Origin of the sequence: Cedecea neteri NBRC 105707 = ATCC 33855 (genome assembly GCF_001571265.1) — a bacterium.
GTDB lineage: Bacteria > Pseudomonadota > Gammaproteobacteria > Enterobacterales > Enterobacteriaceae > Cedecea > Cedecea neteri.
In genome coordinates this window covers 1-57,671 of sequence record NZ_BCTL01000033.1, presented here as the reverse complement: position 1 = coordinate 57,671, position 57,671 = coordinate 1, and the positions used below count along the sequence as shown (strand labels likewise).

Annotated in this window: 38 protein-coding genes, 3 tRNA genes and 10 pseudogenes (1 of these 51 running past the window's edge); 22 read left to right on the top strand and 29 right to left on the bottom strand. The window is 46.0% G+C overall.

Features of this window, described 5'->3' with window-relative positions:
• Positions 1–59, top strand: partial view of a HigA family addiction module antitoxin gene (locus CNE01S_RS14615; RefSeq protein ID WP_061277068.1) — the 3' end only. 250 nt of this gene lie to the left of the window's left edge; the window shows 59 of its 309 coding nt (coding positions 251–309); its start codon lies off the left edge, out of view; it ends in the stop codon at positions 57–59.
• An 81-nt stretch (positions 60–140) separates the two neighbouring features.
• Here CNE01S_RS14615 and CNE01S_RS14610 read toward each other — a convergent pair whose 3' ends face one another.
• The 3 genes and pseudogenes from CNE01S_RS14610 to CNE01S_RS25300 all read right to left on the bottom strand — a co-directional run.
• A complete protein-coding gene (locus CNE01S_RS14610) occupies positions 141–725 on the bottom strand; it encodes a hypothetical protein (protein ID WP_245874546.1) in 585 nt (194 codons plus the stop codon).
• Between the two features lie 205 nt (positions 726–930).
• Positions 931–2,796, bottom strand: a complete 1,866-nt coding sequence (gene kup / locus CNE01S_RS14605; protein ID WP_061277050.1) for a low affinity potassium transporter Kup — start codon at positions 2,794–2,796, stop codon at positions 931–933.
• A gap of 879 nt (positions 2,797–3,675) precedes the next feature.
• Positions 3,676–3,813, bottom strand: a pseudogene (locus CNE01S_RS25300) (IS110 family transposase); the annotation flags it as partial.
• Here CNE01S_RS25300 and CNE01S_RS24505 point away from each other — a divergent pair.
• Positions 3,809–3,925 (top strand): annotated as a pseudogene (locus CNE01S_RS24505) (transposase domain-containing protein); the annotation flags it as partial. The pseudogenes CNE01S_RS25300 and CNE01S_RS24505 overlap by 5 nt on opposite strands.
• 50 nt (positions 3,926–3,975) lie before the next feature.
• Positions 3,976–4,098 (top strand): hypothetical protein, encoded by a 123-nt coding sequence (locus tag CNE01S_RS25790; RefSeq protein WP_255212421.1) that lies wholly within the window; start codon positions 3,976–3,978, stop codon positions 4,096–4,098.
• 481 nt (positions 4,099–4,579) lie between these two features.
• Here the strand turns inward: CNE01S_RS25790 and CNE01S_RS14595 are convergent, their stop codons facing one another.
• Complete coding sequence (locus CNE01S_RS14595; protein WP_169799413.1) at positions 4,580–6,085, bottom strand: phospholipase effector Tle1 domain-containing protein; 1,506 nt, start codon at positions 6,083–6,085, stop codon at positions 4,580–4,582.
• A gap of 801 nt (positions 6,086–6,886) precedes the next feature.
• On the opposite strand from CNE01S_RS14595, the gene CNE01S_RS14590 reads away from it, so the two are divergent.
• Together CNE01S_RS14590 and CNE01S_RS14585 are read left to right on the top strand one after the other, a co-directional pair.
• Positions 6,887–7,252: a putative holin gene (locus tag CNE01S_RS14590; protein WP_061277045.1), complete on the top strand. Its 366-nt coding sequence runs from the start codon at positions 6,887–6,889 to the stop codon at positions 7,250–7,252.
• Between the two features lie 623 nt (positions 7,253–7,875).
• A complete protein-coding gene (locus CNE01S_RS14585) occupies positions 7,876–8,169 on the top strand; it encodes a DUF1883 domain-containing protein (protein WP_061277043.1) in 294 nt (97 codons plus the stop codon).
• A gap of 2,281 nt (positions 8,170–10,450) precedes the next feature.
• Here CNE01S_RS14585 and CNE01S_RS25785 read toward each other — a convergent pair.
• A complete protein-coding gene (locus CNE01S_RS25785; RefSeq protein ID WP_255212420.1) occupies positions 10,451–10,579 on the bottom strand; it encodes a hypothetical protein in 129 nt (42 codons plus the stop codon).
• Between the two features lie 565 nt (positions 10,580–11,144).
• Positions 11,145–11,221: transfer RNA gene (locus CNE01S_RS14575), tRNA-Ile, on the bottom strand.
• Positions 11,222–12,325: 1,104 nt separating this feature from the next.
• Between CNE01S_RS14575 and CNE01S_RS14570 the strand changes: the two genes are divergently transcribed.
• Complete coding sequence (locus CNE01S_RS14570; RefSeq protein ID WP_061277038.1) at positions 12,326–12,634, top strand: RcnB family protein; 309 nt, start codon at positions 12,326–12,328, stop codon at positions 12,632–12,634.
• A 770-nt stretch (positions 12,635–13,404) separates the two neighbouring features.
• Here CNE01S_RS14570 and rcsA read toward each other — a convergent pair.
• A complete protein-coding gene (gene rcsA / locus CNE01S_RS14565) occupies positions 13,405–14,076 on the bottom strand; it encodes a transcriptional regulator RcsA (RefSeq protein ID WP_061277036.1) in 672 nt (223 codons plus the stop codon).
• A gap of 309 nt (positions 14,077–14,385) precedes the next feature.
• Between rcsA and CNE01S_RS14560 the strand changes: the two genes are divergently transcribed.
• Positions 14,386–14,838 (top strand): helix-turn-helix domain-containing protein, encoded by a 453-nt coding sequence (locus CNE01S_RS14560; RefSeq protein ID WP_061277034.1) that lies wholly within the window; start codon positions 14,386–14,388, stop codon positions 14,836–14,838.
• Between the two features lie 363 nt (positions 14,839–15,201).
• Here the strand turns inward: CNE01S_RS14560 and CNE01S_RS14555 are convergent, their stop codons facing one another.
• The 3 genes and pseudogenes from CNE01S_RS14555 to CNE01S_RS14545 form a co-directional block, all read right to left on the bottom strand.
• Positions 15,202–16,236: a C2 family cysteine protease gene (locus tag CNE01S_RS14555; protein ID WP_061277032.1), complete on the bottom strand. Its 1,035-nt coding sequence runs from the start codon at positions 16,234–16,236 to the stop codon at positions 15,202–15,204.
• A 604-nt stretch (positions 16,237–16,840) separates the two neighbouring features.
• Positions 16,841–17,077, bottom strand: coding sequence for a hypothetical protein (locus CNE01S_RS14550; protein ID WP_169799412.1), 237 nt, complete (start codon positions 17,075–17,077; stop codon positions 16,841–16,843).
• A 19-nt stretch (positions 17,078–17,096) separates the two neighbouring features.
• Positions 17,097–17,414, bottom strand: a pseudogene (locus CNE01S_RS14545) (Rpn family recombination-promoting nuclease/putative transposase); the annotation flags it as partial.
• Positions 17,415–17,750: 336 nt separating this feature from the next.
• Between CNE01S_RS14545 and CNE01S_RS14540 the strand changes: the two are divergent.
• Entirely contained in the window at positions 17,751–19,106 is a 1,356-nt protein-coding gene (locus tag CNE01S_RS14540) for a carbohydrate-binding protein (protein ID WP_061277026.1), read from the top strand.
• Between the two features lie 326 nt (positions 19,107–19,432).
• Complete coding sequence (locus tag CNE01S_RS14535; RefSeq protein ID WP_061277024.1) at positions 19,433–19,978, top strand: hypothetical protein; 546 nt, start codon at positions 19,433–19,435, stop codon at positions 19,976–19,978.
• On the opposite strand, the pseudogene CNE01S_RS26070 reads toward CNE01S_RS14535, so the two are convergent.
• The 3 pseudogenes from CNE01S_RS26070 to CNE01S_RS24495 all read right to left on the bottom strand — a co-directional run.
• A pseudogene (locus CNE01S_RS26070) lies at positions 19,965–20,198 on the bottom strand (IS91 family transposase); the annotation flags it as partial. The gene CNE01S_RS14535 and the pseudogene CNE01S_RS26070 overlap by 14 nt on opposite strands.
• A 1,083-nt stretch (positions 20,199–21,281) precedes the next feature.
• Positions 21,282–21,746, bottom strand: a pseudogene (locus tag CNE01S_RS25780) (Tn3 family transposase); the annotation flags it as partial.
• A 26-nt stretch (positions 21,747–21,772) separates the two neighbouring features.
• Positions 21,773–22,089 (bottom strand): annotated as a pseudogene (locus CNE01S_RS24495) (IS6 family transposase); the annotation flags it as partial.
• A 527-nt stretch (positions 22,090–22,616) separates the two neighbouring features.
• On the opposite strand from CNE01S_RS24495, the gene CNE01S_RS14520 reads away from it, so the two are divergent.
• Positions 22,617–23,501, top strand: a complete 885-nt coding sequence (locus CNE01S_RS14520; protein ID WP_061277021.1) for a LysR family transcriptional regulator — start codon at positions 22,617–22,619, stop codon at positions 23,499–23,501.
• 463 nt (positions 23,502–23,964) lie between these two features.
• Here the strand turns inward: CNE01S_RS14520 and CNE01S_RS24490 are convergent, their stop codons facing one another.
• Both CNE01S_RS24490 and CNE01S_RS14515 read right to left on the bottom strand, forming a co-directional pair.
• Positions 23,965–24,213 (bottom strand): ANR family transcriptional regulator, encoded by a 249-nt coding sequence (locus CNE01S_RS24490; protein WP_342747929.1) that lies wholly within the window; start codon positions 24,211–24,213, stop codon positions 23,965–23,967.
• A gap of 529 nt (positions 24,214–24,742) precedes the next feature.
• Positions 24,743–25,261: a hypothetical protein gene (locus CNE01S_RS14515; RefSeq protein WP_061277019.1), complete on the bottom strand. Its 519-nt coding sequence runs from the start codon at positions 25,259–25,261 to the stop codon at positions 24,743–24,745.
• A gap of 701 nt (positions 25,262–25,962) precedes the next feature.
• Between CNE01S_RS14515 and CNE01S_RS14510 the strand changes: the two genes are divergently transcribed.
• From CNE01S_RS14510 to CNE01S_RS14505, 3 genes and pseudogenes are all read left to right on the top strand, one after another.
• Positions 25,963–26,286, top strand: a complete 324-nt coding sequence (locus tag CNE01S_RS14510) for a hypothetical protein (protein ID WP_138089308.1) — start codon at positions 25,963–25,965, stop codon at positions 26,284–26,286.
• 587 nt (positions 26,287–26,873) lie between these two features.
• Positions 26,874–27,228: pseudogene (locus CNE01S_RS25025) on the top strand (IS3 family transposase); the annotation flags it as partial.
• A 179-nt stretch (positions 27,229–27,407) separates the two neighbouring features.
• On the top strand, positions 27,408–27,641 hold the full coding sequence (locus CNE01S_RS14505; protein ID WP_245874545.1) for an ANR family transcriptional regulator: 234 nt from the start codon (positions 27,408–27,410) through the stop codon (positions 27,639–27,641).
• A gap of 1,937 nt (positions 27,642–29,578) precedes the next feature.
• Here CNE01S_RS14505 and CNE01S_RS14500 read toward each other — a convergent pair.
• The 6 genes from CNE01S_RS14500 to CNE01S_RS14475 form a co-directional block, all read right to left on the bottom strand.
• Positions 29,579–30,109, bottom strand: coding sequence for a C1 domain-containing protein (locus CNE01S_RS14500; protein WP_061277014.1), 531 nt, complete (start codon positions 30,107–30,109; stop codon positions 29,579–29,581).
• A gap of 833 nt (positions 30,110–30,942) precedes the next feature.
• Entirely contained in the window at positions 30,943–31,467 is a 525-nt protein-coding gene (locus CNE01S_RS14495; protein ID WP_138089307.1) for a hypothetical protein, read from the bottom strand.
• 469 nt (positions 31,468–31,936) lie between these two features.
• Positions 31,937–32,011: transfer RNA gene (locus tag CNE01S_RS14490), tRNA-Gly, on the bottom strand.
• Between the two features lie 4 nt (positions 32,012–32,015).
• A tRNA-Thr gene (locus CNE01S_RS14485) sits at positions 32,016–32,091 on the bottom strand.
• 414 nt (positions 32,092–32,505) lie between these two features.
• Positions 32,506–34,044: an EAL domain-containing protein gene (locus tag CNE01S_RS14480; protein ID WP_096754232.1), complete on the bottom strand. Its 1,539-nt coding sequence runs from the start codon at positions 34,042–34,044 to the stop codon at positions 32,506–32,508.
• 268 nt (positions 34,045–34,312) lie between these two features.
• The gene (locus tag CNE01S_RS14475) at positions 34,313–34,528 is read right to left on the bottom strand and encodes a hypothetical protein (RefSeq protein ID WP_138089328.1); all 216 of its coding nucleotides are present in this window, start codon (positions 34,526–34,528) and stop codon (positions 34,313–34,315) included.
• 196 nt (positions 34,529–34,724) lie between these two features.
• Between CNE01S_RS14475 and CNE01S_RS25775 the strand changes: the two are divergent.
• Positions 34,725–35,045, top strand: a pseudogene (locus CNE01S_RS25775) (tyrosine-type recombinase/integrase); the annotation flags it as partial.
• Positions 35,046–35,876: 831 nt separating this feature from the next.
• Here the strand turns inward: CNE01S_RS25775 and phaC are convergent.
• The 5 genes from phaC to CNE01S_RS25295 all read right to left on the bottom strand — a co-directional run bounded on the left by phaC (position 35,877) and on the right by CNE01S_RS25295 (position 41,220).
• Complete coding sequence (gene phaC / locus CNE01S_RS14455) at positions 35,877–37,610, bottom strand: class I poly(R)-hydroxyalkanoic acid synthase (protein WP_061277002.1); 1,734 nt, start codon at positions 37,608–37,610, stop codon at positions 35,877–35,879.
• A gap of 60 nt (positions 37,611–37,670) precedes the next feature.
• Positions 37,671–38,018, bottom strand: a complete 348-nt coding sequence (locus CNE01S_RS14450) for a phasin family protein (RefSeq protein ID WP_061277001.1) — start codon at positions 38,016–38,018, stop codon at positions 37,671–37,673.
• A gap of 67 nt (positions 38,019–38,085) precedes the next feature.
• Positions 38,086–39,288 (bottom strand): acetyl-CoA C-acetyltransferase, encoded by a 1,203-nt coding sequence (locus CNE01S_RS14445; protein WP_061277000.1) that lies wholly within the window; start codon positions 39,286–39,288, stop codon positions 38,086–38,088.
• Between the two features lie 26 nt (positions 39,289–39,314).
• Positions 39,315–40,061, bottom strand: coding sequence for an SDR family oxidoreductase (locus tag CNE01S_RS14440; RefSeq protein WP_061276999.1), 747 nt, complete (start codon positions 40,059–40,061; stop codon positions 39,315–39,317).
• Positions 40,062–41,025: 964 nt separating this feature from the next.
• Positions 41,026–41,220: a hypothetical protein gene (locus CNE01S_RS25295; RefSeq protein ID WP_138089327.1), complete on the bottom strand. Its 195-nt coding sequence runs from the start codon at positions 41,218–41,220 to the stop codon at positions 41,026–41,028.
• A 1,303-nt stretch (positions 41,221–42,523) separates the two neighbouring features.
• Between CNE01S_RS25295 and CNE01S_RS14430 the strand changes: the two genes are divergently transcribed.
• The 4 genes from CNE01S_RS14430 to CNE01S_RS14420 all read left to right on the top strand — a co-directional run bounded on the left by CNE01S_RS14430 (position 42,524) and on the right by CNE01S_RS14420 (position 44,903).
• A complete protein-coding gene (locus CNE01S_RS14430; RefSeq protein WP_138089326.1) occupies positions 42,524–42,802 on the top strand; it encodes a hypothetical protein in 279 nt (92 codons plus the stop codon).
• Positions 42,783–43,325 (top strand): hypothetical protein, encoded by a 543-nt coding sequence (locus tag CNE01S_RS14425; protein ID WP_061276996.1) that lies wholly within the window; start codon positions 42,783–42,785, stop codon positions 43,323–43,325. The genes CNE01S_RS14430 and CNE01S_RS14425 overlap by 20 nt, the downstream gene beginning before the upstream one ends.
• Before the next feature lie 769 nt (positions 43,326–44,094).
• Positions 44,095–44,211: a regulatory protein GemA gene (locus tag CNE01S_RS25290; RefSeq protein ID WP_245874543.1), complete on the top strand. Its 117-nt coding sequence runs from the start codon at positions 44,095–44,097 to the stop codon at positions 44,209–44,211.
• A gap of 245 nt (positions 44,212–44,456) precedes the next feature.
• On the top strand, positions 44,457–44,903 hold the full coding sequence (locus CNE01S_RS14420; RefSeq protein ID WP_061276995.1) for a phage baseplate assembly protein domain-containing protein: 447 nt from the start codon (positions 44,457–44,459) through the stop codon (positions 44,901–44,903).
• Positions 44,904–46,966: 2,063 nt separating this feature from the next.
• Here the strand turns inward: CNE01S_RS14420 and CNE01S_RS25770 are convergent.
• A pseudogene (locus tag CNE01S_RS25770) lies at positions 46,967–47,349 on the bottom strand (IS3 family transposase); the annotation flags it as partial.
• A 1,206-nt stretch (positions 47,350–48,555) separates the two neighbouring features.
• Between CNE01S_RS25770 and CNE01S_RS14415 the strand changes: the two are divergent.
• A complete protein-coding gene (locus tag CNE01S_RS14415) occupies positions 48,556–49,251 on the top strand; it encodes an FCD domain-containing protein (protein WP_061276994.1) in 696 nt (231 codons plus the stop codon).
• Between the two features lie 1,512 nt (positions 49,252–50,763).
• On the opposite strand, the gene CNE01S_RS14410 is transcribed toward CNE01S_RS14415, so the two are convergent.
• Complete coding sequence (locus CNE01S_RS14410) at positions 50,764–51,246, bottom strand: hypothetical protein (protein WP_061276993.1); 483 nt, start codon at positions 51,244–51,246, stop codon at positions 50,764–50,766.
• The gene (locus CNE01S_RS14405; protein WP_082763225.1) at positions 51,243–51,989 is read right to left on the bottom strand and encodes a winged helix-turn-helix domain-containing protein; all 747 of its coding nucleotides are present in this window, start codon (positions 51,987–51,989) and stop codon (positions 51,243–51,245) included. The genes CNE01S_RS14410 and CNE01S_RS14405 overlap by 4 nt, the downstream gene beginning before the upstream one ends.
• Before the next feature lie 1,567 nt (positions 51,990–53,556).
• On the opposite strand from CNE01S_RS14405, the gene CNE01S_RS25985 reads away from it, so the two are divergent.
• From CNE01S_RS25985 to CNE01S_RS14395, 3 genes and pseudogenes are all read left to right on the top strand, one after another.
• Entirely contained in the window at positions 53,557–53,772 is a 216-nt protein-coding gene (locus CNE01S_RS25985) for a lipoprotein (RefSeq protein WP_156479830.1), read from the top strand.
• A 936-nt stretch (positions 53,773–54,708) separates the two neighbouring features.
• Positions 54,709–54,822: pseudogene (locus CNE01S_RS25765) on the top strand (IS6 family transposase); the annotation flags it as partial.
• Between the two features lie 817 nt (positions 54,823–55,639).
• A complete protein-coding gene (locus CNE01S_RS14395; RefSeq protein WP_061276990.1) occupies positions 55,640–55,849 on the top strand; it encodes a hypothetical protein in 210 nt (69 codons plus the stop codon).
• The last annotated feature ends 1,822 nt before the right edge of the window (positions 55,850–57,671 follow it).

Here is a 57,671-nt window from a genome sequence, read left to right as displayed (position 1 = left end):
ATATCATTGCGACTCATCATTTTAAGCCTATTCAGGCTTTGTTGGGTGCAGCTGGTTAATCGACTGGACATCGCAATAGGTAAGCCTGTTCAAAAAAGGCTTACCGTACAAAATTCTCTATATCCAAACTGACCCCAAAATTAAACCGCACCATTGTTTTTCGCCTCAGCCATAAACGTCTCGTAGTGACTTTCAGGGACTACAACCGGGATTGTTCTGCGGTTGTACAGCTGCATGAGCAACAACGTGCGATGGCGGCCGTCCGATACGCCAGAGTGCATGACTGATACCTGCGGGTATTCAACAGTGCCTTTCGCAATGTAGGTTTTGATCCTGTGCCACCGGCGCGGATCGATGCAAAATGCACCATCACCAAGAACGCTGAGAAAGGCCAGTCCGTCGACCTCAACAATCTTCACTGGCTGATGACGAAGCAGTTGTGGCAAATAAAACTGCAAATCCTCAAAGGCCGGAAACGTCAGTCCCGACTCGTCCCGTGGGATCGCTTCAAAGGACGTAAAGGGATACTTCGTCATATAGGTCTGCATAAAGGTGTCCAGGTCAGTCTCAATTCTGGAGAACCATTCTGTTTTCGGTAAAAACTCTTTATCTCGCTCCCGCATCTCTCTAATGCTGTCGCCGAATATGTCTTCAAGACTGAGCATCATGTTCCGCCCCTCTTCGTCGCACTCCGGGCAGTTTTTCTGGTCATCTTCTTTAGTCATTTTTTATCTCCCTTAACTGGTTCTGTTTTTCCGGCCAGCAACGCAGCCAACTGTTCATTATGCGATTTCAGCGCCTTTAGTTCACCAGTCATGACGGGTGATGAGTCCTCTGGCATGAAAATCTCCACCCAAGTTGCGGAAGACCCACTTTCATTCTGACACACAGCTGCCACTTAATTGGGGGCGTCCATTCCATTCACGCCCATCAGAACCGAACCTGGGAACCCAACTCAATCACTCGATTAGCGGGGATCTGGAAGAGTTCAGGTGCACGTAGAGCATTGCGTTGCAGGATCTGGAACATCCACCCTCGCCATTTCAAATACCAAGGTCGGTCGCCCAGCAATAGCGTATCTCTGGATAGGAAGAACGAGGCTTCTTCCATCGTGACACGAAGTCCCTCCATGCCACAACGATAGAGAATATCCGTCACATTTGGCGTTTCTCGCCAGCCGTAGCATGCCGCCACACGCCAGAAGGTAGGTGACAATTGCGTGATGGTTACACGTTGCACATTGTGCCAGTAAGGCACATCGGCCGTGGTCACATTAAGCAGGATCACCCGCTCATGCAGCACCTTGTTATGTTTAAGATTATGTATCAATGCAAGCGGCAGAGCTGTCTGTGATCGCTCCATATAGACCGCGGTCCCCCTGACGCGCAGGGACTCTGACTGTTCGAGGGAGCCAATCATGGCCTGCAGGGCTTCGGGATTATCGCGCAGACGCCCAAGCAAGCGCTGGCGTTCTGTATTCCACGTAAGCATGATAAGGAGTATCGCCAGGCCGAGCACCACAGGTAACCAGCCCCCACTGAACAACTTGGAAAGGTTCGCAGCAAACAGTGGCAGATCAACCACCAACATGGCAACGAGCATCATCCCCCCCCAGCGACGCTTCCAGCCCCAGTTTTTCACCAGCACAATGCTGAGTAGAACTGCTGTCAGCACCATCGTACCGGTAACCACGATGCCGTATGCGGAGGCCAGACTGCTTGAGCTTTTAAAGCTGACGATGACGATCACCACAGCCACATAGAGCAACCAGTTTACCAGCGGCACATAAATCTGTCCGGATTCTACATCCGAGGTATAAATGATACGCATAGGAGGCAGATACCCCTGACGAACGGCCTGCCGGGTGAGAGAGAAAACACCGGAGATAACTGCCTGTGAAGCAATGACGGTCGCCAGTGTGGCAACCAGGAGCAGCGGGATCATTGCCCAGTCCGGCGCCAGAAGAAAGAACGGGTTTTTAATCACCTCAGGCTGGCTGAGTAACAGTGCCCCCTGGCCAAAATAGTTGAGGACCAGCGCGGGTGCAACCAGCATTCCCCAGGCAATCCGAATTGGTTTTTTTCCGAAATGCCCCATATCTGCATATAACGCTTCAGCCCCAGTGACGGATAACACCACCATTCCCAAGGCAACAAACGACGCACTGCGGTACTGCTGGAAAAACTGTATGGCCCACCACGGGTTCAGCGCCTGTACTATCCCGGGATGACGCATAATCCCGCTAATGCCGAGCACGGCAAGCATAACAAACCAGAGACACATAACCGGGGCGAAAAGCTTACCGACCTTGCCGGTACCGTATTTCTGGATAGCAAACAGTATAGTCAACACAACGAGGGCCAGCGGCACAATGAAATCAGCCAGCGAGGGAGCAATAAGCTCCAGCCCTTCGATGGCTGAAAGCACGGAAATAGCAGGGGTGATGACGCCGTCACCGTAAAAGAAACTGGCGCCGACCAGACCGGCCAGGATCACCATCCCTGCCCGGCGAGAATTAATATTGCGGATGGCCAGAGACATCAGCGTCAGTATCCCCCCCTCTCCGTCATTGTCTGCCTTCATCACAAAGCAGACATATTTCAGGGATACAATCAGCATCAAGAGCCAGAAGATCAGCGACAGGAAACCAAATATCGATGTCTGCGTCATGGATATTCCCTCAACCCCGGTAAGACATTCACGCAGGGTATAAAGAGGACTGGTGCCAATATCCCCGTACACGACACCAATTGCTGCCAGCGTAACCGCTGGCAGCGGAGTTTTATTTTTTTGCATAGAGAGGATGTAGCCCAAACAGCTAAAGGATAATTGCCGTAACTATAGTTATCTTATTGCGGTTTGTGTGGCTTTCCCCCCACCTGACTGTGAGTATTTATGACAAGGTGCAGACAGGTCTCTGTGGAACAATATCCAGATCTCACACCGTAAAAAGAGTGGAAATGGACTGGACGGTCAATAATATGTAAAAAAATCATGAATCTGCTGTGGTATTTGCATTATTTTGACGCTATTTACGCCGTGTTACTCACGGTTTAGACCTTAATCGTCTTTGACTTCAGGGCAAACATCAGGGTTATGGCGGATAAACGTAACCCGCCCTACACGTATTTCATGTTTTGTAATATTTCATCAGCTAACCACTTAAGACAAATCAAATCTCATGCCCTGTTTTACAAAACCTCTCCCGCGTTCAGAGCACCTTATGACCGGGACCTGCCAGAAAAACCGTGCCATAAAGTCATCGTCACTCACTACCAGGCACGCTCCCTGCCCCGCCCTGTGGCTCCCGGTAGCGCAGGATGATTTCATCCTGCCCGGCATAGTGCTCCAGAGGACTTATGGAGACTGGCGACTTTTCAGGTAGGGCTGCCTTTGGGAAACGAAACAAATTGTTCCATAAGGACTTCCCCGGCATGTCAACGCCGGTGTTTACGGTTTCTGTCTGCACTACAGAAAAAATAAAGGGGAGAGACTACGATCCCAGGAAACGATCATGATGAATCGCCATCGATTCGGACCCTGATGAAAGGCGCGCCTGAGGCTCTGGTTCGTTAGCCAGGTACACTCGCCCTGTACAATAATCAGATATTCCTCACGTTATCAAACCTTTATCATCAAAGATTTGTAAGTCATATGGTCATACAGTTTTGTACTTCAGTTGGCTGAGTACAGCCTGAAATCATCACCGCAATGCAATAATGTCCAGCACAGTCTTGCATTTTTGGCGACAATGGCCACAACAGTGCTCCAGTATCCTCCGCGTTCGACCGGTGAGCAGACCCAATGGCTGAATGGCATCGATCCGGAAGCTTACCTTCGCCATATCCTGAGCGTACTGCCAGAGTGGCCGTCCAATAAAGTGGCAGAACTTCTGCCATGGTCCGTAGACCTCATCAATAAATAGTCGTCAATATGGTGCTCACTTAACGCTTACCCATCTGCCTGGGTCTGGAAATGGGTAAAGCACTCAGCGATATCGTGGAAATGCCTGCTTTGCTGACGCTGAGTGCTTTCGTAGCAGGAATCGCCGCGATCGAAGTGGGCGCAAAAATCTTTGCAGAGGCGACAGGTTGTTAACGAATGCACTTGAGCCAGGCCAAGGTCCTGTTGGTTGGACTGCCGCGGCATCCCAGATCGGATTTAGGGATAATCAGCAATCAGAAAGGCACCAATAATCGGCCTTTTCAGGAGGCAAAGACTGACGGGGAAAACACATCTTTTACACCGAATAATGGATGCTACCTCGTAAGGGTTCCCGGTAACATGAGAGTATTGACTGATAGTGAAACGCTTTCAGGCAGGCCAGTATTAGATGGGTATAGCGTAATGATGGACGTTCAGGTTATTAACTGTTTTCCACTGGCGATAAAAATAGCCTGCATCATCAGTTGCTGCTTGTTGCCCGGGGCTATTCCCGTTCTCCTGTCATCAGGCAGGTCTTTGTGGCTTGCCTTTGATGGCAAATAATTATCTTCCATGCTGCTGACAGGGATATTGGCACTGATACCACAGGCTTATGCCCAGTTCTCCGGGAAACAGACAGGAAAAATAGCCGGATTTATCTCCTCCGGGCATCCATATGATAAACGGTACGCCGCCATTGCTCGTCGGGGCGGCTGATAAAACCAATGAGTTCGGAGGGAAATGCCCCCCCAAGGATCCGTCCGTCAGCGTCAGTATCAATGGCATTCCAGTGAGCCGAACAATGAATATATTTTGTGGCGAGCATATCCATTTCTTGCAAAGAAAACGCTTGCGATGACTGGCCCTGGCGAACAGCTTTGCCCATAACAACAGCCTTAGCACTCAGAGACACCAACTCATCAGGCAACGCCGTCTCCGGCAGCGTCGGATCGATTGCATTAAACCTTACCCCGGCCTCCAGAGCAGCATCCCGCATCACCCTCAAGGCTACCGTCGACCAACGATTTTTGACTACCCTGTTTCGAAGTGTCAGTGCAGCGAAACACCTTTTCTGCATTTGTCCATAACGATCAAGTGGCATTCTGCCGTCATACCAGGTTTCAGCTGAAATGTTGTTGACGCGAGCCAGCGCAGCCATCGCCGGGGAGGCTGTCAGGATGGATAGCTGGGCAAAAGCCTTCTGGTATACCCGCGTTTGCACATCAGGCCTGTCGAAGGGCACAGTTTCGGTCTCCGGACGTGACAGAAACACATTTTCTGTAACTACCGGCAAATACCCCCCGCCGATATCAGAATGTGCGCCTGGCAGTAGCAGCTCCGGCCAATCCGGACCAACGCTGTTGAGGGCAAAATTAAAGCGACACTCATGCGCCGCCGCGATTTGAAAAACGCGCTCAGCTACTCGAGTGGCCAGCGAAAGGTTTACATCACCGGTGTCTGTAACATGTCGGTTTAAGTGATGGGTGGGGATCCCCACAGCGGCGACCGTATCAAACAGACCTATAAAACGATTTTTAACAACTGGCGTGCCCACACATGCCGAATGCGCCATGCCCTGGTTGATAGCCTTGATGATCTCGGAGTCCCTGGCATGTACACGATTCGCAAAATGCCGTGCCGCAGCTCCCCCACGGCTGAAACCGAAAAGATCAAATCTGACAGTTGTGACAACAAATACACAATCTTGTTGTTGGTTTTGAAAAACGCGCAGCATGTCCTGAACATGTCGCGCTATTTTAGAGACTGCCTTATCTGTCTTGGCAATTATCCCTGTTTCTGCAAGACCCAGTCCCAGACCCACCAGGTTATCAGGCTGATCAATTTCAGTTCCGATACCTTCAATATAGACAACACTCTGGGCTTCATCAGCCTCAGTGGTCAACCCCTGCTGGTAAAGCCTGCTCAGCCAGTAGATATTGGTAAAATAGGTGTTATAACTTACTGCCTCCGCCCCAGAAAAGCCAAAGTGATCACGAACGCATTTAGCCAGCATGCTCTCTGCGCCCGAAAAATTTAGATCATGATAGCCTGCACCACAGCTACGGAGGGCTCTTTCCGTGTTGGGTGCATTATTACCCGTGCCATCAAAAAAAATGCCGATGGTCAGCGTAATTTCACGCTTCGCCTTAGATTTGTTCACAGCCCGGCCTGAGATAGCGCAATTTTGGGGCAGCATAATGCTGCATGTATTGAGACATCATTATTTACCTGATCGTTCTCTGTCTTTTATTCTGGCGTGCAATGTCACCACAAAGTGGCTCCCGCTGTTATCACCTGGCGCAGAGAATCCCACCTCCGGAGTGACATTGCAGCCCCAGTTGATACACACCTTCTTTGTTAACCTCACCCACACAGGAAAACATCATTCAGTGAATACGTCGACTTACGCTACGATTTTGCATGCATAGCATCGGTTTCATGCCGATAACGGTTTTTTCGATGCCCTGGGATAAACAAAACAGAAGAATACATGGTGCTTTTCAGAGATACTGAAAAAAAAATTCACAATAATGTCAGGCGATGTACCGTGAGCATACATTCCAGGCAATGCGATGGTTTATGCCATGCCTTATGAACGTTCCCGTTCATAAGGCATGGACATTATGATGTTCTTGCGTCAGCCATTTGTTATTACAATATTACGTACTTATGTATTAGTTACTACAATTCAATAAATTTATAGCAATATCAGATGTACGCCACACGCTTTAGATTCACGATAATATAAAAAATATTCTCTCTGCTTATGTTTATGCATCGTTTATATTTTACGTATCCCCTGTATGCCATGGTCGCCATATATTTCGGCAATACCATCCCGTGCAGTCAGGTCAATTTTATCCGCCAGGATTTTGTGCCACGGCATGCGCCAGCAGGTTCAAACAGTGGGATGAAAAGAACCGATATCCGGAGATATATATCTTGCTTGAGGAGAACAACCATGATTATACAAAGCGTCACCGACGTCAGTCGACTGGCACAGACTGAAATTGCAACATTCACACACAGCGTACACAGCCCAGGCGTCCTTGTTGGCGCATTAGTCGGGGCGGCTATTTTTGCACTGTATTTATCGGATGTTCCATTAATAAAGTCAGTCATATTATTTGCAATATCGATGCTGGCTGGCGTGGTGGCAGCCCCCTTTGCCGCACAGGTAGTCTCCAGTATCACGCCGGAGAGTGTCACTGCACGAGAGCCCGTTGGGGCGCTGGTGTCCTCGGCAGTGGTAGTTAAATTGCTGACTACAGTGAGTAATAATGTCGGAACCATCTTCCGGCATAATAAAGGGGAGACAACAAAATAGCAGGACGAATTTTATCCCCGGATATGCAAATTTGGTCTTCCCTTCAGGAGGCAGACTCTCTCCTGAAGGGAAGACCAGCTCCCATTCCTCGCCATCTGATATCCAGTGCCGGTATTCTCCATTTCAGTCCTGAACGGCCGTGCTGGCCACAGCTCCGCTGGTGCAGCATGAAGCGTCACAGCACATGATACATGAGGGGATGTTGGTGAAAGATCGCCATTACCGCGATGTCCCTCTGCCGCCACACGGGTAACGTGGCAATTAGGATACTGATGAAGATTTTAAGTGACAGCGTCACTTATTATAAATTAATCTTTGTTGCCATGTGATAAAACTCAACACATTTTCCCGGCAAAAAATGTATGTGTGGGTGCCATACCTTAAGACAGATATCAAAATTAAATAACATATTTTCACTCGCTCGTGATGAATTAAAAATATAATATAAAAAATATTACCCATAATATATAATTAAAACATTACACCTTTCTATATCAACAGTTCCACATCGCTAATAAAAAAGAATTAAAAGTAATTATTTATGATTTAAATCAATTAATATTATTTCATTATGAATACTTTAGAATACATGTGAGAATTATTAATAGATGAAGGTAGAAGTAATGACATACAAGCGCCTATACGCTAAAGCAGGTAATTACATTATAGTTAATAGCAATATGCCGTTGATCATTATGATCAGAGATGACCACAACCATGAGATCTATCTCAAAGAGGGAGGTGCAAATTTCTACGGTGGTTTTTTTAATCACTTTCCTGCACTCATCCAAATTTCCGCAACGGGCTACTGGAATATAACCGTCAAACGGTGGGGATTTTTACCAGACAATATCGAATATTCCGTGGAGCTTTTCCAGGAATCAGTCAGGGACGAATGCAAACTGCCCGTTCAGTGAATGTGCCAGACCGGAAGCCGGAGAATATCATCCACGCACATTGTTTAATGTGTAGCCCGGTGGATACTGTTTGCTTGTGATTTTTATAACCAATTGACAGATAATGATTTATTACGCATCAAATCCCTGGGCCGCCCTGACAAGTCCAGGCTTCATTGAGCAGCCTAAGAGTATCTCTTGCAGTATGCACATGCCCGATCGCTAAAATATTACACGCACCTCTCACTATTGGCGCCCACGGCATATCCCGGCACAGACCTTCGGACTGATTTATGACCGTACTGTTTTTGTAAACTGCTCTTCTGAACTGCCTGGTGAAATATATGCACCCGATAAATGTCTCAATAGTTTTTCACGAAACTTAATCGATCTCAAACAGTAGAACACCCTATAAATCAGAATATTTACAGCTAAAAAGATTATAGTCATTACCTTTTTCTTATGTATCCTACTTTACCACAAACGACCCTGCCCTGTTGTGTCTTGTTATCAGAAGATTCAATGCCTTATTTTCCGGAAGAAATCGTGATACTGAATTTCAACAGAGCGGTTCTCAAGTGGCTTTAAGAAATAATTAATGATTGGCCAACAGTAATTATACTGGGTGTTAATGCAGGTGTATGGCTCTGAGACCCGGCAAAGCCGGCTACTGGTTTGAGAGATTCCACTAACCCTTAGTCCGGAAGAATCAAAACAACTGAAAGCAAAACAGAAAGTTGTCTATGCTATCGCGGTGGGCCTGGCAAGGGTTTGCTGCAGTCGGGGTGTCGCTGCGTTATGCGGGCGTCAGAAGCCCTTACAGGCATGTACATTAGCTTTAACCGTATTTTTCTTTAACAAGGTTCCGCTAAGACAAAGCGTTTTTCAGAGCGTGTTGTACGATGAAATTAAAGACAACATGCCTTCTGGATCGGTGTTACCCCGATACTCCAGTGGTTGCTGATAACGGGACCCACTGCTGGTGGCGTGGGTGTATATAAAATAAAAAAGCCCTGCCAGAGCAGGGCTGAATAACTGCAACACAATTGCAAAATACAAACTCTACAGACGGACAGGATTGTTTACGGGAACTGAGTGTAACTGATATGACTGGTTTCTATGAGAGCTTACAATAAAAACCAGGATTTTTCTCTCCTTAAACAAGAAGTTTGATGTTCAGTCGTGCGCAAACTCACGTCAGCCGTTACCTGCTCCATCAATAAGCAGGTGGAACATTTTAAAATCATTTCCAGGATAAAGCGCATTGACCTGGCTCCGACGTGCATTCCCCCCTAAAATAATGCTTCATCCAACAGGTAGTGTGAGAAGAAATCCATTTGGGGTGACCCCCAGCAGACGTGGATGTTGAAATTCCGGCATGAACTCAGGGAGCTGAGCGACGAGTCCCGGAACCGTTAAGAGAGGCCACAGCACCCAAGCCGGCCACCATGCCAACCAGCTTCCAGTTAACCCGCGGCCCGTCATTGGCCTCTGCCGGGAGTTCTGCGCCCACCCGACAGCGGCATCGCCAGCCACTGCGGCTATCAACGCCAGCGGTACGGTCGTCCCCTCCATCCCCACCACAAAACAAAGCCCAGAGCCATGTTAGTATCCTGCCTGGGCCGAAATGCCCGAACGGGTCTTCGGCACAGTAGAGATAAAGATTAATCCATCCTGAGCCATAAAGCGCCCAGGAGCAGGCTGTAGCTCCGGTAGTCGTTATCCAAATGATAATACCCGTTGATCGGGGCAGGACGCTGTCCGTTAAAATCTGCGAGGCGGTATGCCATGCTTGTCACCCTTGTTGTCCTATAGCAGATAAAACTCACACAGTGGGTGACCTGAAAGGAGTGAAAATTATTCACAGTGCCCATAAGGTGACAGATGCCGCTTTGAGGTATGGGAGTGCCAGTAGTCGCTGAAAATATCACTACAGGTGGTCCAACCGCAGAGGTGGCAGCACTTAATAACATGAGAAAAGTGAGATCTGATCATGAAAATACTGGGATATCCGTCATCATGGAGAACTCAGTCAATGTACGATGCTCGCTGGATAGATGTGGGGACACTGATCTGTTGGAAGCCGGATGCTGTATTTCCGCAGGTCCGGTTCTGAGGAAGGGTCCGTTTAGATAACCGGCGGATCAACTCACCCACACAGCATTACTGAGCGTGGAGTGTGATGGAAACCAACCCTGCACCAGCAACAGCCCCGGACGGTCAGCGCCGATGACGCTTGCATCACAAACTCCCCTGCCTGCTTCAGTAGCTTCAACGCCCGTAGTGTACGTCACCACCGTACTCACCGCAGCGCAATGTCGTCCGCCAGCGTCAGGAACATCACTCCTACTGCCCCATCTCTCACCGGGTGCGCATAACGGTCTTCTACCTGCGCCGTCAGCGTCACCACACTGTCCACCGCTGACATCATGTGCCCATAGCAATAAATTGTCTGATTGAGTAGCAGTCACTGCCCATGTTTCAGGATTAGTTTTCAACAGTGCGTTAAGTTCTTTCCTTGTAATCAGTCAGTCAAACAAGTTGATGAGGATCATTGTTGCTTAATATCTCTAACCGAATCCCCACAATCCCGTTATCAGCCGCATCGATGACACGTACAGTAAATTAAAAGGCTTCCACAAAAGTCGCTGTTTGCTGGATATAGTGAAAAGAATACTTTCAGCGCCGCTACGCTGATCGACTCCGCACTGCAGGTAAGTGGCTGCATCGTTGAAAGAACTCGTAATGTCATCGGTCATTGCTGTATAGCTCAACGAGCCGAACCTGTGGCAGACAGCAACAAACTGCTACAGTCAGTGAGCTCTGATACAACAGGATGAGATAACTAAAACCCTACAAGCCACATCATTGACATTGCAATGGTATCTGCATTACTGAGAAAGCGTGCCCTCTCTCACATCGTGGTTTAGTGTAATTGACTGTATTTTTTGAATCTTTATTTGTACCTGGCTAACGCAAAGCAGTGGTATCTTATTTGGTCCGCCACCGGGGATTCAAACCCCGTACCCTCAGCGTATAAGGCTGATGCTCTGTCCTGTTGAGCTAGTGGCGGTATGTGACAATACCAAAAAAATGGAGCCCTCTTGTATATTGTCGAATGCTGTATGATGAGATCTACCGGGGATGGCAGATGCCTGTAAGCGAGGCCAGGCTCAGTTAATCTTTCAGTATCATGCCGGTAGCCTCAGATGTTATGACTTTGTTTTTCGAGTTTATGCCGCCCTTTCTGAAGTAACTATTTCCGTAGCGAATCTTTTCCGCATCTGTCTGATTTCGAGGGGCTTCAATCTGCAATTACAGCACCAGCTTTCTCGACATTCCCGCCAGCACGGGAACCACATCAGCCTCAACAGAAGATCGTACCACGTCGCTTCTGGCACAGAGACTTTCACCTCCATCAGCCTCAATCAGCATGGCCATAGCCGACAGTAATAAAGAGGATACTGACGGTGAATTTCATTCTGGTCCCCCTGATAAAACAGTAAAACAATTCAAGCGCCGCCCTTCTCACTCGAGGGCCATCAGAGCCCCATTACTCTGGAAAAACATCTATGACATCCGATGATCAAACAGGTTTTCTTGCGCGCTAAGATCCGGATAACACGACGCAGTGCTTTCAGGGAAAATACTGTGTGCAGGGAAAATAGTACGCAGGGTGCGGGTGCGAGTGCGCTTTTCCGTCACTCCGGGCTATCCCTTCTTCGCAGATGAAAAAGCGCACACGGCATTTGTCCTGCTCATTGCGCCGCAAGGTGTTGCACAATCAACGGACCAAATGCTACGTGCACAACCGTACGGTGTAAACCAGGTACCTCTGGGATAATTTTCAAGATAAATATAAAAAACTGATCCTGATTAACTGGGCACCGCTGTTAACCCGCGCGGCCTGGAGCACCGGACAGCAACACAATCTCCCTCCGTGGGAAAAATAAGGTTGTCTCTTTTAGTTTTTTTTACGAAATCCGCAGCCAGACAAGAATACTCTTAATTAACAACCAAAAAAATAAAGTTATGAAATCAAAATCATAGCACTAAATCTGTTCTTTTTATTGCCCGCATTTTATCTAAAATCTTAAAACACCAGGACTTCCCTTCATTTTTTTCTCTTAATCTGCTCGAATAACCACGGAGTCAATACTGTTTCATGAGAAATACAATGAAGAAATTAACTGCTTTACTATTCCTTTTAATGAGTGCGGTAAGTTACGCCAAAAGTTCCACACTTTACGATGTCGATCATTTCCGCGCAAATTATCACGAATACAGGATTGGTGATAAAGCACCCGACCTGTTATTCAGCGCAGGTTATAATATCACTGCATGGAAGATCAGACATCTTCCCGCTCCGTCGAAAAATACTTTCTGGAGCTATATGGAGGGTACATATGTGTTAGTCGATAAACATGACCATAAAATTTCCCGCGCCATATCGTCTGATATTTTCTATGTAAAAATGCTGGATTAGCAGCATTTTTACACAAAAAAACACATATAAACTTTGAAGAGCATAACCTTATAAAAATATCAAGATTATCAATGCTTGGTGGTGTGTGCCTCAGGCATTAGAGGGTCATTCAGACTCATAATAACGATTAAGTGCGTTGTAAGTACAAAAACAAAAGATGGCTTATTCGCTAAGGAGATGAAAAAAAATACTCTTTTGTTTTGCCCGTCAGAGCATAGGCCATGCCAGAAATTATCTTCATGTCAACGCTGCCATTCAGGTTGCTACCGGTGCAAAAGATCTGTCGGATTATGTTTCTTCGTCACAGCTACCTGCGTGTCTGCCGATGGTACACAGGATGACTCAGGATCCTGCACGCCTCTTCACATTCAGTATACCTCCTAGTATTCATCACGTTAACATGAAAATCAGTCAGAAAAGGTCATCGGCGTTACTGTCACACTGCCGCAGACTTCGCGCCAAATATGCCCTCTGAGTCAACTGATGTCCCTGCCCGGCCGGCTTCGATTTCGTGAGACATACCATCCAGACACCCTATGTACAGAGAAAAATGGCCACGGTGCTCCCTGCATTGAGCGCATCCGGCACATTAAGGCAGGCTTGCATCGGGACATCTCCCGGAGCGATCCTCTTAACCGCCAGGCACACATCATTCAGCCTGATATTCCGTATTCCTGCGATAGAGAGAGGTTTCCTCCAGGGTAGCAACACAGCCGCCACGGCCACTACATCGGAAGAAACAGGGCGCGGTGCAAAGCCTCAGTGATGTCTTATTTCGATTCCTCCAGGGAACGGCGCGGGTGAAAAGACGAAAGCGCCGGGCATCCTTTCACCGATACACCACTGGTAATGCTATTGATAATACGGATAATATGAAACATAGTATGTTTATTGGTCGCTTTGATTTTTATGTTTATGTTTGATTTATGAGAGAAAACCGTTTTTATTTTAATATTCATCATCCGGGATATTTGCTCCGTGCTGCAACCCGCGGCCCACATCTGCAAAACGCAACATTCGGAACAGCTCAAGGAAAAAACCGGAAACTTTAGTTCATCAGAATAAGGTGAATTATAATCTCTGTAGTCTGCCAGTAAACGATTCAGTCCTTCAAGAGGCAGTGCTTTTGATGTTATCAGGACATTATTTCTCACCCATAACCAGTGCCCCATAAAAGAAAGATCAACAGACATAAAAATAATAAAAAGCGTATTTTTATATTTGTTTATCATTTTTTTAACCTCAAAACAACACTCTTCATTATGAATGAATGTTTCTTCATTTAAAAATACAACCTGAGGTTTTTTTTCAATAAAAACAGAAGAAAGGCAGGTCATATCATCAATATTACACACCTTAGTTCCTGTCTTTTTTTTGCCGTTGAAATAATATTCAATACCAGCTTTAGTATAATTACACGGATCCATTACGATTACCGACATCGCATACTCTCATCATATTATGCCCGATATGATAATTATATATCATGTATCGTACATTTTAATTTAATAGTAACCATTTGATTTTTATTGATACAGCTTTTCACAATGAAACAGAATAAATCATTAAACGATTACAATGATACACTCTCCTTTCTTCATACCTTATTAATTCCGAGCAACAGGAAACAAGATAATCCCTGGTAATATTAATAACACTATTACTATGACAATCATTCTGAACATGAATTAAATCCCTCCTTCAAATATTGTTATCGTTAGGAAAGGGAATGAACAACAGGAGAGAAATGAATGAAAGAAGATATATCATGCACTATTGATACTTCATCATCTGACATGTTTAGTGAAGATCAGGCATATTTAATTAAAAACACTCTGCATCTGACAGAAAAGGAATTTCAGTTATTCTCACTTTTGCTACAAAGAAAAGGTCAAGTGGTCAGTCATACCGACATAATTAGTTTCGTTTGGCCTGAAAGAAGTGCCGCAATCTCTAAAAACAATATCCTGCAGCTGATATTCAGATTAAGAAAAAAATTGACTAAAAAGGTTAATTCAGCCTTAATAAGAAACATCTCCGGACAAGGCTATATGCTCGAAACACCTTCAAAAAGAAACAATGATTCACCAAATACGAAAAGAGAGGATATATTAAAAAAATACAAATCTTGTCGGCTGACACCCCTCATAATATTGTTAGCACTACTCATTTTGGGAGTATTTTTTATGTTATTTAAGTCATGATCTCATCATATACACGTTTACTTCACTAAAATAAATGAGGATGTAATAAAAATCATCTATTTTATTTTAACCTGATTGTTATGCTGCCCGGTTCAATGTCTTATAAAAACACTTCCCAGGCTGAGCGATATTGTAGCCGGGCTCGTCATAACTATGTAACTGCCTCCGATGAACTCTCCTTATAATGACGAACAACGGCTGGCCCCCAAAGGACACCTTCTGTAGCAGCTGATTTCGCTCAGGAAATAGTTTTTGTTTTTAGAGAAGGAGATCAACCTGCTATTGCAGAAATGACTACGGAACCCCTGAAGATTTAATCTTAAGGGGTCCCCCGGCGAAGCCGGGGGATGATTTAGTAAACATTCATTTTTGGATTGAGTTAGAGTGCGCAATAGATTTTAAAACAGCAGGAAGTTTGGCACTCAAAAATAGCTCGCTTATTTTAGGAATATCGTGACGATAGTAGTCGTAGGGCATCCAGAAAGTTTTTGGTACTTCTTTGCTACCAGACAAGCTCCGGAATCGGTCTCTCTGGAAAGTTGCTTTTTGCACAGCATCCGGCACGGAATCCCATTCTTTACTGTTTGGCGAAAATTCCTTTTCATAGTTAGCTACGTTCCATGGGTTGTGAAGCCGTACCAGCTTAATATTATTCCATTCTGCTGCATCTATCACTGCGTAAGCATGCGCTGAAACTAAATACTTTGTATTTTTATCGCTTCCCGTGCCCTGATAAGTAGCATGGCCTTTTTCATGAAATATTTTTTTGAAATATTTATTCCATACATCATTTTTATTGGCATCTGTTATTTCATGGTTTTCAGTTGAGTCAATACCAAAATACCCCTCAAAACCACCACCTAAATTTTGATATCCACCATTAATTTTCGCAAATGCTTTCTCAATAATGTAGAACCAAAACTCATTAGAATTAACCATATCCGAATAGGATTCTCGAGGGAAATCATCATCTACAAGAATATATAATATTTCGCCTTCACTAATAACTCTGACTGAATAGAGTCCCATAGGGTTATATATAGAAGGATAAATAGAAGAAAATAATAAATTGTGTCCTTCCGGATGAACTGATATTGCGCCAATCGTACTGACAAAACCACAATCACCAAGCTTTTCTTGTTCAAAATCGATTAAAGAAAGGGCTTGAGTATATAGCGCAGGAGCATTTGCAATTTTGTTGATCCTTGCATGATGATTAATTACACTATCACTCCATGACTTTGGTAAAAACGTATCATCAACAATATATTTTTTGGAATCCAGTGCCTGTCGTGTCAACAATAACACAGGATCTTTCTTATAAGCTACACACTTATTCAATGAAACTGGCTGGCAACTTTCCAACAGCTCTTTGTAAGAGCTGAGGTTCACCGACATATCATAATCTTTCTTGAAGTCAGGGTTTGTTAATACGCTTGACCATGCTTTTTTCCCGGAGTTCCAGATATTACGGTCAGGTGAGTCAGGCTAGGAATCAGAATTAGTTACACTTATGTCTTGATCTTTAAAAAAAGGGGTACTCATCAATAAATCCTTTACATTTGAAATTAAAATTAACTAATATTTTAAAGAGCATTATTTGCTCTAAAAACATATTAAAACAAATATGAAAATCAAGATGTTAAAAAAATTTAAGATCAGATGAATTTGTTATGAGGGGTATAACTTCGGAGCAGTCTGGCAGCTGCAAATCAATATGTGGCAGAATTGATTGGTGGGGGCACTGAGCAGGATAGTTCCGGGATGCGTGCCTGATTCTCATTTTTTGTTCAACACATTATCCCTATTTTTCCCCGTTATGATAAAACTCGGCTGTAGGCGGGGATTTTTGCTGCGGTCAGGCAGGGACGAATAATCAGAGGTCACTTGCAGTCGGGGAGTCATGCACAGCGTGCAAAGTGATCGGGAGGAACAGATTATGGGCATGAAGGAATGCCGAGAGGCTGTAAAGGCTATTAGTGAGCAGATGCGGTATCTGACTTCAGAGGGCGTGGCGGCGCTGGCCGCTTAGTTTTATGGATTCCGGGCCCTGGCTGCGGCCCCGCTCAAGTAAGAGGGTAATATCGGGGAAAACGTTTTTCTTCTGCACGGTGGCCAGCCAGCGGGTGAAAAACAGATTTTCAGCCCAGAGCGTGCCGGCCTCACCCTTCTGGCGCGCCAGGTGAGAGAGTGCCGCGATGGTGCTCTCCGGTGACTCTGCGTCCATGCGTTCTGACAAGGTGTGTCCTGAAGAAAGGTTAATGGCGGATTTGGGCGAGCTCGTCCGCCGGCAGACCGGTCATTTTCATCACTGTGTTACGGTCGAGTCCGTTCTGCAGCATCATGCGGGCAACGTCGAGTTTGCCTTTTTCAATCCCACGTTGTTCACCGGGCTGAATACCCTCAATGCGGCCTTCCATGCGTCCCTCCTCAAGGCCCTTCTCTTCCAGTTTCTGTGCAGTTGTCATAAAAATGTCCTCATGCTGCGGTGGCCGGCGGGCCAGCGCCTGCAGGAATACTTCAGGTCTGGCTGTATCTCCTGTCTGTAGCATCCAGTTCATCAGGGCGATCAGTTTCATCCAGTTCATGGTATACGGCCAGGGCTGTCGGAGCCGTGGATGAACAACACCGGAATAACCAGCTTCAGCTCCGGTTGGCACCTCCATGCTGCGAAGCGGCATTCAAAAATCCTGGATGTACTGTGATTAAACTTCGTTTTTCCTGGACAGAAAACAGGCGGATTATTTTTTAACAGCGGATACCGCCCAGAGAAATGCAACAACGAGCAACAGACTGGCTTCAAGCAAAAGACAGTGCTCTTTCTGGGGTTTTACCTTCCGTTAAACCCGTGCAGTAATTTCATTATCAGGAAATTATTGCACTATCTACATTTACGAATATGAGTCCCTGCAATGACTACAAAATTAACCCCATTTATTGATGTTACCGTAAATGCAACCTGGTCAGACTGGCAGAATTTTCCTGCTGGTCGCCCGAATGCACTTTATTCACAGCAGGCTGTCCAGTGGGATGTGGATGGCCTGGTCCTTGGCTTTCTGACCCTATCCCCTGGCAATAAAGCCTGTTGGGCAGCACAAGACTCTATGCCTTTAGGATGGGCCGTGCCGCTGGCTGAAGAGCTAAAAACAGCAAACCGTAAAGTCATTGTGGCATTTGGTGGCGCTGCGAACCCGGATATTTCAACATCTTTCTCTGTCCCGGAGTTACAGGATACATACCAGTCGGTTATTGACCTTTACCATGCAGATGGTCTGGATTTTGACCTTGAAAACGGGTTGTATGACGCGACAAAAATTTGCCAGGCGATAGCCGGTATTCAGACGCGCTACCCCCAGTTGCAAATTTCCTTTACGCTTCCCGTCATGCCAGATGGATTAACCGCCACAGGAATTGATATTCTCCGGCAGGCTCAGGCTGCAGGCCTCGATTTTGTGGTTAACGGAATGGCGATGGACTATTACAATGATACAGACGATGCCGATATGGCCGCTTCGGCAATCAAAGCTGCCACCAGTATTAGTGATCAACTGAAAACTCTTTATCCTTCCGAAAATAACCTTATGTCCCGGGTTGCTGTCACGCCAATGATTGGCATGAACGATGATCCGAATGAGATGTTCACTCTTGAAAATGCCGATCGTGTCGGGCAATTTGCGAACCGTGCCGGCCTGTGTTTCGTAGCCATGTGGTCATTCAATCGGGATAATCCATCCTCGCTTGGCCATGCAGATGCGGTCAGCAGCAGTAATCCGGAACAAAAAGTGTCGGGGGAATATACTCAGCGCTTCCGGGCTGCCTTAACCGATGAGCCTGTCATCCCTGACGATGCCCCTGCGGCTCCGGAAGGGTTGATAGCCAGTGACCTGAGCTCAACATCTGTTACGCTGACCTGGAGTTCCTCAGCAACGGATGTCAGTTCGTATGCAATATTTCGTGATGGTGAGCAAATAGCCCGAACCGAATCCATGCGCTGGGCGGATACATCACTGACGCCCGCAACGAAATACGTCTACTTTCTTACCGCGATTGATAGTAAGGGCAATCAGTCAAAACCAGGCGAACCACTTGCGGTGACTACCGCGCAAAGTTCACCGGATGTTTATCCGGAATGGGAATCGGGTATTTTTTATTCCCGGGGAAATGGGGTTTCGTACAAAGGTAAACATTACCTGTGCCTTCAGCAGCACCTGTCAATTTTGACGTGGACACCGGATGAAACCTATTCTTTGTGGGAATGTATTAATTAGGTAAGCATAAATGGGTCAGCTCATAATACGTGTATAATGTTGGCGCAGCACATCCCTATGCCCCTGGCTGCAAGCTGCGGTGGGTATTCGTCAGTGAGTTCATCAAAAACCTTCGTTTTTGTGAACTCAGATTTTACGTGAAAAGGCGGCATAATCGCGTCGACTACCAGTCTCAAAAACTGGATTACAGAATCAAAGTTTAACTTTTTAAAAAATGATGAGTTTGTTGAACCATAAAAGGGTGATATTTCAATTATCTGAAATCCTATACCAACAAATTATATGTACTATGAGCTGACCCGTATACCAGAAAGGACACGTATTCCGTGAAATACACTTTGATTGCAGTTTCAGCTTTCTTGCTTTTTTTAACCAGCCGGGTCATCGCTGAAACCCGGTGGAAAATCGAGAAGCCATACCTGAACAACCCGCTGACTACAGCCACCATCGAGGGGGTGGGCGAATACAGAGGGATATCAGGAAAAGTTTGGCTCACTCTGTCCTGTCGAAAAGATGCGCCACCTGTCCGGGCGACGTTACAGGCTGAAAATGCACTGGCAACACAGTTTCCAACGGGAGTTTTTGAAGGCCCCGGCGCGACGGGAGAAAAGGCTCGCCTCGTGAGTGCAAGAGTGGGTAAACAGACCTTGCAGCGGGCCTGGTATTCATCCGGATCGTTTCAGGAGCATAACGTTTTTGCATGGTCGTTTGCCCTGCAAGAAGCAGAGCTGAAGCGTTGGATAAAAGCGACAGACTCTTCACTCACTTTCTATGTTGAGGTTCCAGCTAAAGAGGTGACCCGACTGACAGCGGTATTTACTCTTCCACCAGTGACGGGGCCGCTGCGCCAGGTTGTGATTCCCTGTATGTAGTGAAAAGTGCGACAAACAGGCCAATCTCAATCCCAAGCTTTTCGGCACACTTCATCAATTTCCTGGTCACGCAGCAAAATAAGTCGTTGAGCAGTTACTGGCGAAGGCGGGCCAGAGTTTGTCGGGGATGGTGAAGGGTTATGTGCTACCATCCGCAGCCGTGCAGAATATGCTGTTGCTCCGTAATCCATTGTTCAGTGGCCTTAATACCGCAGGTACTGCTGTCCTGTCGAAAATACTCTACAAAATCGAAGTGAGCCTTATTTCTGACATGATTAGTCTGCTAACGAATAAAACTGTTTCCAGACTGCAATATTTTCTGCACGGTGGAATGGTCTGCATCAGCTCCGCGTTCTTCCAGAAGCTCTTCAATATTGCGATAACTAAGCGAATTGGCAAGCCTCCACCGTACGGCCATCAAAATGAAATCGCTGGGAAAATGACGACCGTTGAAGCTGAGCATTTTCCAACCTTAAGCTGGAGTCATGGCTCAACAGTATAACTCTACCTTTGTTTTTTCGACAGAACCCTCTGGCCATCCGGGCACCAGCGCCATCAATTGCCCCAAAGTTTTTCATGCCCTCCTTCATTTAATTTCAAAAATAATTCAATGTCCGGAAGTGATATTTACTCTAATATCCTCTTCATAAAAATGTGCCTTCATACAGTTTTTTATAAAGAGGATTTTTGTTTATGCTGTGTCAGCACAGATCTTTTTGAACTATACGCCGATAAGTATTAACACGTCAGCCATGAGGTGGTACTGAAAAAGTGCACGTGTCGCCAGTGCAGGTAAGTCTGTTCAACCTCTGATGGTTTGGATCAACGAAGGCTACCGTTTCTTCTATCCCGTGCTCCCGACATTTGACAAGTTTTTTGTGACCTTAACATGCGTGTTGAACTGAATGCAGGAGATACCGGACTGGTCTGTCAGCAAATAACACCCGCACTAGCGATATCGTCTTCGCCGTCGGCAAAGAGTCAGGGATTCCCGCTCTTTATGACACTCCGATTGAGAAAACGATTACTATGCAGTAATGAGGGCAGGAAATATTACATGCCCACCCGAGCGCTGGCCCGTAAGTCAGGCCTGGATTCGAAAAACGTCACGGTTAGCAAAAGTGAAACTGTCAACAGAGCTCAGGAGCCGAGGACACTCATGCCCTGGCGCATCACATTCGCCTATTGAACGACCTGATATTTAGCGGTCAGTAAAAGGCATTTCCACTCAGCTCACAACCGGGCGGCTTAACCCAGAATAATAAAAACCGACCTCCCACGTCGGTATTTTTACGCCTGAAACTCCCGTTCTGGCATCTATCTCAAGCAACAATGCCGTCAAACCTACCGGCGGGAGCAGTTGTCTGACCCGATTGTTATGGCAAAATTAATGACGGTGGCCCCTCCAGTTTTTTCACGCTGCTGATGGTCAGGGAAGGATATTTGCCGTCTTTACAGATATGGACTTCCGTATTTCCTTCAAAACGGGATGAGACTGCTTTCCAGGATTCATCCCGCTGTGACGCCAGCTGTTATCCGCCTTTATGTCCATCGGTGGGATGTCCCGGCGCCCGGAAAATGAGGCTCCGCAGAGCCTGCAACTCTTCGCCCTGCAGCAACTTCTCGCGGCGATCTCCCCAGCGACTGCTGTTTTCAGCCAGATGTTCCGACGTCGCAACACATCCTGAAGGCGATCCCGCAGACACAATGAATAACCAGCGCGTTGAATCCGGCTCCCCGCATCATCCATCAGGCGTTCCCAGGGGCCAAAACCAGTACGCGGCTTTACCGTTAGACATAAAAATCGTCAGTACGGCCCCTGATGTCGAAGGCCCGGTACAAATACGCCCAGCGGCTATTGACCTTCACGTAGGTTTCATCCATGTGCAACGGGCAAAGATCGGAAGGGTTCCGCCAGTACCAACACAGCCGCTGTCTATTTCAGGTGCATAATGCTGAACCCAGCGGCCAACCGCGGAGTGATCGACGTTTACTCCTCGATCGGTCAGCATCTCCTGCAGCTCACGGTAGCTGATGCCGTATTTGCAGTACCAGCGTACCACCCACAAAGGGATGTCACGCTGAAAATGCTGACCTTTGAATAGGTTTATATCCTGCTCAAGCAAAAGGGAATGATAGTTTTATCACCACCGACTATTTTCGACCCAAGTCTATCAAAACTAATTAACAAATATTTTATAAGAAAAAAATAAACTCACCATTAAAAAACAAATTACAGCGTTGTATTTAATGTATTGATGTTACGAATGCATAGCAGCAGAGTTATATTTTCTCAGAAAAAAACAAGTGAATGTACATATCAACAACCAAATAACTTACTATGTAGAAAAACAAATCATGAACCGCTAAGCCGTGGTTCTTCGGAAGAGTAAAGCCATCACATAAAACTAAATTATAAAGCAAAATATACATTTACATCTTTAAAGCAATCACTAAGGGATATTTAAAACTAAACATCATATAAGTTAAAGGTTTTTATTCTTTTTGCGTATTCACATCGGATAAGCTTGCCCCGATATTAAATCTTCGACTTTAATCGTGTTTTACGGAACGGTTATCCTGCCAATGCTCGTGAGTCGTTGATACTTTACACATCCAGTTAATGGGGAACTTGAGTATGTCTAAACTATCATTAGATGTCATGCAGCTGCTTAACCTAATCAAAGAAACCGGCTCTTTTTCTACAACCGCAGAGAGATTACACAGGACACCGTCGGCAATTTCATACCGGGTATCCAGTGTTGAAAAGCAACTTGGCATTAAACTCTTTAAACGAAACGGGCCCATCGTTGAATTAACCAGAACCGGTGAGACCATCGCATCAGAGGGGGAGTGGATTCTAAAAGCGGTCGACAACCTTGAAAACAGTCTGAACATTCAAAATAAAGCCGCCCCACTGATTAAAATTGGTGTCAGTGAATCATTCGCCGTAAAAAAATTTAGTCAATATCTCTGTGATTTTTTGAATCATTACCCGGATGCAAAATTAATCATCCAAAAAATTAAAAACGGGGATGAATGGCAACAGCTGATGAGCCACAACATAGACATTGTGATTTCTGGAAATCCTTGTCCGTCAAACATGAATGTCAAAACCATGCCAATGGGCACCAATAAGTTAGTTTGTTGCGCCACACCTGAATACCTGAAAGCCTACCGGGAAAAAAGTAAAAAAACAGGCCATGAACAAGAAAATTGTATCGTCATTAGCAATTCAAATTTTGACAGCATCGTAAAATATAGTATTCCTTGCCTCAGAATGAACAACAGGGTCATTGTTGACGATATGGCAACACAGATTGATTTAATCAAAAGTGGATGCGGGTTTGGTATCGTCCCCCTATTTTCCATCAGAGAACTGTTAAACAATAATGAACTAAAGCTTGCAAACATTGAAAATGAAATAGGCTATGAAATGATTTGGACCGGCTGGACTGAAGATAATAAATCCCGTCACGTAAAATGGTGGGTGGAGGTCCTGAAGGAAATTTGTATCCACTAAAGGCGGACCTAATCTGACTCAGAGAATATCATTTATCCTCCTGCACCGGATCAGAATCAACGCCACGCAGGACGTCCCCGTTCCTTGTACATCCGGCAGCGAAAACATCCCAGCCAGCAAGACAACGGGCAGACCATATGCATGTCATATCCACAATGTCGACCAGGATGTCATGATCCAGCGGCATTCTGGATCCTGGTGGGTATTCGCACGGGAATATGCAATCCTGGGCAGCGCGCTCATCAGCAGAAAAAGAGACACGCTGCCACAAAATGCAAGCACAGTCTGGTTTACAGGCGCAACTAAAACCGAAGCAACGCTGCGGAAACATAGTGTGTGGGACTCGCCACAGGATATGCATACCGCGCCCAGGATGTATTGATACTACACGCATACTTTCGGTGTCGTCGCATTATAAGGTATCGTGGTTCGGCCTTCTTTTAAAACACTAAAAACCAGGCAACTATTGGCAGAGAATTTTGCTTCTTTCTTTTTGTTTCAGGCAAAATTCGGCTCGTTTTTCACTCCAGTATTGATTAAGTGCGTTGCACGATACACTCTGTGCGTTTGCCCAAACTTTTGCAGCCATCGTATATTCTGCCGCTTGCTCCAGCTGTAATGCCCGATTTGCGATTTGATAATACGCCTGACATTCATGTGTTCGAACAGATTCCGAAGAGATCTGAAATGCAGCTGAACTTGATGTATTCACGTGAAATTATATTCCCATTATTCATAGCTTTTGGATTAAAAATAATCTATGCTTTAAGACTTGTCTAAACGTTAAGACAAATATATTAAATTTCTTGCAGTGTGCAAAAGGGGTTTTGGTGCGCGATCATATCTTCCTGAAGAAGATATATTTTACACTGAAAATAAACTGATGTTTATTTTTTTGGAAAAACCATAAAACACACTTCCATTAAATTCTTTCATAAATTCGACTTGATAACCACTCATCTTGTTTTTAGAATTTTCTTAATTACACAGGCCACGACAAGCTGAGAAAAATATTGACACCGGTAGAGTTTCTCTCATAGCAAAGCGATAAAATAACTCATAATTAGCCTTCTGACTAACCCGCATGCCGGTATCTTAGTCATGCGCTCGTTATCCTCAGCAGCGCCGGGCCTTTCTGAAGGCAAACATTCTGTGGTTCTGCCTGTTGCCACGGAATTGAGCCATTGACTCAGTCCAGAGACCAGGCATAAAGTTCGCATCCTGCCAGGTCTGGTTCGCGCTTACTGACTGAACCAGTTAAACAGTATAATTTTTCCTCCTGGGGCGAGAACATAATGCTGCGGGGCTACATCTGGCGCGGTTATCGCCCGGGTGTTGGCAAGAGAAAGGTCGTTTCCTTCCCGTCGCATGGTCGTTATTCCTTCAGATGAGTAATCTACATTCAGTGCAAAATAATCGATATAAACACTAGCGTAATAGTGTTTATCCAGTGTAATGGATATCGAAGTTTTATCCTGCGCTCGTTTCCCTGTAATTTTATCATCGATGCTAATTGAGACGTTTTTGACCAAGATGACAGTGTCATCTCCTGTATTACTTTTTCGAACAATACACTTATCCGGCGCAGATACTGTCAACGTAGCCGGATTGATTGCATACCCTGCTGGTTCCCGCTTAACAATCCAGTTTTCAAATTTTATCTGACAAGAGGTATCTGTCGCCCTTGCGTCTAATGGTATGACTGCCATAAAAAACATGATAAAAAGGCTATTCAACAATCTGATAACTGCATTTTTCATTTAGATCCTCCCTTTTTCTAAACCTCCACGCAATGAAAGGAGAGGATTAAATATCACGTTTTCTTGATCTGATCCCGGCTCCACTAGCACAAAAGATAAATTGATCAGCATTGAAAAATCGGCGGGCAGTTGAGAGGTGGTGATATGTTTATGGCCGCGCCTCTTTTCGTTCAGAGCCCATCATCACAGCCTAAAACCACAATGTCAATGTGGTATCAGGTTCTGTTCTGAGTCTCTCCCGTCTATGATTTCTGACAGCGCTGCGCCTTCAACGATTGTTGGCATACACTCTCCATTTCCTTTCAAAAATCTTCCCCAGCACCGCTTTGCCGCTGCCAGTACAGAGGGCGCGCTGGTTGGCCATTGCGATACAATTGACGGCCCCCTGTCCTGAAGAACGGGAATTCCCGGAGGCATTCTGATGAAAATTTCGGAGCAGGTAAGCCATCTGCAGAGATCAACCGATACATTTCGTATCATGACAGGTCTGATTTCAATCTACGGGGAGCTTGCGATGAGGCCACGGGTCATCTGATTTATTTTCCGCCCACGACAGCAACTGAAAAGAATTATCCCAAAAATATCGGATTCCGGCAGGAATATACATGAACCACTCCTTCAAAATGGTAGAAATTTAGTGATGGTGTTTAAAGTATGGACAGCATGATTTCAGTAGTTCAAACCAGAAACAAAGAGGGTCTATGATGAGTCTTTCTCAATTAATCGCAATAAGTTTGCTTTTCTTAAGCGGGGGGGTATCCGCACAAAATTGTCCTAAAATCATCTCTGCGATCAGCCACGGAAAAACCATCGCTCAGGTTGAAGTTCCCACTACAGTGGGAATAGAAGTATCCGGAGATGAACAGAGCGTCAATGCGGACAACACGCTCGTGCTTTTCAAAGGGGATTCAAAACTTTCTTTAACCTTCCCTTCTGGAGAAATTTTGAAGATGCAGTCGGATAATATCACCATCAGATCATGTATACCTGATTCGACCACAGCGCAAAAGCAGGCGAAACCGTAAGTTCCACAGTGCTCATGGCTTCAGCCTGGTTTTCAGTGAGCTTACCCCTGTCCCTCTGAAAAGAGTTAAGGGGGAAAACGATTTATCTGCTCACCCCTGAGTGGTTCTGAAAACCCTGACGTGAGATCCTCCAGAACAAAAATCACGATATTTAAGTCCTTATACGGCCAGCTCAGTTGTTGCTCTCCCGCATTTTTAATGCCATCAGATTATGATGTGCATCAGTGCTGTAGATGTCGAGCATCAGCAGATATCATAAGTGACAACCACTGATATCCACTCTCCCATTGCATCGTCTCAACCTCAGTTGCCAGGAAACGTTCACGCTGCGCTCGACTTTTTTCAACTACTCACCAGTCCCCGTTGAAACAACTGAATCGCCACGCGTTTAACAGACATCCCAGAGTCATTTAAAAGGTACGCATGCGTAGTCTGATGCTCAGGCCGGGATCTGCCGATTCCAGAAGGAGATAAAGCGGGTTACTGACGAGCGGGACATATCAAAAATCCGTGGCGTACTTCGCAAAGCTGTGCGACTGAGGTACGCCTTTATCCGTGACAACTCCTGTTGTTGACCTGCTCGTCTACTCTGCCGGGCGCTGAATGTTCATCCGGGTGGGTTTTACACCTGGCTTCAACAGCCGTATTCACCCAAACATCAGGCGGATCTCAGGCTGACAGGACAAATCAAACAGTTCTGGTTGGAGTCCGGTTGCGTTTATGGCTATAGCAAGATCTATCTCGGCCTGTGAGATAGCGGGCAACAATGCGGGATTAATCGGGTCTGGCAGCTAATGAAGCGCGCACGAACAAAGAAAAAATCTACAGTACGCGGAAACAAGCCCGCAGCGATGTTTTTGATTACATCGAAATGTTTTATACAGTAAGCGTCGGCATGCTTCGAGCGATCAGATGCCACCGACGGAATATGAAAATCAATATTATCAACGGCTCATAAGTGTCTATGAATATCCGTGGCGACCCAGAAATTCATCATATGATGAATCTATTTTTCTTATCATGAATAAGAAAAATGGCAATATATCATACATCAAAGGAGAGCAAGCCCTATAGGATTCATCTTATTAATGCACATTACATACAAAGAAGAGGAAATTGTCGTGTCTGAACTCTGGCCGCCCGCAACAGTCTCTGGTGAAACACAGACCCAACATCAGCTTCGTGACAGTCTGGCTTATTATCCCGAAGCACGAAAAGCGATTCGCCTCGAACAGGCGGGGGATTATCTTCAGGCGAACAGGGCCTGGGAAAACGCTTACCGTGTATCATGCCATAAACTCAATCAGCAGTGGAGTAAACAACGGGCAGAATTTTGTATGAAACAAAGTGCCTGAGACAACCTCTGGGCTTGTAGCCTGAATCGGGTATTTGCTGGTAAGTGCTCAGCTCATACCCTATCAACACCCGTGCATCGTTCCAGATAAGAATTCTTCGACACGATGAAGGACCCGTCTTCTAAGTCATCGGGCGTACTGCAAGCCACGTTCTGAAAACACACCTGCCAGCTTGAACGGCTGCTGGCAGGTCCGGCTCTCCGCCAGACGTCAACCCGAAAGACGTGCTGTTTTTCCTGCCAACTGCGACTACGTTGATAACCAGCTCTGCTGGCGCCATGGTTTGTCTGCACATAACCGTCATAGGAAGAATACTCTTGCCCACTGCATCAACGGAATAACCAAAACATAAAGCTCACCGAAGTAAATTTTTGGATTTTGACAGACCAGTCATTTCGTAAGGTCACTGCAGTGCCGGGGGCCTCCCTGGTCAACCATGTTTCGCATGTTCTGATACGAAAAACAACCATTTCGCTCCGCCACACAGGGCGATTCACTCCGACAAAATAACCCTACACCTCACGAAGAAAAGACGACAATACCGCGAGATAATTCGTGTTCACTATCAAGAAAAACTCCGGGTTCCGATCGCAGGCATAAGTTGTACATAGAACGAGCGCGCGCTGGCCTGGCGAAAAATCGTACAGAACACATCAAATGATGAATATCATTTCGATAATTGCCCGTGACCATATCAATGAATTATAATTTGCATCACGTATTTGGCTAAACACTAACCTCACGTTTTAAGCTGTCCACACAAAATGTTTTGAGGCCAAAGTACGCTTTCCAGCTACGCGCCCTTATGGATGAAATGAAAAACCTTCATTAAATAGCCAGCAGGTATTCAACCTGCATCATCAGTGCCATCTAACGGATGGAATCTGCGATAATCATCATTATACATGGTCATAAAGGCACAGGTCTGGCTCTCCGCTGGCAGCGTGTCTTTTCAGTCCTTCGCGTCGAACTATCGCCAGTAGATCTGTCCCTGACGAAAGCAGATTTACACTTGCCTGGTGCACTATTCCGACACCGCTCTTACTAAGAAAAACAACGTGCTGTTTCCACACACAAGCAGTACATAAATAATCACTGGGCGGGCCGGCAGGTACAAAACACTCATTATCAACCGGATAGGTGCCCAGGGTATTGATTTAATGAACGTTTTCATCTCTTCACTTGTCGTATGAAAATAAAGTGGTTGGCACCTGCTTGCCCACGAAGAGTATCACCTTGCGGTCGATCGCAATCAAACGTAATAATTTCATGCTTTATCAACGATAATTCAAAACGATATGCCCTCTGCACGGAAACGTAAAAAGGTCATAAAATGCGCCTCCCCCTGCAGCGACAATTGTCTGTCTGGATGCAGGTTTCACGAAATGTACAATGCTGTCTGATAGCACGGAATATCATATCGTCAACAGCCCGGCACACGCGGGCAATGCGCGACATTAAGCCGGTGCCGGCTGACAAAAACATAAAATTCAGCGGTAGCGCTCCCTCATTGCCAGTATCCGACGCGATTATCCGCATAATGTTGCCAGTGAAATCTGCAGAAACTACACCATGATTGTCTTTGGGGAGCTTAAAGGTAAGCAACATGCCAATATCGACGATAAACACGGCAAGCAACCGGGTGAAATGTCAGCACTATACTGACCATGCAATACTGGGGCTGTACGGGTATGACATACGCCATAATCTCGAGTACAGACCAGATATACGTCTACTGCGATCGTAAAGCGAAAGAAAAGCACCTGGCGCAAAGTAAACCGGGGATACCAGACAGGCAGAGATACCGGGAATGTCGGTATTAACGGTGCAGGTAGCATTTTAGCTGCAGGACATGCCGTGAGGAACCTCATAGCCAGGCTTTGGTTGCACACCGCAGAAATCCCCGCCCGCAGGGACGGGGAGGATATCAACGTTTCTTAAGGCCTTTGGCTGGTGGACGTCCTCATTCTGTGCCCTTGATGTTGAAGACACTTCTTAATTTCCTTCACCACCGGTTGAAAAACACCCTGAGTAATCTCCTCATCAAACCAAAAGTTCTTGAGCAAATCTCCGTTCTGGTCGGCGAGCCTCACACGTAATATATCCACAGATACCCAAATAGAACACCTGAATACTTTAGAAAAGTTTTCAGTTGAATGACATGCATGATCAACCAGCATTTTTGCATTGATACAAAAATTGAGCTTCATTTCATTGTCCATCTTTAGACCGATATATCCTATTCCCCAGATAATATCCTGTTTAACTTCCTCGCCTATCTGAATAGTAGAGAACTCGCTCGTATATTCCGGCCTGCCACGCCGGCGGGTAGATGGTCTTCCCGGCAAAAATTCGTCCATGGTATAATCAGAAACCAGCATTGCAGCCGCAGACTGAAGTAAAAGTTTATATTCACGGGACTGGCTTCTTTTTTTCCTGTCCCGGTTTACATGAAAAGACTCGCCCACAGTCACCTCCTTTTTTAAAAGACCAGAGTGTTGATACCTTGGTTGACAAAAAACTGAAGCCCCAGATATATCGAAGTAAAAGCCGAATAATTAAAAAAATCGGAACTTTCTATATTAAGTTTATTCTAAGCATTGTCACCCGCATACCACCGCTCTCAAAAAAGAATATTAGCCAGAGAATACACGCATCTTAAATATATATGTGAATGAGGAAATAGAGACAGCGCGAACCAGCGCATGAAATATCTAAAGAATAAACACACCATATTCTGCACGATGTAAATCAAAAAATAATATTGCGAGGCCTTCAACAGAAGGCTGATCAATACTACTGCATAATGCATACTTACCAAAATTGTTAAAAAACATCAAACACTATAGATCCTTTATTATAAAAAATGACAATCCATTGAACGTAAAAAATGCTCCACACACCTTCCCCTTGCGCAGGAAGAGAAGTCATTGGGAATTTCCTTTAAAATACTATCAATACAGTCTACTAAATTATAAAAATTTATAACCTGATCGCTACCCGGCCCTGCCGGGACAGGGCCTCCATTATGCTGTCCCTCACTTTTCTGGCCACTGTGTAATTTTTGGCCCAATGAGAATCATCGTTCCGATCTGTGTCAGTACGTAAATCAACGAGATGTTCTCCCTGAGAACAGAATGCCGTGACGCCTCAGGCGCTCAGACTATTCGGCCAGGCGTCTTAAAGACTTCAGCATCACGTCCAAATTTTTCTTCATTTACCCTTTTCGCCGGTTTACTCTCCGGTGAACGATTCCATTCATTGCCTCGCCGCGTACAAAACCGTCGGCCTTTCAAACGCTTCACGGGTGTACCTCTGCCTTTTGTAACTCGGCCCTTCTTTGTCCAGCATGAATATATCTTCGAATTTCATCAACAACAGGCCGAAAAGTGCCCTGACCAACCTTTCTGTCTAACCAGAAACACTGGATCAGAGAACCATCGAGCTCTGCCAGTTCAAATGCCAGGTGGTCTCCTGCTGCCCAGATAGTGCACCAGAATATCTGTTGGTGAAGTTTCGGCAACGCCTTTTTCGTACTAACGGAGTAGTCTGCCCGAATGAAAAAATCCATTTTCGTCGCGTCATTGATCCGGAGACTAAGGTAGCATACGTCCCATTTAATACGTCCGGCTGACATCTGGCCAATATGAATAGACTCATCATCGATATCCTGTTCAGGATATCGATCCTCACAAAGAAACGAACAGGCTACATAATCAAGATAGTCAGCAATAAATGTTGCAACAGCCGATTGAAGACTGAAGATATATCGGCTAAGTGACCCGGCACTTTTTCGCATTGAGGGGAAATAACGATTCCCTGCCATAAAAGTTCTCTCTGTGACTTAAAAAGAAAAGTTTATGGTTGCCGCTTTTTTCAGGCTATTGCTAATCGCACAACCTTCATAAAATTAAGAACTTTCTTTCATGCGCGAGCAATTTATTACAGTTAACATCATCGGCATAATGATTTTTTATGTCAACGAATGACGATACGAGTCGATGACATATTCGTTTTCTTCCCATCATTCACAGCTAATGAATCCAGCATATGGCCTCTTAAGCTCTTAAGCTAAAAAAGCCAGCGCGATATATTCAACAGACAACAGATTGAGGTATGGGCCTTCTGAATCATAAACCCGCACGAAAAATAGAAAACCGGAAGACATACTCATGGCTGCGAGTAAACTATCATAGAAATGTTCAGGCTTCGTAATAGCGATGTACGCGAAAAATCACTGGCAGGCGGACATATACTGCCGGCTGGACCGGTTTCCCACATGTAAAACGCTGTGCTGGAGCGGCCAGTGGGAATCGAACTCACATCATCAGCTTGGAAGGCTGAGGTAATAGCCATTATACGATGGCCGCATTCTGGTGCCGACTACCGGAATCGAACTGGTGACCTACTGATTACAAGTCAGTTGCTCTACCTACTGAGCTAAGTCGGCGTAAAAGATTTCGTCAAGGGCAACGCTCTGTCCATCTGCGCTAACAATACGTTACAACGACAAAACAATGTACGTTGCCGCCCAATTTGGGAAAAGTATTACCCCGAACAATCCACCAGGCAAATGGAAAATACTCTCGGTTCATTGAAATTTCCGCGAACACCAGCCCGGCCTGGCACTGGCCCGTGCGAAAACAAAAAATGCCCCCGACACCGCACCTACTGGCGGTCCCGCACGGTCCGCTGCTTGTAGTTCCCGTGATGTGTAGTCTGATCAACAAAACGTCTTATCTCAGAGATACCCGGGAATATCTCACTTCCTCCGGCTGAACACAGTCTCTGCCCCTGCCACCGAACATCTAAATTATCTGTCACTTGAACCAACACAGAAATAACGGGGATGACACAAGCGATGTCAGCGTTCCCCAGTGTCATTCTCCCGGACAGACATCTGAGCCAGCCATTTTTTGAAACTCTCTCCAGGAAGAGGTTTTGAAAAAAGATAGCCCTGGTATGCCATATCTCCCTGCTGCCTGAGAAATGTGATTTGCTCCTCCGTTTCCACCCCCTCAGCAATAAGGCCGGTACCGATCCGCTTCGCCAGATCCACAACATTACCTATGATGGCCTCGCATAAATCATTGCGCCCTATGCCAGACGTGAAGAGCCGATCAATCTTAATCAATTCAACGGGGGTGTGGCGCAGAGTCTCCAGCGTCGAATATCCAGTACCAAAATCATCCAGAGCAAACTTGACACCTCTGGCTTTCAGTTGTTCGATTCGGATCCTGACCCGGTCATCACCGGTGATAATTTCACGCTCGGTTATCTCCAGAACCAGACGGATATTGCTGCCAGCCCGCATAAGGAAATACTCCAGATCCGCTTCCAGCTCCTCAGACTGCAGATGACGTGCGCTCATGTTAACGCTGATATAAAACGGGTCAACCGGCTCATATGACATTACAAATTCGTTAGTGATATCTTTGATGAGCTGTCGCGTAAGCGGAATGATGAGCCCGGTTTCTTCGGCCAGTGGAATGAACTGATCCGGAGGAATGAGATTGCTTTTGTGCAGCCAGCGAACCAGCACTTCACATCCGACAGGCACCGGCGGCTCGCCCTTTACAATGGGCTGATAATAAGGGTGCAGTTCATGATTCTTCATCGCAATGGCCAATAATTTTTCAGGCGTCCGTGGCCGGCCAGACCAGACATAGCTGGCGATAGCAATGGCCACACACAACCCGGCAAGGATCATCATTGTAATCCGGCTGTTCCTCAGAGAGACCGCAATGATATCCGTGGTACTGATGTTTGAATAAAGCCGATAGCCGTAAGCCGCAGAGTGGAGCTGTATGTTTTGCTGACGGGGAAACAATGAAGAATGAATGATCCCGTCCTGTGCCATCCACCCCTGTTCGGTCAACAACACCACAGGTGAAAGCTCAGAGGCCGACTCCAGAATATTGCGAATATAATAACCATCCGTGCTGGTATAAAGACCCTCCGCGCCCTCATGTACATGAAACACGACAAAGGGGTGCCCCGGCAAGGTCATGGTCGTGTCACTCAGGTAGAGACGCTTCTCTTCCCGCTTTTCTGTGTCGGGAGGTACCGCGCCGAGCAAAGAGGAACAATAGACTGCCCCCGACTTCGCCAGCTCAATGTTCCCCACATTAGGTGTGATAGCCAGGTAACGACGCAGCTCAGTTATCGTTTGCGATGTGCAGGCCGCACCAACCAACGCCCGCATGGATTGCGCCGACTGATCGACATGCGTTAAAAGAGAATCAAGCTGATGCTGTGCGCGGTCCATGTTGTCATTCTGCTGACTTCTTACCCAATGAGCAGTTTGTGCATAGAGGAAAATCGTTGCCCCAGCCAAGCAGAGGATAAGTACAAGAATCGACAGGGCAATGCGGTATAGGTGGTGTGAGCGAAAATTTTTCATTCGGGTTAGCAACGCGGCTGGACGATAACTGGAAGTGTGGCACATTCTTACAGAATAACCATGCTCCCAATGTTTGAAATCAAAACGCAGGGTTATACGCTTCTTGTGCCGGGTAACATCATAGCAACCAGCCTGATGTTAGTTGGCCACTCATAATAAGCGTTCACAAATAAACAGGCCAGTGAATGCAACCCCCATATTGACCTTAGCAATACCCGTTTGTAACCATTAGCACCGCTCTTCATTCCTCTGACCTGCTCCCCGTTGATTAATACACCGCGATGTTAGTAATGTATTCATAAGCCACATAAGCACACTCCATCGGACCCGCTGCAGTCCTACCATGAATTTGAATTTTGCTATGGCCATAGTGGGCGCAGATACCAGAGGAAATCATCTCCGCCGTCGCCTCCTTCGGCACAATCACCCAGCCATCAGATACAGCTGGCAGCTGCGGCGCTGCGTAAGTAATGGTAACGCTCACGAAGTTTAAGTCCGTGGGCGTGAAGCCACCAGATAAGAGCAAACGATGATCAGCGGGCGCCGCCCTGGCGCCTGATTTCCATAGTTCAGTTTTTAAATTACGGACGCACTAAAGGGTGTAACCGAGCTGAGGTGCAGCATGTCACAGGTCATTTTTAACGAGGAATGGATCACTCGCAGAGAAGACCGGACTTGATGGCCGCACGGAAACCCAACACCTACGCTTTGTTTTTATGCCGCGCATGCGTAAAGGTGAACAAAAACCGTATTACAGCGTATCAAGCATTGGTGAGTGCTGGGACGCCGCTGTAAAACGTGCTGGAGTTCGCCGCCGGAATCCCTACCATACACGCCATTCTTAAGCATGCTGGTTATTATCGGCCAGTGCGAACCCCTCTTTTATTGCTAGTCAGATGGGACATGAAAACGCGTAAATGGTTTACGAAGTCTATTCTGCCTGGATTGAAGAACTGAGCGGCGACCAGGTGAATATGCTTCACAGTAAGCTGGTGCGTTGAAAAAGCTTGCCCCTTACCCCCCCCTTTTGGTTTCAGAGATGGTAAATAATGCAGTTTAATCAACATATTAAATGGAAGAGCAGTACAACCTGAATATACTGTCCATGTCCCCCTTTCTCGCGGACAGCGATTTTCTCGCACGTGAAGAGCAAAACCAGTTGTGTGGGGCAATGGTACCTGTTGCCCATAGCCCCTCCAGCACCAGACCGATGATAATCACCAGGAACAGCATTAACATCGCCCGCATTATTTTTCGACTACCGGATACGGGGGAAAAGACAGACAGGCAACGATCGCAGAGTTTCTGGACAGTCTGCAGAGGCAGGGGATGGCCACACATCATGCATTTACCGGTGTCTGAATTCATTTTATGCTTCATACAAACTCGATACTCCTGGGCACGCGCCCTTTTCAACCATCAGCATCCGCAGGGGTGGCCGTAACGTGTACGGCCTGGGCAGGAAAATACAGACGTTCCCACCCGGCGCATTGCCGGGGACATCCCGGCTCCCCGAAGGCACACCGCACGCGATAAGAAATCGCCCCGGGGAGGCATAAGAATTCCCCTCTTCAACGAAGATAGCCGTTTTATCCCGTCACTTCTGCTGAGTATGAGAGGGAGGAATCAATATTTCTTTGGTTTGTTTATATAGTACAGATAGCTCATTTCGCTCATCGTCAGAAATGGGAAGCATCAGCAGGACATCATTCAAATTCCGATTAAAGTGCGTGACCATAAGATCAATAAAGAGAATAAAGTCTTTCATCTTCTTATTTCCTCCCTTTTTGAAGACACCATATACACTTGTCATCGCGCTTTATTGCATCCTCTTAAACCAATTTTTCCATAACATATTCACCCGGTGCTGCCCCCAAAACGGGATGCAATTCATTCCCGGTAGCATACGCGGTCACCGGTTCTTTTTTCTCTGTTGCTTTTAACCAACGGCCCCAGTGCTCCCACCATGAACCTGCATGCTCATGCGCATTCGACAACCACTGATCAGGGCATTCAGAGGGTTGCGAATTTTCCCAGTAACCATATTTTCCTTTGGCAGGCGGATTAATAATCCCGGCCACATGTCCTGATTTCCCCAACACAAAGGTGGCATGCTCTTTAAAATATCGGGCCCCTTCGTAAACGCCTTGCCACAACGCAATGTGATCTTCCTGCGTTGCAACAAAATAAGCCGGAATATCCACCCTTGTGATATCAATATAGACGCCGCCAATTTTGCACGACCTGGGCTGGACAAGACGGTTTTCAAGGTAGAATCCCTGGACAATATCGTACCAACAGGCTGCCGTCATATTTGTGCTGTCACTGCTCCAGTAGAGAAGATCAAAACTGCTCAGCGATTTTCCTTTGAGATAGCGATCGACGTAGTAATTCCAGTACAACGTATTCTCACGCAATAAATTAAATGTCACATTCAGCTGTCGGCCATCCATGTACCCCCGCTGCCGGTTCTGTTCATCAATCACGGCGATCAGTTGAGGATCGCAAAACACCTCCAGCTCACCAGGCATTGAGAAGTCAATAATGGTTGCCAGATAGGTCGCACTCTTAATGTGTTTTTTCATCCTTCTGGCCGCGTAATAAGCGACCGACGCCGCCAGTAAGGTGCCACCAAGGCAATACCCCACCGCATTAACCTGATCGCTGCCGGTAATGCTTTCTACCACACTGACCGCTTTGACCACGCCATTCAAAACGTAGTTTTCAAAGTTCGTATTCTGCTGAGAGTGATCCGGGTTTTTCCATGACAACATGAAGACACAATGCCCCTGCTCAAGAAGCCACCTGACCATCGATTTTGTTTCACTGAGATCGAGTATGTAAAACTTGTTGATGAGCGGAGGAATGATAAGCAATGGCGTGTGTTCAACCATTTTTGTTAAAGGCCGATACTGAATAATCTCACAAATTTCATTCCTGAAAACCACGTCGCCCGGGGTTGTCGCCAGATTTTTACCCGGCATAAAAGCTGTTTTACTGACTTGCCTGACATTCAGTACCTCATTACTGCACCGGGCATCCTCGAGCAGATTGTTCATCCCTGCGATCAGATTTTCTCCCTGCGTTTTCGCAGTCAACGCAGCAACCTCAGGGTTGGAAAAAATAAAATTAGCCGGAGACAACGCACTCAAAAACTGGCGACTGAAAAATTTCAGGCGCATGTTGAGCGTTTCATCCTGGCATTGTAATAACGACACACTATTTTCAATCAGCTGACTGATGTAAAGATAATGATCTTTGATGCAGGTATAGGCATCCGCATTGTTCCATTCCGGAGCCGAAAACAGCTGTTCTTTGTCGGTATAGCCAGCCCCCGACATCAGCTCACTTTGTCGCTGCCACCAGACCTGCCATCGCTCATTCATGCCCTCAGACATCTGAAACTGCAAGGCCATCGCCGCGCTCAGATCCCCCATATTAATCTCATAGAGTTTGTTTAATATCGGTGAAAGGATCCCACCTGGAGAATGAGGGTTATCGTCAGCCCCTCCCTTGCTAATGCGGATGAGGGCATCAATATAATTTAACATCAACGTTCCAATCATTGTGCTGTCTCTTTATGATCCGGCCTTACCCGGTATCCCCGAATAAGGCCGGAGACGTTATCATGCAGATCTTACCTGCGCTGTGGTTTCAGAAAGTATCGCATCCACTTCTTTTTTAAACTGCTTTGCGATTTCACTGTATCGATGGCAATCGTCAATACACTGCTGCGTCACTTTTGCCAGGCTTTGTAAATGCTGGCTGTTGAAACTCGTGAGGGAGGAGAAGTCTTTCACGTTACTAAGCGCCGTCAGCGTCGTCGTGCCTTCCTGGCTATAGGTCTGCAGTGCGTTGACATTCATCTCCGTCAGAACCTGAATTTTCTCTGCCACGAGTTTATTCAGCCGGGTATAAGGACTAAAGATTTTTTCATATTGCTCAGAAAAATTTTTGAAAGCTTGTGTATACATATCCATAATTCCTTAATTAATAATTAAACAGCATCACAACTGTAAAAGAGAATTACCTTCCAAAAAGCTAAAGACTTTTCAGAATAATGGCCGTTCCCATACCACCGCCGATACAAAGCGTTGCCAGTCCATGTCGGGCTCCACAACGCCGCATTTCATAAAGCAAAGAAACTACGATCCGGTTACCCGATGCCCCCAACGGGTGTCCGAGCGCGATAGCACCACCATTAGGGTTTGTTCGGGCCAGCAGGGTGTCGAAAGACACCCCCGTCTCCCGAGACAGCTCCTGCAGCACACCCAGGGTTTGGGCGGCAAATGCCTCGTTACATTCACAGATATCTATCTCATCAAGGCGTAATCGGGCTCCTGCCAGCGCCCGGAGGGTGGCCTGAACCGGACCAAGCCCCATAATTTCTGGATCCACACCAGCCTGGGCGTAACTGAGTATTTCCGCCATCGGCTCCAGCCGGTATTGCTCAACTGCCTCCTCGGACGCAATCAGCAAGGCGCTGGCCCCGTCATTCAAACCTGATGCGTTGCCGGCTGTCACAGTACCTTTCGCGCAAAAAGCCGGGGTCAGGCGGGACAGTTTGCTCAGTGTGGTGTCGGGCTTAGGGTATTCGTCCTGGTCTATCCGGCTCACACCATGTCGCCCCGACACCTCAACAGGAATAATTTCCTTTTTAAATCGCCCCTGCTCTAGCGCCGCCGCCGCCTTGAACTGACTCAGAAACGCAAACTGGTCCTGCTGCTCACGGCTGATCCCAAGCTTCACCGCAATATTTTCCGCCGTGAGCCCCATGTGATACTGGTGGAAAGCATCGGTAAGTCCGTCGCTGATCAGCAAATCCTGCAGCTCAACGTTACCCGGTCTGACACCGCCACGTACCTGCGCATCCAGCGCGAACGGAATGCGAGACATATTTTCGGTCCCGGCGGCAACCACAACGCGGCTCTCACCAGCTTTGATATGTGCACACCCCTCCATCACAGCCTTCATTCCGCTGCCACACACCATGTTCAGGCTGTAGGCCGGGACATGGTGAGGAATACCTGCCTGCACAGCAACCTGCCGCCCGATCCCCATCCCCTGGCCCGCGCCAATCACGTTGCCCACAATGACCTCATCTACAATGCCAGCATCAATTCGACTATCGGCCAGAGTCCCCTGTATCGCGGCAGCGCCAAGCGTGACGGCAGGCACGGTGCTGAACGCCCCCCTAAAACTGCCTATCGGCGTACGCTTGGCCGCAACAATAAAAATTCGCATTTGTTTCAACCTTCCAGAAGTACGCCTCAGCGCATGTACAGACCACCGTTGACAGAGAGTGTTTCGCCGGTGATATAAGCCGCTTCCCGGCTGGCGAGAAAAGAAACTGCAGCAGCGATCTCATCAGGCGTGGCCAGCCGGCGTACCGGTATTTCTTCTGTAATTGCGGCGAGAACATCAGGCTTCATGGCTTCCACCATCGGGGTACCGGTATAACCTGGTGCAATGGCATTAACCGTGACCCCAACCTTAGCGCCTTCAGCCGCCAGGGCTTTTGTAAACCCAATCACCCCAGCTTTTGAAGTGGAGTAATTAACCTGACCGAATTGCCCCTTCAGCCCATTCACGGATGAGATATTGATAATTCGGCCATACCCTCTCTCACACATGGCAGGAAATAATGGACGCGTTACATTAAACAGACTATTTATGTTGACATTGATGACATCAACCCACTGAGAGGCTGACATTTTTTTAAACGCGACATCCCGGGTAATACCGGCATTATTGACCAGAACATCAATATATTTTTCAGTCGCCAGTATTTTATTGATATTCCTTTCACAGCCATTGGTATCTGTGACATCCATGGGAAGTAATGTAACGTCTTTTTCAGAATACTCTTCTGCTCTATACCACTTCTGTGCAGCAGACTCTTCCGCCGGAGAATAGGCAACAATCACCCGAAACCCGTCACTCACTAATCTTCTCGTAATGGCGGAACCAATACCGCCATTTCCCCCCGTAACCAATGCAACATTATTTGCTGCCATTCCACCTTTCCTCATCTTTACTGAAAAATACGACAACCCAAGCCTAAACCAGACTCATATTGTCTTTACTTGCATTCTCTTTCATAAAAAATATAATATTTTCAGTTATCGAATCCTTGTTCATACCCCTTAATGTTTTGATGAAATGAACAAATCATTTATAACCATTACAATTTTTCACGCAAGAAAATATTATTATCCATTGACATCGATCAATTTAATTAAATTTAAAAAAACAGCACGCATCATATATTAAATGAATACAGGAGAAACCCACTACAAAGAGAGACATTACTTAAAAGCAGGAAGACAATTTTGAAGAAAAAAGACGCAAGTCAAGAAATAATAAAAATGGTCGACAGACCAGATATTGATATCAGAAAGAATAGTCTGAAAATGTGTCTCAGCCCCTTTCCGGCCATTTTCATTTATCTGTTATAGCTTTTAGACGCGCCGTTACGACATTCCTTTCACATGCAGACTGGACAAAATGTTAAAACCATATCGGGCAAACACCGCCATTGCTTCAGGGGCCTTCAAATAGCTATAAAAGGCATCAACAACGGGTCTCTGAAATCCCGGTGTTCAGGAATAAAATCTGCACTTTACATCAGGGCATATCCAGTCGATTTAATTCACAACTCAGAAAAAATAATGTGACTATATTCAGGAATGGAAATCTGGGGCATCTGTGAGGCCGGGAACAACTTTTCGCCGATCGAGCTCGTCTGAAAGACTTGATCGTTTCGACTTTTATGTATCATAATTCTGCACTCGATTATTCTGAAATTAATACCATTTAAATTGATTTAAATAGCGAGAGCGCAAAACTTTTCGCTGCCTGTTTATTAGCCAAAGGCCAGAAAAAAACCTGACAAAATACCTGCCAGAATATATTTCATCTAACCTGTTTTTTGCAATATTGGCTAGATCGTTTTCGGTCATTTGTAATTCGCTATCAGTGTCACGATCTCTTTTCTCCTGTGTATTCAGAGCCGCTTCCTGGGCCGGGTCTGGCTGGCTTCAAAGCATTTTCCCCTTTACTACGGGAGCGACCTCTGTTGTCTTCATCAAGAAAATAAACAACGATATCAACACCTTTCATTTCCACCTCTTCAAGTAACCCTCGTTTTTTCTCTTCACAAAGAAACGAAAGCATCTCCATCTGAATTTGGTCTGCATTACTTGAAATGGTTCATTTCTGGTTCTTTATCTCAAGCACTGGCACCTCCCCGGTACCATTTAATAACCAGTCCATTGATACCCCTTCGACTTCTGCAATCTTTAACAACTGTCTATGCCTTGGCGTGGGGGCAATGCGCAAGGTGCCCACATGGGAACAGCGGACCGAATCTGGTTGAGCATGATAATAACCGGCCGCACAGCAGCCTGCCGGTGCTGGAAAGTGGCGAGCACTGCTCTTGTGGCATGACTTAACCTTCTGATTAAGATGGTTAACATTGAGATAGATTATCTCACAGCCGCTGAGCCGCATGAAATGTTCCAACCAGAGAAGGTCGGCCTGAGACCGCCATGGAACAGTGGGCTGGCAAATTGAAGGTGATGGCGCCCGAGATTAACGGTGTGATGCACACGTGGAAGCGCGGTAACGAATGGGAGGAGTATGCGTTATGGCACAGTATGATACTAATGCCCACGACATTGATCTTGTGGAATACACCAGGTTCACTGTCCAGCGTGGCGTCCATTGGGCATACGTCTTACGAGAGTTCATCGAATGTTTTCACTGGGACACCAGGCCAGCAGGCATTTACACCGGGATTATTGTAGTACCACCTGAACAGGTTGCAGAAGTGAAGGCAGTGATCCGGAAGAGTGTCCCTGCAACATGCCGGGTAGACGTAAAACCGGAGAGGGGAATAGCGATGGGTAAAATGGCGTTCGTCTTTGATTTTCCCGATGGGAAGGAGCGCCCTTCAGTGCGGGAACGGATATTCTGGGCGGAAAGATTGGGATGGCTGCCTCGCAGGATATTAGCGAAGATACCCGCTGGCGAACCGGGGAGCCCCCCTTTCAGACTGCGAGGCCGGAGTGGCCCACGGCGGTTACGACTATCACATTCTGTGGTGTGCCTCTAATAACGGGGAAATTTACGACCCGTAAAATGCTGGGCTGCCGGATATCATTCAGTGGCTTTCGGTGCCGGTACCCACGTGGATACCAGAAGAACTTTTGGGTAAAATTTAGTCTCTTCGTTCACCAGCGTCATACGCAAAAAAATCTCAATGCCCGGACTGTGAGGCTTTTATTTTGTTGACAGGTCATTCAACTTTCCAGACATTTCTCCTGATAACTGTTGCGTTAAATCAATAATTCTGAAGTTGCTGGCCATTCATAGTGACCTTTATTCCAGCGTTGATTAAAGTGCGAGCACTAACAAACCTCGCCCTGAGAATTAGTTTTATAACTGGAGGTTCAATATGTTAATGCTGAGGCAGAGAGTGGAAAAAACAATTGCAGCTCTCATCGTAGCCTATGCTGCCTGGTTTTATATGGATCTTAATGCCAAAAATATTTATGAACAAATCTATTACATTCTCCGTTTAATTGCCGCGACTGCTGGTATAGGGGTGCTGGTTTGGTTTGTAGATGGCGCATCTCCTGCAGTTACAAGACCTAAATCACATGAATCTATCGATAAGAAATCAAATGATGATTTATGGGCTCAAATTACAAGTGACGCCACGGAGTTGCTGGTTGATGAAAAAATACATAAATAAAATAAGATTGCTAGTTTTGCTCTTAATTATTGGTTTTTACTCCTGGTTAAGAACTCCTTCAAGCGACTGGAATGTAAGCGTTACGGATGACGCTTTTTCAGATGCGAAAAGTGTCAAAATCGAAACTTCTCATGGCCCCAACACTTTGATCTTGGTATGCACCCCAGAGGAGGTTAAAGTTGAATTTGGTTCAAATGGTAAACCATTTCAGCTTTCACCCGATGTGGGGGTGTTATCTTTTAGAATTGATGGTGGGCAGCCAGTCAAGGTGACGGGTGTATTATGGCAAACTCGCGATAATTACTCCTATGTACAGATGTCTACAAAGGGCGACGAGGATGAGAGCAGTGGCATTAACCATCTTCTTTACCAGCTTCACAGCGCAAATGCAGATGTGATCGTTGGATTTCGTGGGATGAGCGAAAATATGGAGGAAAAATTCGGCGTTCGGGGGGTAACAAAAGCAACAAATGAATTCATAACCGAATGTAAAATCACATTAAAATCTGATCACCCGGAGTAACCTTGCGCATCAAAATAACCCAAAATCCCGCCATCATGCGGGCCCTTGGGTTATCGAAAATTTTCCCCGCATCACATATATGTACGATATGTCGTGTTTAGGATATTTCTTTATGTGGCCGTTTACGAAAACGTGATTTTACTCGCGAGAAAATAATCATCATTTTCTTACCTTTGGTGTTGCTATGTTTTGCTTATATCTGTTTTTGTTGTGTCTCTGTGTTGCAATTGTATCTGTTTCGCTAATCATTGGTTTGATTCCTGTATGGTTAAGCGACAACTGAAAATGAGCATTTCATGAAAATACTCGCCATCGTTATATTTACTGTCACGTTGTTACCGTTTACTGCTCTGATGCTGGCCTTCGCGCTCCGGGCGCGTTAGTGGGCTGTTCCGGAGTTGTTCGAACTAAAGGTGCGTATAGTGAAAACTCAGGCAGCAGTTGTTTTGTCTGTGGAGGTAATGATAACGCCCTCCGGCATGAGTCTCGGCTGATACGTTCTGACCTTCTAGCGGTGCTAGCAGGTCCCTGATTTGTTGGAAGGATACGATATGGAACTTCGCATCATGATTATGTACATCCTTGTGATCATTTGGGGGATCGTCTGGGTGAATGACGGTCGAAAAAAGTGAGCATGGACTTTATAATTGCCATGTAATCCAATTTGACCGTTAATACTGAACACTGAACTGGCTCAAAACCCCGCCCTCGTACGGGTTCTTTTATTACAGTCACTTCCGCTTTTTCTCCCGAATTTGAGGCCATTTCCATGAGACGTAATCCGATCCGCCTCACCCACACCGGTAAAACCTGCCTCAGATGGGACGATGAAACCTACCGCGATGTACTGGCCTGTGAGACCGGGAAGAGTTCGGCGAGCGACTGACGATGCTCAGCAATATTGAGGCCCTGCTGGTGGAAGCAGGCAGCCTCTCATGACCGTACTCACGCTGCAGCTGGATAGCTGATACGTCCCCCGCGCTCGCGCCGTAAACTCAAGGCTAAGGGTAAGTGCTGCTGTGGAATACCTGGCAGGATATACACTGATGGATTTTACCGCCTGCGGCGGCCCTTAGCGCCATCCGTCGCCCGTTCCGGACAAAACCCACGCGCATAACCCCTGGAGAGGGTGTGCAGACCACCCCGCTTGAGGGTATGGCCCCGGAAACCTTTCTGGATGTGGAGCGGTTTCAGCACTACGGCATCACCACCCTGCCACCTGAAGGGGCGACGGCCATCTACACCGATGAACGGGCCTCCATTATCCTGAAGAAAGGCACAATCCTCGAGACTACCTGCAATGACTGGCACCTGAAATGCAAAAAAGCCGTGATTAAGGCGTCAGACAGCATGATGGTGAAAACCCCGAAGGTGACCGCGACTCAGAAGGTCACCGTGCAGAGGCCGCTGACTGGCCAGAGCGGCATGTCTGTGGGCGGGGACAATGATCAAGGTTCAACAGCCACAATTATCGGCAATATCAACTACGCCAGCGGCACCATTTACAGCGTCAAAATCGGCACCCACAAACACGACCATGCCGGACGGAGAATCCGGCACGCCACACAACTAACTTGATCCGCCTTACCAGAATACGGCGGGGTATGGTATTCCCTTCGGCATTGAGCAGTATCAGCAAATGACTGAACAGACGCTGAGTTCTGCCATGCAGGGTAAGGTGATCATTTCGGTTAACAACCGTCAGGCAATAAGAGACGTCTTCAGTGGTTCGGTTACGCAACCCGGAGCACACGCGAAAACTGCCCGATAGTGTTCAGTCTGACAAGACTGAGGTTGGTCTTCTCAGTTTGCGGGGCATCCTCACTCTTCAAGGATCTGAATGTGCTACCTCTTCTCGGTAACGGCAGTGAGTATTTCGACGAACTGGGCTGAGCTTCAATGATGCTATTCGTGAGGTCAGACCTGATGGGCGCAGGTTTATGGTAATTGTGCTCTTCGATAAACATCCCTGCGTAAAGAAGGAATGCTTCAGCCTGCTCTGGCTGCTAATGGTGAGTTCGGGGGACTCTGACGTATATCATGGCCCCTTTCTCTTCAATCGTGATTTTTATATCAACACTATTATCAAGAGTTGCAGTAGTCTTGTGGAAAACATCGGTATATCAGAATCTGTAGCGGCCTTAATGCATGTTGCATTAATGGCAGGCTCCTGTTAACCGAAAATTTTAGTGACCAGAGAACAGGATGTGATTTCTAGCGCATCTTTTTGTTCCGCGTATCTACATAAAGTGATAGCAAAAATCGGTAAGGTAAATAGTACCGACCAGATCCAGAAGTATTTTATCCCCCATTAAAACAGCTTGCTCTCTGCCACAAATAAAGAGGGTACAAAACGATAAACTAGCATGATAGAGAGGCATAGCCTGCCTCATGAGGATTCTTCCGATCCTGAGCGAGGATGCACGTCATCGCCAGAAAAACCAACAGGAATGCATACGGTGCTACCAGATTTGCAACCAAGTAAAACACTGATGATATTGCTACAAGGATAACCGGAAGGTTGGGGGTTTCTTCGAATCAATCCCATTTGCTTCCATAAAAATCTCACTTTGAAAGTAATTTAATGTGAATACTAAGCCACTGGATATTTGCTTATCTTAGTTTGAATCATGAAGAACTGGTGAGCTTACGCGTTGCAACAGTCATGTCGGGATATTTAAAAAGTCGCAGGGAAATTACCATTTGATTATATAGAGTTTTAAAAGTGCTGTTATTTAAGTGTATTTTGCACTCTATCATGAGTTTCCTTGAATAAACAATACTTTATAAGGAAGTACAAAAACGTTTTCCACTCTACACACCAAAATAAAATTAATGTGATAGTTTGACACCGCCAGAAAGACAGTGTTGGGATACAGCCTCACCATACATGTCCTCACGATAGGGCTGTCTTCGTGATCAGCAGACAGGAAAAACACCAGAACAGAAGCCACAGTATAATAAAAATCTGCCGTCCGACATTTCATGGATGAAGATATTTATTTAAGCCATTGTGCTGACAAAAAAATCATACCTTTTGACACAATCAGTAGTGAGACAGCATGAAATAAAAAAGCACCATCGAATCCGATGGTGCAAATAATTTAGTCAACCTCAGCAAGATTCTACATATAAAACGAGAAACCCATGTCGAAAAGCAGATTACCTCGTGCTATTATCTATCACAAGAATACGTAACTAAAACTAGGACCATTCTATTAAATATATTATGCGTTGAATAAAAATCCGCAATTGAATGACATTGGACAGATAAGAATCTGTGTGCGACATGGGTCTTTGACAATAAAAAATTTTCCTTGTGATAGCAATTATTCACACTCTGAATATATTTAAAAATGAAACCACCTTCATTTTCATGGCAGGAAAACGTCCTGCTCGGTCCTGCTTTGAGCTTGTGTGAGATGTTTCATTACCAAGGTCACGCACTGATTAATCAGTCAGGCATCCGTTGCGGTTAATATGATGGACCAGACTGAGGTCCCCTGCTGGCAGCGCCCCTTCACATCACACCCGAGGTGCGCCGTAGCGCTGCTTCGCCATAACGAAGGCGTTACTGTCGATGTTGTCGCCCCTGCCGGAAGCACTGGCAGGAACGATGACTCTGTGCCGGTTTCGCCAGACATACCTGTCACTGCGCGCCACACGCAGTACCCGGCACATGGCTTTAATGCTGAATTCAGCCAGGTGTTGTTCAGTTAAGACAGACTTCACTTCAGGCGCTTCGTGTAGTCTGTCGTGACTTTTTGGAGAATGGTCAGCTTCTCGTCTTTCTCAGCCAGCTGATGTTTGAGGTTAGCAAACTCAGCCGCCTGTTCGCTCTCGCACTCAGAAGACGCTGCCTGATTCTGCTGCTTACTACGTCAGGCATAGCCAGGATTCATAAAGACTGAGCATGGGCAGCAGCAGCGATGCCAATGTGCTCCGCAAGTTTCAGCGCTTCGTCGCGGAACTCAAGCGCGTGCCGCTTTCGGGGCTTTTTTATGGTTGATACGGACTTTGTCATGTGAGCTACCTCTGTTGAAAGTTTACTCGCTAAGTCGCATGTCCACTATTGCTGCGTAAGATCACACGCCACATCGCTCTGGTTACGACAAAGGGGAATCCATAACAAATTTAACGACAATACGGGGCAAAGTGGATGAAACAGGAACATATGTCGATGACCAGGTGATGTGCAACTGGTTTAACCATCTTGTTAGCAGCGAGGCCATCACCTCAGAACGCTAAAAACTAAAGGGCCGACAGTGTCTATAGAAACCGTCTACACGTTACCTCTGAAACCGAAGGCGGAATAAGTAACTCCAGCACGATCTTGCCTGAAAAATATAGATCCTATACCGGCTTCAAGCCCAGGAAACAGCAAGTCGGCCAATGTTGAAGCCAAACCCCTTCCCCCGTGATATTGACAAATCAATGATAGAGCGTTCGCAGTCATTATTCCTGCATTCATTAACGGGCACCGCACTTCCACATCTGTGCACCATACTGCGTGCTTTGGGATGACATAAATCTTCATGTAAAAATTTTTACTGACGCATATTTTAATATATCCCTTATCATTCATTTCATGCCCGCGTTTTTCAGCCCCGGATCTAAAATGGAAAAAATGCGCCGCGTTAGAATGCAGGAATAATCCTATTTTTTATTTGAAATCGTGGAGAGATATGCAGAGGGGGTATATTTTACAGTGGTTCATTACTGCTGATATTGATGGATTTGAAAGCGGCCAGATCAGGCGATCAGTGCCTCTGTGATTTAGCGCTATATTTCATTGTTTCAGATCCGACAACTTCCACGCGGCCTCCCTTGCGGAAGAGGCCCTTCGTTCATCGGGCATGATGGGTATCGACATCCAGTAAATATGCATCGTTTCCACACAACTGCCTGTATTCTGCAACCGGGTACGAGGAGGGGGGAATCGGGCTATTTCAAAAAAAACATAGGGTATGGGATAAACACCATTTTTTATGGTCTGCACAGCTAATATGATGTTTCTCTATGTACTTCAATCAATCTCAGGTTGCTGGGACAATATATACTTGGCTCATTTTTAAAAGGAAGATACGTGGTGTCTGAAATACAGAAGAGAGAATGATATATTTATCAAGTATTATCTCAGCACGCCTGAGAACGGTTATATACAGCATATATTCATTCCACCTCATCACCGCATACATAAGTTATGCAACGACATCAGTAAGGTAGTTAGATGCAGTTTCAGATAGAAAAACTTAATATGGGTAAAATACCCAGACTAAATCTTGCTGCGCAAGTTGAGCAGCGGATAAAGAATTTTCTCATGGTCGGCATACTGAAACCCGGTGAGCGTCTGGTCACCAGAAACATTGCAGAGCACTTGGGTATCAGTATTACGCCAGTGCGGGAAGCCCTGCTCCAGCTGGTATCATCGGGTGCACTGGTCGCCCTGCCCGCACAGGCCTTTTTGGTACCCGAGATGACGCTAACAAAATACAAGGAAATCACCGCTGTACGTAAAAATCTTGAAATGATGGCGGTGAGAGAAGCAGCCTACTCCATCACACCCAGCGAACTGGCCACGCTTCATCAGTCTTACATCGCATTACGGGACGCCTGTACAGCAGGTAATACCGAACAATCCCTGCAGGCTAACTTTGCGTTTCGTTTCCAGTTGTATGATTACGCAAGAATGCCAACACTCCTCACCATGATTGAACAACTTTGGGTGCGCACGGGCCCCAGCTTTAACTATATTTGCGCAGATAATGGCGAGACACAGATACACCATCACTACGAAAACCTGCTCAATGCGTTGTACCGTAGAGATGGGGAAAAATGCGCAAAAATAATAGAAAAATCCATTGATTGTGATGCCACATTGCTCATACAGCGCATTAAGTCAAATAAAATGACGTTAATTTCATAGAGTCCATTTTTGTACGTGACCTCGTCTGTGTCAGACACTACCAATGCACTCACTTACCAGCAAGACCACACTGGCGCGCTTCATGTTCTCAGTCTGGTTTTGTCTGGTAAAGCGAGTCTCATCTTCGAGGCTGAATGACGTAAAAAGCGGGGTGTTTTATGTTCTGTGCAGACGCCCGGTCGGTATCAGATAATTAACCCTGGTATTCCTGACAAATTTGGTCACCCCATTATGGGTCTTACCGTCGCATCAACACGTTGGTGGTTTTCTTCCTGCCAACCTAGGCACAATCCCGGTGAAAGCCTGTGATATACGCACTTTCAAAAATCTCTACAAGGGACAAGCACTACCGGAGTCACTTATTAAAAGAGAAAGCTTAAGGCAAAGAGGGTGTGAGCGCCAAAAATATACATTTTTACAATGAGATATGCATAATAAGGTGGGAAATACCGTTGCCCCGTATGGGCTGGCCGGTACCCTCCGGGGCCCACAAACGAAAATACACATTTCCTGCCCTTTCTTATGACGGATCCGGTACAGGGCCTAAATCTTCCACAGCGAGCGAAGGAATGCCAGAGGGTACCCGTGCAGCTAACTCGATACGAAACCCCACATTGCCGCCGCCAGTCATGACCTTCATAACACGGCGTATCATTTTTCCGGCAGGTTACTAAAAAACAGACAAACAGCGCCGCACTCCCATTTATGGCGCCTGAATCACGCTGACGAAGGAGTTTATCGTTCACAATCCTGTCTATCTTTATCCAGCGGGACATGGCATCACAGAAATATTCAATGCCTGAGACGGCTTTGTACTGGAAACTGACAAGGTCTCTGATAGGGTAGTCGGCACTTTTTGTCATGTGGTACATATCGGCAATCATCCACTCCGTGCTCGTGTGGGTCCCCCGGCCGCATTCTGTTTACGGGACAACGTGAAGCATCGTTCACGTGTGGTAATCGTATGATCAGCTATCGTTTTTTCGAACGCGACGATCATCAAAAAGGAATTGCCTGCCTGACAAGCTCAACACTCACCCTAACAACCACACCCCCGCCATATTGACCACCAGAGCCAGAACCACTGGCAGAACAGCCTCCTCCGCCGCGACAGTAAGTGCGCTCTCTGCTAGCCCATCCCCTGACCCAGGCTGAAATGCCCTTACGGAGCAACCTGGTTAACCAGATCACCAGCACAGTACACAAACGCATTCGTGCCCCAAACAGACTTCGACTGTCTGAGGCGCAACAGTGTCCGGGGGTCGGGCCGTAAGCTTAATAGCCATTGCCCAGATACCCGTATTGCTGTGAAGTGCCCGCCGTATACCCCATTAATCCTGAAATGCTGTTTATCACATCGCATCCCAGTGAAAGAAAATCAAGACGATAACCCGGTGGGGCAACCGGAGGGAACACTTTATAAAATGAAAAACATTCGCAATCAAAAATGACGGTTCATGCCATAATGCCGGCACCACAGAAAACCATCCATCCTGTGGACACAGGATACAATTAATGATCCTCAGCGTTAATACTGTGACAAATGAACACAGGAGAATATAGATTTTTTATCACATAAGAATTGCGGGTATTCTTTCTTATTGAGATCACGGAGACAGGCCCCAGAATATAACGTAAAGCTAAATTATCAGGCAAATTATCCCCTGTAAGAGACGTGATTGATTTTGTTTTTAACTCATAAAAATCGTCAGAAAATCCTTCTGTCATCTCGGCATTCACCCTGAATACCTTTTGTACTGCAAATGTTTTATCCGTATCAATAAAAAGTCCATTTACAGATAAAAATTCATTATTTTTATCGAAAAAAAATGTATAGACTCCCTTAAACTCAGGAAGGGTCTCATTATCGCCAAAAACAAAATGGACCTGCCCGCGACAATGCAATCTCGAGTTCTGATCCTGGTGAATATAAAAAACAGATATAAATAAAACGATAAGAGCAGATATGATATAAAAAATAACTTTAATTTTCATTTTTTACCTGCCGAGTAATAGGTGTTATTGCAAACATAATCCTGTTTCATAACGCTACAATGTGCAAAAAATTGTTTAGACTCATAAACGTTCATTTGCGATTCAAATTCTGGCTGTTGTATTTGCACAACTATTTTATCTCCCTGATTACATTTTATTCCATTTTTTTTAATGAACTCTCTGGCTTTCATTAAATAGTATGAAATAATTTGTGCCGATTTATTATCATCCCAAGTGTAAATATTACATCCCTCGACACTCCCGATAGCAAGAGGCTGATTGTCCTTACGATCAATGTATTCCCGGCCTATAAAAAAAAGTGAAAAGATGAGTAAAACTACACCAGAAGCAACAAGAACTCGCGTTTTCGATACGAATGTTCGTTTTTGGGCGGCGGGTGCAGGTGTGTACTCACTGTCCTCCAGGACCTCCACTGGTGCAGAAAAGACAATACCCTGCTTGGGCTTCGTCAATATAATTTCGCTGGATAATCCATAATCGGAAAGGCATTTTCTGAGATAGCTGATTTGCTTTGCCAGACCCGGTCCCGAGGGGATTAAACCGTGTGATTCCCATATGTGCTGGTACAACTCTTCCCTTGTAACGAGTTGCTCATTATGGCTGATAAGGTAGTTCAGTAGGCGTAACGGGACAGGCGAAAGCGGCATTTCTGTTTCATTCAGACCCGGAGTGGTTAATCCATTGCTGTTAACAATTACTTTTGCATCAACTAGATATCTCATACTACCCACTGTTATAAATTAGGACTATTCTATATGATAAAGCATTATCTAACCATTCGGGTAATTACCTTATTGTTTTTATGCCTTTAAGAGCAAAACTCTATTACATCGCTGAAAGTCCACTATCAGATACATCCTGATTGTTCAGTTATCTGCACTCACACGGGTTATCATACACCGCGTTTGCGTGCGACCATCAGCGACATAATTAAAAAAAAACATTACAATCAGTAATCTGAGAATTTCTGGTCTTTTCTCTATACCCGAATTTACAGCAGCAATGTCAGCACACGGTATTCTCGTCCAGGACTGCAAATCCGTCGCCCGTAATGATTAACGCTGAGACATAAGCTCAAAGCGATAGGCCGGTACAGAGCCCCGTCGAAAAAATAGTGCTTCACCCCCCGACTGTCTCTATTTTCGGGATATGACTCCATCAGGCAGGGAATAGCCAGGGACATCGGCCAGAGCATCAAACACAAAGTGAAATCGCTATACTATTCATTTACTTTTATTGTCAGCCGCCTGCTCTTATTGTTCAACGCCCGCTCTTTTCCGTTTGAGATATACTCTTGCAGGTACCCTGCCTGTTTTATAATTCAGGGACTCAACATTTACGTCACGCACTGGTTACGACTTTTGTTACCAAACCCCACGTTTATCTCTCCATCGCGGCATGATAAATGCCGGGATCAGGGCCGCTCACAACAAAAAGTGATACCGGTCATCTTTCTGGAAGGTTCTTCACGAAATCGATGTCCTCCCATCCGCCATTACGCAAACGTTGCCGGCTCAAAAAATGCGGCATATCGTGCCTTTGTCTAGCCTGATTATCAGGTTCAAAAAATAAGATATTTTCAATATAAACATGAAAAGGATGAATATTTCTTAAATCAGATAAAAATTAAGATAATTCTTCACTACCCGCAAAATCTACATTGGTGTCCATGTCGCTGACCATGCGACTTCCGGCAAGATCGTGTGTACCTATGTTTGACTTGTTCCACACCTTTCTGATTTGAAGAGAGATATGGCGGCTCGTTTTATGTCGCCTGGTATGTAACGTCAAAAAATGAGACAAGGGGGATCCTGGATAAACAGGCTGGTGGGTTTTCATTCACATCCACCCAGCAGGATCTCCAGTCGAACCGGGGCAATGCCTTGTGGCTCCGGCCATGTAGTTTCTGGTTACGGCAAATGCTCACGGAGCCAGTCCAATACGGTCCGAGAATGTTCCTGGTTATCTGACCTGTGACTTGATGGATTATGATACTCTGCGTAAAGTGAGCCTGACTAACTCGTCACCGTCTGCAAAACAACGCATGATAAGCACCAAGTTTTATTGATGCTCAGATTCAATATTATGAATCCCGGTATATTCGCACTCTCATCAGGAAAAGTAGCATGCTGATCACTTATTGAGATACATGCATGACATTTTTATTGCACGTCTCAACTCTGGTATAGCGGAAAAAATGCTGACTTCGTTCATGAAATTTTTTCCCGTTTTCAATCTACAAAGAAACAGCAGCTTCTGAAATGAGATGCTTTTTGATTTTAATCGTATATGAGAAAAATATTTATCTTACTCGTACATGCGCTGCTGCTCAGCGGATGCACTGGTAGGTATAACAGTAACGTAGAACCACAATGTAACGATGATTCTGAGGTTATAATCTGTGACTGGGATAACGTAACAGACAGCTGGGATCATGTAGTAAACGTCAATCTCTCAGACAATTCAGATTCGGCCTCATCTGTGTTGAAAGAGCGGCACAATTGAAAATATCAGGCGGATAAAATTTATGATTAAGAACAAACTAACCTTAATGTATAAAAAATGTGACAGCATTAGATCCATTTTTTGGGCAGTGATTTTTATTTATGTGCTGCATATTATCCCGACCCTTGCCGAAAATTTCAGAAATGCCACAACACTGCTCCTCAAAGTTGGTTATATCATTGCAATGATTGCCTGTTTAATAACGATAACATCGTGCATAGTTTTTTTCAGAAGGAAATGGTTTAACAACTGCCATACGCCCCCCAATAATCCTGACTGAACACGACAACAGTCCGCCAGCGTAAAACCTGGATGAAACTGTACGGTAGGAGCTCCGGGGAAAAATGAAATGCGGCATCATTTAAGTCATCATCAGTATAACCGCCCTTCTGATATTCACATAAAAAGGCCCTTTTCTCTTCACTAATCGATGCTATACGTATCCACTGTATACCCCCTCCCTCCCCCCGGATTTGTCCGTCAGAAAATACAACAGCAGCAAAATATAGGGTTAACTCGTACCTCCGAATCGCCCGGGCAGGCAGAACATCGGATGAAAACAGCTTAACGATAAAGACAGGCTGCGAGCCAGAGGTTGGGGTGAGACCGGTCACAAGCTGTTCTGTTTACCCACGCCGGGCTGAAGCTAAACTCTTTCCCGTTCCACAGCCCTCTCCTCGCTACGCTGACGACTGGAAAAGTCCTGGTTTTAATCAGGTTATACCACCCTGCGCTACAATTATCTTCCACAGTAGGTGCAGACTGGTATCGTTCAATGAGTGGATACTCGTCTGGTATGTAGGTTGCTATTGACGTATTTGGCCCTGTCCTCAGGACAGGGCATTTTTATATCCTTCACTTTGCAGATGCCCGGCACCGCTGGCCCTGACACTTTCTGGTTCCTGCTGTTTTCGCGATAGTTTTCATCTTAGTCATCTGAGACTATATCCCGTCGATATTATCGCTCAGTGTGTTTGCTGGTATCTGGGTTTGCGAAACCTTGAAGAGCAAGTGACATCGCGTGGCCTTATCGTTGACCATCGAACATTACAATGACATCGTCGGCTCATCCGTCTGGTGCCTTTTTGGGATAAATACTCTCGCCGACACAGGATAAACTGGCCACTCTTCCACCCCTGGCATCACGGTAATAGGAAATCTCCACATTCCTTCTTCTACCACAGCGTTGCGCTGGAATGTCGATATCAATATGTCTTGCTTATACGGGATATCGGCACGTTAGGCTGCGATGTTGTTCACAACTCATTTTATTCCCCGAATAAGCCAGCTGGAGCATCCTTCCCAGCAGGCTGCCCTTCTGCTGACCAGTGCGAGCTGCTGGTCGTTCAGCCTCTTAACGATAAACTTTTCGCCAAAAAAACTATTACGAGTTCCGCTGCAGTTGCCAGCGCCGTTAATAAGCAGGCAGAATACCTTAAAATTATTTCCGGGATAATGTGTATCAGCCCGAGTCCGCAATGCGTTCACCCCTATATTTCTTTTTCCTCACAGGTATTGTGAGCGGAAATTGATTTTCTATCGCCCCGGTACACAATATTGTAGGGCCCGACTCGCTGTAACCCTGCCCACACAGGTCACCGTAGATGATACCCGATCTCATTTTATATGACCCCAGCAGGCATGGATGTTTAAACTCCGGCATGAACTCGGGAGGCTGCACGGCGAGTCCTGGAACAGGAAGCCCCTTCCATCATTAGTCTCCCTAAAGGCTGTTTACAGCGTCTGAAAATAAATTATTTGCACTAAAACAAAAAATTAGAATTGGACGAAATGAGTCCAGCATAACTGGACAGGAAGATCTAAATATCCAGACTATTTAGTAGCCTAAATCTAAGAAGGAAAAATAATGCATCTTGAATTACCCGAATCATACACTGAGGCTCAGTTATCAGAACAAAAGGATCATCGTACAACCGAACTTCATCAGGAAATTCGGGAATGGATGTTTCTGTTAAAGCAGCTCGACACTTCCCAGCACACTGTCAGCCTGGTGCTGAGAGGATGCAAAAATGAACTCCAGCAAATTCGACGCACCAAAATCCACAAGACAGTGTAACCCAGCACAAAATACAAATTTACGGCAGTGATAAAGCATGCAGGCGAAGCAAAATAAGTGCTTTCGGGTGAGCGGCATGGGAAGCACTCATTCGTTGCTTCTGTCGCCCATGACGACAGTTCTGAGGAAATGCTGTCAGAGAATTCATATGTTCTGTTCCCCAGGGAGCGGTCCTCATCCGCGGCCGGAAATTTTTATATCGGGTGTCAGGCTGGCAGAGCGGGAGGAACGCCGGAACAGAACCCCACGCGAAAGTGAATCATGCCGGCGCATTCTCTATCCCGTTAATCTGGCAGTTGCACATTCTTCACCAGTCTCCAGGGAAACTGGCCATATAAAGAATTTGTTACGGCAGCGAATCGAAATGAAGAACTTATTAGTCTACATCCGGCAGACAACGTGACATGTCTATCGGTATCGCAAACGCCCGGATAAAGATCCTTGATGATTACGACCGCTAACGTTCTGCGCCCTTGAGAACATTGAGACCTCTTTTAGATACACGACAGGAGAGTGCCGATGGATTTTGTCCCCTCACAATGTCAACGAGACCTTCCTCCGCCAGGTTGTTAACCATTTTCACTACATACCTGAAACTGGGTGTTTTTCTCCACGTAAGAAGACGCTCCAGATTCGTAATGCTCCAGTCACCTTCTTCACTGGCTATCACTTTGAGTATGTTGAATTCTGTGTTCGTTATCATATTGACTATATATCTGATGGAATCACTTTCTCAGACCCCATTGATTTAAAACCCCCGGCGTAAGCTACTGCACATGAAGTTCTCACGCTCCTCCCCGCCGCGATCTTCCTGTTGATCGTTGCCTGATCTCAACTGACTAATATTCGATATACTTCAGTTGCAGTTCGGTGCAGAAAATATAACGGGATGATATTTCACTCTACAGTTAGCTCTAAAAACCAGGACTTTTCTTGTCTGCCGCGTCCGCTTTGTGAGTGCCATCGTAAATAAACCATCGTCATCTGTGGAAAACCGTCACATGCTTATCCGTTCCGAATTTGCATGACGCAGTAGTGCAAACCATCAAGCCTGTCAGGGATGGGCCCCAGAAAATCTGTCACATACAGGATCCAGATAGTCAGTTGCATTTACGCGATCGGTGATACATCAGGCAAATAGGATGCTCTTCGGATACGTCGAAGATAAACCAGGACTTTTCTATCATGGGTTGAACCCTGCTCTCACCGTCGCAGCCTCCATAAAGACAACAACAAACTGGGACTCGCGGTTTCAGACGCTTATTGCAGACAGAGATGAACATGACGGGCAGCCAGGACGGTTCTTTGCAGCGATCCAACCCTTAACCGGATCAGCCCTGCCCGTCGTCCCCATGAGATAAAACCTGTGAATGTCAGCTTTTAATAATGTTAAAAATTCAATAAAATACAATCAGTTAAATTTTACCATCGGTGATTTTAAAAGATCATCTCGCAAAAAAAGATCTACACCGGAATACACAAAGTTATCCACCGATTCTGTGGATAACATCGGCCCCAGCAAATGTCTTATTCTTGTCGGGGTAAAAGTCCTTACCCCTTTGTTGTAACAACCACTGTAAAGAGCACGATCTCCCTTTTTCGGTCAGCCAACCACTGTCAGACGTAGCACCCGATACAGGAAAACAACCACTATAGAGAGCTATACGCCTCTCCCGCGGTCTGCCAGCCACCGTAAGGAATAACTCTCGTGGGAAGACAACAACCACTGTAGTGAGCAGCACTCTGTCCTGGCAACCGTACGTACGCCCACGTCAGGGAAACAACCACTGGAGTGAGTAACCTCCTCTCCTGTCCGCCGGAT

Coding starts and splice junctions, on each gene's coding strand:
- CNE01S_RS14510 (WP_138089308.1), top strand. CDS start 25,963: ATGATGAGTCTTTCTCAATTAATCGCAATAAGTTTGCTTTTCTTAAGC.
- CNE01S_RS14520 (WP_061277021.1), top strand. CDS start 22,617: ATGTCTAAACTATCATTAGATGTCATGCAGCTGCTTAACCTAATCAAA.
- CNE01S_RS14395 (WP_061276990.1), top strand. CDS start 55,640: ATGCATCTTGAATTACCCGAATCATACACTGAGGCTCAGTTATCAGAA.
- CNE01S_RS14555 (WP_061277032.1), bottom strand. CDS start 16,236: ATGTCGGTGAACCTCAGCTCTTACAAAGAGCTGTTGGAAAGTTGCCAG.
- CNE01S_RS25290 (WP_245874543.1), top strand. CDS start 44,095: ATGAGACGTAATCCGATCCGCCTCACCCACACCGGTAAAACCTGCCTC.
- CNE01S_RS25295 (WP_138089327.1), bottom strand. CDS start 41,220: ATGCTTTCGTTTCTTTGTGAAGAGAAAAAACGAGGGTTACTTGAAGAG.
- CNE01S_RS14410 (WP_061276993.1), bottom strand. CDS start 51,246: ATGAAAATTAAAGTTATTTTTTATATCATATCTGCTCTTATCGTTTTA.
- CNE01S_RS14445 (WP_061277000.1), bottom strand. CDS start 39,288: ATGCGAATTTTTATTGTTGCGGCCAAGCGTACGCCGATAGGCAGTTTT.
- CNE01S_RS25985 (WP_156479830.1), top strand. CDS start 53,557: ATGAGAAAAATATTTATCTTACTCGTACATGCGCTGCTGCTCAGCGGA.
- CNE01S_RS14405 (WP_082763225.1), bottom strand. CDS start 51,989: ATGAGATATCTAGTTGATGCAAAAGTAATTGTTAACAGCAATGGATTA.
- CNE01S_RS14450 (WP_061277001.1), bottom strand. CDS start 38,018: ATGTATACACAAGCTTTCAAAAATTTTTCTGAGCAATATGAAAAAATC.
- CNE01S_RS14570 (WP_061277038.1), top strand. CDS start 12,326: ATGAAGAAATTAACTGCTTTACTATTCCTTTTAATGAGTGCGGTAAGT.
- CNE01S_RS14585 (WP_061277043.1), top strand. CDS start 7,876: ATGACATACAAGCGCCTATACGCTAAAGCAGGTAATTACATTATAGTT.
- CNE01S_RS14610 (WP_245874546.1), bottom strand. CDS start 725: ATGACTAAAGAAGATGACCAGAAAAACTGCCCGGAGTGCGACGAAGAG.
- CNE01S_RS14495 (WP_138089307.1), bottom strand. CDS start 31,467: ATGGCAGGGAATCGTTATTTCCCCTCAATGCGAAAAAGTGCCGGGTCA.
- CNE01S_RS14440 (WP_061276999.1), bottom strand. CDS start 40,061: ATGGCAGCAAATAATGTTGCATTGGTTACGGGGGGAAATGGCGGTATT.
- CNE01S_RS14415 (WP_061276994.1), top strand. CDS start 48,556: ATGCAGTTTCAGATAGAAAAACTTAATATGGGTAAAATACCCAGACTA.
- CNE01S_RS25785 (WP_255212420.1), bottom strand. CDS start 10,579: ATGATGTCAGCGGTGGACAGTGTGGTGACGCTGACGGCGCAGGTAGAA.
- CNE01S_RS14515 (WP_061277019.1), bottom strand. CDS start 25,261: ATGAAAAATGCAGTTATCAGATTGTTGAATAGCCTTTTTATCATGTTT.
- CNE01S_RS14540 (WP_061277026.1), top strand. CDS start 17,751: ATGACTACAAAATTAACCCCATTTATTGATGTTACCGTAAATGCAACC.
- CNE01S_RS14425 (WP_061276996.1), top strand. CDS start 42,783: ATGAAAAAATACATAAATAAAATAAGATTGCTAGTTTTGCTCTTAATT.
- CNE01S_RS14560 (WP_061277034.1), top strand. CDS start 14,386: ATGAAAGAAGATATATCATGCACTATTGATACTTCATCATCTGACATG.
- phaC (WP_061277002.1), bottom strand. CDS start 37,610: ATGATTGGAACGTTGATGTTAAATTATATTGATGCCCTCATCCGCATT.
- CNE01S_RS14480 (WP_096754232.1), bottom strand. CDS start 34,044: ATGAAAAATTTTCGCTCACACCACCTATACCGCATTGCCCTGTCGATT.
- CNE01S_RS25790 (WP_255212421.1), top strand. CDS start 3,976: ATGGGTAAAGCACTCAGCGATATCGTGGAAATGCCTGCTTTGCTGACG.
- CNE01S_RS14590 (WP_061277045.1), top strand. CDS start 6,887: ATGATTATACAAAGCGTCACCGACGTCAGTCGACTGGCACAGACTGAA.
- kup (WP_061277050.1), bottom strand. CDS start 2,796: ATGCAAAAAAATAAAACTCCGCTGCCAGCGGTTACGCTGGCAGCAATT.
- rcsA (WP_061277036.1), bottom strand. CDS start 14,076: ATGTCGGTAATCGTAATGGATCCGTGTAATTATACTAAAGCTGGTATT.